The sequence below is a fragment of the Halorubrum sp. SD41 genome (assembly GCF_058630335.1).
The window spans coordinates 1-57,671 of the sequence record NZ_JBZVGZ010000009.1; the positions used below are offsets into that span (position 1 = coordinate 1).

Sequence of the window (57,671 nt, forward strand, 5' to 3'; positions counted from 1 at the left end):
TGAATGCCGTCCTCGGCGGTCACCCGTGACGGGCCTGCCGCGTAGTACTCGTAGGGATAGGTGTATTCCTGGATGTCGGTGGTGTGCCGAACTTCGGGGAGGTACACTGGTTCGATGGACTGCACGGAGATGTCCGAGCGGTTCGGCTCGCAGGTCTTGTTGTAGGTGACGTTGTTGTCGCCGGTGTAGGTCACCGTCGTCGTGTGGTGCTGCTGGAGCCGCTCGACGGCCCACTCCTTGTACTCCGTCTGAGTCTGGCCGAACCGACGCTCCTCGACATCGTCGAACACCTCCGCGAACTGCTCGGTATCGAGGTCGACCGTCGCGTGAAGGTTCTCGGTGACCAGCGTCCCGACGTCCTCGTCGACGACCTGCGGCTGCCCGCGTTCGGCTTGGGCAACGAATCGCGATCGGTCGTTGATCCGGTGGATGACGCCCACCGACGTTTCGAAGACGGCGTTCGTGTCCGCGGTGACCGCGACCACTGGGCGGAACGTCACCGATGAGTGTGGGTCTGGGAGGTCGGCGGCCTCGATGTTCTCGATGTCGCGGAACGCCTCCGTGACTGGCGCGTCGACGTCGGCGGCCGGATCGTACGGGCGGAGCGTCTCGTCGCAGAGAATCTCGATGCGACCGTTGTAGAGGTCGAGGCCGATCTCGTCGGCGATCTCCCGGAGGTCCTCGCCATCGAGCAGCTCGATCGGGTGTGGGTCGTCGTTCTGCTGGAGGCGGTTTGCGTACTCCTGAGCAGGGTTCGTAAACCGGCCGGTCGTGACGACCATTCCGCGTTTCGCGCCGTCGAAGTCGAATGTCGCGATGGCGGAGTGGAGCTTCTGGACGACCGGCCGCCCGACCGTCCCCGTGTGCTTGCACTCGACGATGATCGCGCGCCGCGTGCCGTCGACGACCTCCTCCATAATGACGTCGCGACCCTCGTCAGCCGTGCGGTCGGCCTGGCGGACGTTCTCGTAGCCGAGGTTGCGGAACACGTCCTCCATCACGTCCTCGAACTCGAACCCCGAGAGATCGTCCAATACAGCCATCCTCAATTATGTGGACAGTACGTTGCAACTGCCAAATACGTTGCCGAACGCTACGCCGTCCTGTTTGTGGAACCCCTGAGAGGGGTGCGGGGGTCACCGAACCGCCCGCGAGCAACGATGAACGGAAATGTACCTATGGCCAGTTCGGAATCGGTTCCAGTCGCATCGCCCGGTCAGTCCCACCGAGACACAGTCGAGTACGTCGGCTTCCGCGTCGACGGCCAAGCCGTCGTGCTGAACCTCTCGGAGCATCGGCGACTCTCCCTCGAGCGCAGTCTGGACCTGGTCAACCACAGTTCGAGAGACTACTCAAATCGAGTTACGAGAGGAAAGTTCTAGAGGAGTTCTCCAGACGAGATGGTTGATTAGTCAGTAGAGATTGCTTCATGCCAGATCACACTCAGATATAGAACGAAGAATCCACTAAAAGTACTACACTTTAAGTTGGTCTTGGACTCGGTCTGTAGACAGACCAAATTCAAGCAGACTCGCTCTTTTTTCCTCTAATTCCTCTGCCCACTCTGAATCACCCTCGAAGAAACGCAGTACATGGGGGTTGTTCCTAAAGAAGAGGCCTGCAACCTCTCCAAAGTCAGATAAAGCACCTTCAGGAGAGTCTATTTTGAATAATTTCCGGCGCTTCGACATTCTCTTCAGAGGGTTTGGATTCCGCAATTCACGGTTTACGTGACGGTCAATGAAATCATCAAGAGTTCCATATGAACGGAGTGCCCCATCTAAGTGGAAACATCGCTCACACTCCTCATCTACAATCGCATGTAGATATCGGGTATAATACTTCAACATTTCATCAGCAAGACTCGTATGTAATGAGTGCCGGATTCCTGTTCGCGGCATCAGTTCCTCAATCTGCAGATGCCACTTACCATCTCTTTTTTCAAAATAGAACTCAGTTCGGTCTTGTAATCCGTGATCATAGCTCTCAGTCCCCTTCTGAATGAAGAACTCGTGCCCAGATCTATCTTGAAGCTCTTGTAAAGTTTCAGGGCCACGCCAATGAGCGGCTAGTTTCGATTGACGAGTAGTGTCTGGTAGACCGATTTTTGAATATGTGATTGGAACGGCGAGATTAACAGCCTCTGCTCGGGCTTGGTTCAGTTTTCCAACCAAGCGATAGTTCTGGGAAAGTCGGGAACAAAGAATTAGATAGTGATTCTTGTATTCGAAGCTATTCTTATTCATATCAGCCTCGGGAGAGACTTCGATTAAGTCCCCAGAATTTCCACCAGTGAATTCGGGATAGGTCTCTTTCAGAATCCCTCGTTTTTGTGCAACAGCGATATCCCAAAGGTAGTAGCGACACTCTCTAGTTTCATCAATCTCGATTTGCTTTGCCAATTCTCGCTCAACTTTGACTCTGGAAATGGCCTCGTGGTCAGCCACGATTGATTTCAGAGATTCATACTCTTCCATCAGCTCTTCAGACGCAAAATTCCCGAAGCTCAAGCTTTTCACACGTATATTTTCTTCCTCACATAGAGAAGCCACAGTCCCCATTTGCTCCAATAAATCCGGAGGGACTTCGTCAGTAGGCATTATTGTGGCTAACTTTCGGGCACATATGAATTTTGCCACCATAGACCGGTTGTAGGCCTCTAACCAGCTGTTTCCTCAACTCGAAGAGAATAGAGGGCGTTTTACTGAATCCAGTTTGTGGATGGTAGTTTCATAAACACCTCAGAATATGATGGCCCTGAGATTCAAGTACGATTTCGGGTCGATAGTGTTTATTTCCCCCGAGAGGGGTGCGGGGGAACTCACTCCCCATCACCGAGTTATGACTGATTCAGAGTACCCCTAGCGAGACGAATCGCTCCGTTGTAACCCCAACTGGAAGCAGGAGTTGAGGATAGGGTCGAGAGTTTATAACCCATTACGGGGGAACCGCGGAGGGAGGTGACGTAGCGTTGACCGACCACATCTGTGACTACTGTGGCGAGGCATTTGCGACTTCCAACGAGTTGGGTGGCCACGTAACCGCGGTCCATCGTCGCGACCAGATCGTAACGGACGCAGACGTAATCCTTGACGATATTCGGCGTGTCGCAGACAAATTAGGGAAACCGCCGACAGCAAAGGAGATGAGCGAGCACGGAGAATACTCCCAGCGCGTCTGCCAGAATAAATTCGGGAGTTGGAACGAGGCGCTTCGTGAGGCTGGCTACGCTCCAAATCGGAAATTCCGACTCACCGATCAGGACCTGGTGGACGAGATTGACCGGCTTGCGGAGCAGCTCGGTCGCCCACCATCAAGCGGGGAGATGGATCGGATTGGGAAGTATCACAGATGGACGTATGACCACCGGTTTGGCGGGTGGGAAGAGGCACTCACCGAAGCTGGCTTCTCACAACCACGGTCCTATCAAGAACGTTTAGAGATCCCGTACGGGCCAAATTGGCCGGAGCAACGGCGGCAAGCATTGGAACGTGATGACTTCCGGTGCCAAACGCCGTGGTGTGAGATGACTCAAGCGGATCATCAAGAGCAGGTCGGAAAGGACATCTCTGTCCACCATTTGATTCCGCGGAAGTTCTTCGTCGGCCCGGACGGGCAGTTTGACCATGAACAGGCGAATCGAGTCTCGAATCTCGTGACGGTCTGCTCGAAGCATCATCTCATCTGGGAAGCCGTCGCCCCGCAGCGGTTGGATACGATTGTCGACGCCACACAGCCACCAGAGCGAGGTGGGCCGGACGGCGTTGCTCTCGCCCTACGAGGGGATGAGGGGTAACCCCCTCGTGATTCAAATGCGAGAGACAGACGAGTCTATCCCGACGCCCAATACAGACGGTCTCACGAACAGAGAACGGCTCCGGTGGCACCTCACTAGTGCCCTCGCAAGCGCCGAGTCGGCGGGAACGATAACCCACCTCCGAGGAGCCCTTGCAACGTATCGGAATCTTCCGCCGTCACCACTCGTCGAGTGTCCGCTCTGTGGGAAAGTCGGGCTTCCAGAGCGAATCCAAATTCACGAATGTCGACAGGCGTAGCGTCGTTTTTTGCGCCTCGATGGGTGGAGGCGCAGATCAGAACGCTTCGCGCCTTCGGAGGATGCTATGAAAGACCCAGAGGAAGCTACGGTCTTCGCAGGCCTCGATGGGCGAACCGAGACTGAACTACCCGAGTGGTACGCCGATCAACACGGAGGTCCCGAACCAATCAGCTTCAGTGAGGCGATTCGAAACCTCCCGCAGGCAGTCAATACAGCGGTCGCGTATCGCAACCCGTACAACGACGAATGGATTGAAACGGAGCGATTCAACGCCATCGTCGAGCCGTCGCGCTTGCAAGCAGAAGCGGATGGGAACACCGAGGCGGAGTCACTATTTCACATCCCGACTGACTCCTACTCGATCATCAACCCGGTCGACGTCTACGGGCCGCTAGAGGAGGTCCTCCGCGAGGAGACCATCGACGGGACCCCGCTGGGCGAGGTGATGTTCGGCGAGATTCGGCGCTACCGGGGCGGTGGCGAGGTCCATATGGACATCATGTTCGACGGCCTCGAGGTGCGCCTGCCCGGTCGGTCGGACCCGATTACGATGGGCGTCACGTCGGGCTACGACTTCTTCGGCGAGCACGCCGTCTACGTGGAGGGGTTCGCTCAGGATGGCTACTGCTCGAACACGATGCGCTCGCTCACCGACAAGGAGGTTATCAAGCACGTCGGCGACGTGCGGAACTTCCGCACCTGGTGGGAGGAGCTCCTCGCACAGGTCGAACTCGTCGCGGACGACCTCTTCGAGTTCATCCGGGACGCCCAGGATATCGACCTCGACTTCTCGGAGCTCCCGTTCACCGTCACGGAGTTCTACACCCTGTTGGGGTTCCCGGACTACCTGGCTGAGCGTGCCGCCGGCGATGCAGAAGCCAACGCCGCGTCACCGTTCGAGATCGATATGTGGACGCTGCATTCCGGCGCGACGTACGCTCTCACCCACTTCTTCCAGGGGAAAGAGGGGGCATCCCTCGATCAGTACGTTCGGATCGCCAACGACATCCTGTTCAATCCGGAAGGCACGATTGAGCGCGTCGAGCAGTCGTACGAGCAGCAGCTAGAGGCGGACGGTGACGACGGGTCACAGGCGTCGCTGGCCGGTGAACGAGCGCTGGCGAGCATCGAGCGCGTCAGCGACGACCTGCAGGAGAAAGTCGAGCAGTTCGAAGAACGCGAGGACGCGCTGCGTGAGCGGTTCCAAGAGGCGATGGGCTAAGAGCAGTCGGAGAGAAGACTCGCCAGGCGTGCTTCCGTTCTAGCGGCTGGAATCCACTGCTGACAGTATTAAGTGAGTAGGGGCGTACCCAGAGACCATGTCTATTGAGCATAATCCGACTCTCGACGCGCGAGAGCCACAGCAGGGGGATATAGAGACTTTTGAAGAGTTGGAGTCTGGTGACTCGGTCAAATTCTTTGAATGGCCCGTCGAGCCGTTGACCGTGATCGACTGGGAAGAAGACGATAATGTCGGGAAGCGAGTACGAGTGGAAGCAGAAGGCGGCGAGTCGTTTCTCTACCAGGTAGACGGCCACCTCTGGCATTACGTCCCTGAGGACGAGTTCGCAGGAGAAAGGAATCCCTTCCCAGTCCAGAATCTCACAGTACTCGAATCCCCAGAGGCCTAACCAGACTTGAGGGGAGTCCGTGGAGAATTGGTTCCTCTTTTGGAATGGCTTGGTTTACGCATTTCCGCTATTTTCTGTCGCCCACTCGAGTAACGGTTCCAGTCGCGTTCGAACCTCGTCGCCATCGTCGGTCAACGCATATTCGACACGCGGCGGGATTTCATTATACTGCGTCCGTGAGACGATCCCTGCCTCCTCAAATTCGTCGAGGCGTTTCGAGATTGTCGAGGTACTCGCCGTTGGGAGGTGCTCCTCGATCTCCGCGAACCGCAGTGAGTCGTGTGCGCCGATGATGCTGACGAGTTGCATCGCGTATTTCCGGCTCAACGTGTCGATAACTCCTGTGAGCGGACAGTAGCACGTCCCCTCGACATCGCACGCGGGCGCTGATGAAGTAGTATCTGCCATAGCTTCGTAGCCTCCAACCTACTCTATGGCTTTGGACTCTGGAGTATAAGAACTTCCCGTCGTAAAGTATAGACACAGATGGCCCAGACGTCCGACTATGATCTCGTGATTCTCGGCGGTGGCGCCGCAGCCTTCGCCGCGATCACTGAAGCGAGCCGGCGGGACCTCTCGACTGCGATGGTGAACACCGGCCTTCCCATCGGCGGGACGTGCGTGAACGTCGGCTGTGTCCCGAGCAAGCATCTGCTCGCCGTCGCCGAGAGCGGCGCTGCAGAGTCGGAGAGCCCCTTCGACGCCGTTCGATACCCTGAGGAACCGACTGTCGACTGGGCCGACGCACTCGACGGCACCGACGAACTCGTCGAACGGTTCCGGCAGGAGAACTACGTCGACGTCGCAGAGCATTTCGAGACCGACATCTACGAGGGCTACGGCCAGCTGGTCGGCGACACAACCATCGAGGTCGTCGACTGCGACGACGAGGGCGTACGCATCACTGGGGAGAAGGCGCTCGTCGCGACCGGAAGTTCACCGTGGGCGCCATCCATCGACGGCCTCGGCGGCGTTGACTACTACACGAGCGAGACCATCCTCGAGGAGCGCGACCTCCCCGAGAGCATCGTGATGCTTGGTGGCGGATACATCGCGCTGGAGTGGGGCCAGATCCTCCACCGTGTCGGCGTCGATGTGACGGTTCTCCAGCGCTCCGGTCACGTGCTCTCAGATATGGAAGGTCAACTCGGCCGGGAGATGCAACGAGCCTTCCGCGAGGAAGGAATCGACGTCGTGACCAGTAACGACTTCCAGCAGGTTCAGGATGTGGCTACCGACAGTGGTGCTGACCCTGGTCAGAAGGGCGTCGCTGTGGAGACTGTCATCGAGGGCGAGGAGCGAGCGTTCACCGCAGAGGCGTTATTCGTCGCGACCGGCGTCCAGCCCAACAGCGAGGACATCGGCTTGGAAGCAGTCGGCGTCGAGACCGAATCCGATGGTGCGATTCGTGTCGACGAACATTTCCAGACGACCAATCCCGACATCTACGCGGCGGGCGACGTGATCGGCGAACCCGAACTGGAGACGGTCGCCGCCAAGGAGGGCAATCACGCCGTCAAGAACGCCTTCGGGGACGAGGGCGTCAGCATCGATTACGACGCGGTGCCAGCAGTCGTGTTCACCAGCCCGGAAGTCGCCGCGGTCGGGACGACCGAACTGGAGTACATGGACGAGCACGGAACCTGTTCGTGCCGAACCGTCCAGATGGCGGATGTCCCGCGAGCGAAAGCCGTCGAGAACACGGATGGCCTCGTCCAGGTCGTCAAACACCACGAGACCGACGAAATCGTCGGCGTCCACATGGTTGGCCCCCGTGCCGCTGACATGATCATGGAAGCGACGCTGGCGGTGAAGTTCGGCCTCACCGTCGACGACATCATCGATACCGTCCACCCGTTCCCCACATTCAGTGAGGCGTTCAAACACGCCTGTCAGGCGTTTCGGCGGGATACGTCAACGATGAGCTGCTGTATCGAATGAAACCGGCTCATGGCCACTGGTAGCGATATAAAGTGATTCGAAGTCACATGGGAAGAGGATTTTCTGATCCGGGATTCCAGCAGGGGATCATCGCTCGGCAGCCACCCTTTGTTGGAAGACCTGGCGACGCTGTATAGAGTGTCGTTTTTGTGGCCCTCAAGGGGTGGAGGGCACCGATATGGAGAGAACAGACGACGCCGAAAATGACGAATTCCCGCCAGAAAAGCGGCTTGAAGCACCGAACACGCGCCTGATCAAGGCAGGGATCGCGACGATTCCGGATATGGAAACCCTCCAGGAGTGTGTTGCCTACGAGAACGCCCACCAGAATCGAACGCAGATTCTGCGCCGGCTCAAGTGGAAGGCTGAAGAGCTGCGTGAGAACGAAAAATAAGCTCTATTCTTAACCAACACACTCCGCGTGAGTTTCCCTATTGTTGGTTAACTGCCTGAGTCTCGGTTTTTCGGGCCCCTGAGAGGGTGCGGGGCAGCCAGCAGCGGCCTCGCGAGCCTAATCATGTCCCTCAAGCTGGGCTCCAGCGCCAGCACCGCCCGCGAAATCGCCGCCGCCAGACGAGCAGACTACGTGGCGTTTCTGCATCGAGCCCCGTTCGTCTCCGATGCTCTAGCCCTCGGATTTCTCCCCGGGTTTCGGGAAGACTGTGGGTATCAGACGAATCAGTACCTAAACCTCGAGGTTCCAGTTGGGATGCTGGACAACGACTTTCGGAACCCCAATCTTGAGCGGTTCGTCGACCGTTTCTTCGAGTACGAACCTCAGGTCGGGGTCATCGGGGACGTCGACGAAATCGACAACGTCGACGCCCACGTCGCTGCGGCTCGTGAGATCCAAGCGAGCTATCCCGAGGCCGAGCTCATCGTCGTTCCGAAGTCCCAGGCGGTAATCGACGCGATACCCGAGACCCTCGTCCTCGGGTATTCACGGGGATACGCCGACCGCCTGGCCCACGAGTTCTCCGACCCAGCCGATTGGAGAGGGCGGCGCGTCCACATCCTCGGCGGGAGTCCGCCCAAGCAGCTCGACGCCATTCGACAGCTGACCAGACCGACACTCACCGACGAGCCACCAGCCGACATCGTCGGCGTCGACTGGAACGGGCTGCATCGCGGCGCACAGTTCGGTGAGTTCTGGTCGGCCGACGGCTGGGATGACAGCGGTCGCGACGCCGACCACGTCACCGTCCGAAAAACGGTGCGCCACAGCCTCGCTCGCGTCCGTGAGTTTTGGAGGGCTCACGGAATCTGGCCCGAAACGACACCGCAAAACGAGGGGCTCAACGTCGAGTACGAGGGACCGAGTCCTGCCGATCTCGAGGACGCCGCCTGTACCGAGTGCGGGACGAACGTCTGGCGAACTCGCCGCGGTCCGTACGTCGCCGAGTACGATACCGGCGCAATCTGTGGATACTGCAGCTACGAGTGCTACTTCAACCACCGTCACCGGAACAACCTGGAGGAGATCGCCGGCGAGCAGAGCGTCTACCTCCCGCCGGCGTGATTTCGCGACCTGTTTTTCGTGCCCCCCGAGAGGGCGAGGGCTCCTTCGAAAGCTCTCAGAGGTGACTTCCAGTGAGTCAACAACAGAGTCCCGACAACGTCTCGATCGACGAGATCCCGGTCGATATCGACAACACGCAATCAGCGAAGGTCGATTCCGCCGACGTCCCCTACGAAATCGAATCCATCACCCGTGGGCTCGCCGGTGAGCAGCCGCCGACGAATCCCATAGTGGTTCTCAAAGCGGCCCGATGGTGGTACATTCACGGCAAGGGCGGCACGGATCCCGCCTTCCAGTGGGCCATCGAGTGGGCGCGTCACCTTGCGACCGACACGCCTAGCGACGTCGAGCGGTTCGACGAGTTCCTCGAGTACCTCATCTCGGTTGGCTTTGCGGACGAACGCCACGAGCTCCGCTGACTGACAGAGCGGTTTTTTGAACGCCCCTGAGGGGTGCGGCGCGGTCTGAACAGACGCAGTCGCCGTGAACACGATTCGGTGATCACGATGTCTACGACCAGAGACTCGTCGGTCTCCTTCGACCAGACCGACACGCGATCAGACGAGATGAACAGTACCATCGTACAGTGGATCGACGACCTCGTCGCCGGCGTCGACGACGCGCAGGCCAGCGAAGAGTTCCAAGAGTGGCTCGATGTCCAGAGTCGTTTCCACGACTACTCCTACCGGAACACGCTCCTCATCAAGCGGCAGTGTCCCGAGGCGAGCCGGGTGGCGGGCTACCGTACGTGGCAGGAGGAGTTCGACCGCCACGTCAAGGAGGGCGAGTCGGCCATCTGGATCTGGGCGCCGATCATCACCACGCAGTGCCCGGAGTGCGAGAACTCGCCGAGCTACCACGAGGACAGTGACTGTGAGTACGACGAGACGCCACCCGAGGAGTGGTCCGAGGGCCTGGTGGGGTTCAAGCCCGCGCCGGTGTTCGACGTCTCCCAGACCGAAGGCGAGCCGCTTCCCGACCTAGACACTGAAGCGACCGGGGACGCCGGCGACCTCGTCGAACAGTTGACTGTCGCCGCTGACGACCTCGGCGTGACGGTGCGGATCGTTCCAGCCGAGGAGTGGACCCACGGCGAGGCGAAGGGCATCTGCGAGCAGCTGAGCCTCGTCGACGTTCAGCCGCTCGTTGAGGTGCGTGATCGGGAGAACGAGGCCGACCTTGCGCGGACGCTGATCCACGAGTACGCACACGCCCTGCTCCACTTCGACGTCGACGACGACACCGAGCGGTCGAAACGCGAAGTCGAGGCTGAAGCCGTCGCGTACGTCGTCGGGCGCTACTGCGGGCTCGACACCAGTGGGTCGGCGTTCTACCTCGCTGCGTGGGAGTCGGACGATTCCGAGGTCGTTCGCGAGCGCCTCGGACGGATCAGTTCCACAGCAGAAGAGCTCATCGACGTGCTCGAAGGCGAATCCTCGTCCTAACACAGTTAACCAACAGAGTGATGGATTCCTTCCGTTCTGTTGGTTAAGTTTTTCAGCGCCCGCCTAGGGGCGGAGGCGCATTCAGACCTCCGTCGAATAATGACTGAACCCTATCTCACGACGGTCCTCGAGGAAGCCGAGCACGTTGCCAAGCAACACGACCAGATCGCTCGAACGACAGACAACCAAGCCCACGAGTACCTCCGATACGCCGTCCTCCGGGTGCTCGAAGGCGAATCGGACCACCTCCCAGCAGACTGGACGCCGATCGATGGCGTGACCGTCGGCTACGGGAGCGACGATGCGATGTACGACAGCTGGGGCTCCAGCGAAGACTGGTGGGAGACCGTCCCGCCGCAGGTGGCGTGTACCCGATTCCGGGTGTTCTTCCCGGACGACCACCAGACGGTTCCCCGCGACATCGTCGACGTGATGGCCGCGCTCGGTGCCTGGCGCGTCTGGACTGGGTGCGCAGCCGCGTGCGGCTCCTACGACCATCGCGAGCGTCGCGAAGTCCACTACCTGTGGCCGGAAGGCCATCCGGTGGAGGAACTGCTCCACGAGCGGCTCAGTGGCCCTGCGGAAGCCGTCGCTCCGGACGGGGGTCGAACGGGCGACGTTCGCGACCGACTGGTCGTCGACGAGATCGCAGAGTCACAGGACGATCTCGAGCCCCGCACGAAGCGTGCTGTCGCCGAAGCGATGGACGTCTCGCTCCTCTCGAAAGGTGGCCGCTACGAGGTGCAGTCTGCGTCCGGGAACCGGTACGAAGTCGACGTCATCGACGAATCGTGTACCTGTCCCGACTGGCAGCAGCGCTCACCCGAGGGCGGCTGCAAGCACCTGCGTCGCGTCGATCACGAGATCAAACGGGGCCGCGTGCCCCGACCAGACGGCCGCCTTCCTTCCACGTAGGGTAACGATTGAGCTACTCCACGGGACGGACTGTGTCGCCATCTCGTTGGACCCGGTCGAACGTTGAGAGATACGCGATCCGGTCGTGAATTTCGTCGGTATCCAGCTCCAGTTCGGCGGCCAGTTCGTCGACGGCCATCGGCTCGTCGAGTGCCTGGAGGACTTCGAGCCCCCGGTAGTACCTATTCGTGAGCTCCTGGACGCGGGCCTCGATGGGCGTGGTTACTCCGTATCGCTCCTCGAGTTCGACCAACGCCTCGTTCGCGAACGTGGCGAACTGATCGTCCCCCAGGCGTTCGATCTGGGCTTCGAGTTCTTCACCGACGACATCGTAATCGAGGCCGACCTGCACGAGCATATTCATGTCCTCGATGTCGTCGTCGCGGCCGGCGATCGCCTTGAACAGGAAGATATCCTCGTTGCTGACCAGCCGGACCGCCAGTCGATCCGTGTCGAGGAACGGCTCGCTGCGCTTTTGCATCCCGTCGGTGAGCACGAGCTTGTTCGCGACCTGCTGGTTGAAGATGTCGAGGCGACACCCGTCGTCGTTCTCGACGCAGCTCGTCGCCCCCAGCGCCCGGTAATCTGGATCCAGCGATTGTACCTCCGCATACCCGAGGTCCATCAGGACCGCCCACAGCTGACCGTACGCGTCGCCATCTGGGACGACCAAGTCGATATCTTTCGTCGCCCCCTTGAGGTCGCGCAGCGACATCGCGCCACCACCGATCAAGTAGACCGTGAGCGGTTCAGATAGCCCGTTCCCGATTCGCTGGAATTCGTTCTCGATGTACTCGCGTCCGAATGTTGGTCTCATTGTGGTAGTGGCACCTCGTAGTCAGCCGCCAGTTCCTGAAACTCGTCCCACTCCGGGAGTCGGTCGTCGTCGACCTCGCCGTGCGTCTCGAGGTAGCGCAGCAAGGCGTCGATTTCGTCTTCGAGGCCATACTTCGCCCCCTGCTCTCGGAGATCCGCCTCGTCGACGTCAACGTGGCTGAGTAGAAGGAGACAGTACGAGCGGTGGCGGCTGCCGTCGTCGATTAACAGTGTGTGACAGCAGAGCTCCGCCGGCGAGACTGCGTCGAGGTCCTCGGAATAGACGTAGTAGCGGTGGCCGGTGAGCAGAAACTGGAGGTCGAAGGCCGCGAATCGAGCGAGGCCTGTTTCGTGGAACGGCTCCGCGTCGATCTCCGTCTCGGTCTGGGTGAGGAATTCGTCGTAGTCCTCCCAGAGAATCGTCCCCTTCGGGGCGACGGCTTCGAGGCGTTGACGATGCAGATGGTGTGCGAGTTCACGGGCGAACTCGTGGAGGCGGTCGAAGTCAGCGTTGAAGTCATAATGGCCGTCGGCCGTCCCGACGAGCCCACGGTCGCGAAACCGCTTGAGGACGCGGTTGACCGTGTTGCGGTAGTTGTCGCTCTGGTCGGCGATCTCGGAGACGGTTCGCGGCTGGTCGAGGTAGTACAGCACCTCGAGTGCTTTCCCGGTCAGCAGTTCAGGGAACTCGATGTGGGAGTGCTGGCGGACGAGGTCCCGATAGAGTTCGACGGCGCGAGCATCCGACGGGACGACTCGTTTTCGCCGGCCATCGCGTTCCGTGTAGACGAGCCCCTTCTCGACGAGGTCGGCGACGGCACGCGAGAGGTAACTCTCGCTGTGGTTGAGCTTCGTCGCGAGCTCGGAGATCGTGTCGCCTCGGTCGACCGTAGCGAGGACCTCGAGTTCGATGCGCCGGAGCACGTTGTAACGTAGTACGAAACTTGTATATAAAGAAGTTTCGAGTAGTGTTACAGCCAGCAATCGCGAGAACCGCCCCCATCGTCTTAACCAACAAAACTATGGATTCATGGGCCGTGTTGGTTAACACGAGAGTAGCCGATGTCCTACGAACCCCCGACCCCACCGGCGAACCTCCCGACGGAGATCGTCAACACGCTCAATGAAGCCACACCAGAGCATCTTCGGGACGTTGCCAGCTACGCCGAGGCGTTGGCAGAACACAAAGAGCGGGAGGCTCGTCTCGAGGAGGAAGCGGACGACGCCGACGTCGAGGAGCGCCCCGATGACCTCCCAGACGACGTGCCGGCGAAGGCGACGATCACGATCAAGGAGATCAACGACAACCGCTACTACTACTGGCAGTGGCGGGAAGGCGATTCGGTGACGTCGAAGTACAAAGGGCCGGTGAATCCCGACGAGTAGACGAGATGGAACTGTAGCCTGATGTTCGTTTCAACGTGATTCGTAGCGTAGCAGATGACACCCCCCAGAGTGTGAATGGGATCGGTTTACCCGACACCCCTCGGTGTGAATGGGCTACCAACCGCCGATCTCTAACGAGACTTCACGCCGAGAGAAGACAGAGCAACACGCGGATAGATTACGCCTCGTTTACCCCCACACCCCTCAGTGTGAATGGTCCACCACCCAGGGTACCGCGATTAAGAAGGCATTAACAGCTGAAGTCCTCACGCCGTAGGGAAGGTTCTCGCCTCAGTGGCGAACCTTCGGCTTCGGCACAAGGCCTCGCCTTTCAGAATACGTCTACTCGGAGGATTGTTTAGACTGTAGTATAATAAAGATAACTACAGCTGCGGTGCGGTGCAGTAGCGGGTCGGGTCAGCTACCGTGACAGAACGTGTAAGCCGCTCTCCGTGCCGTACTAGGTTCTTCAGCCGAACGAGCCTGCTTCATCGACTCCCGCTCTATCTCTACAACCGTCGTATCCTATGGGGAACCATTCACACCGAGGGGTGGGGGTGTCACCATCCCATCAACGTCTGGAGTTCCGGCGTGGAGTTGATCAGTCCAGTTCGTGTACTCTCGACGTCTCCTTGGAGCGAATACGACCTAAACTTCCCCTGATCTCCGCCCTCCTTCTTTTTCGATTCGAGAACTCCTGTCGTCACGTGCTTGTTCAGAAGCTCAAGCGCACGATTGTACCCCTTGGGCTCTACTTCGACGTCCCGTGCTACTGTTTGGTAAACCTCGTGAATCTCTGACGTCCGGAACCATTCTTTCTCCGGGTTATTCCGGTCAAGACGCGTGAGAGCAAACAGGAGTAATTTCCCGGACAACGGAGTCCCTTTCACCATCTCCATGAAGAGCTCAACTTCGACGAGTTCGTCAGCTTCGAGAACGTGATTCGCGGTCACGATATCGTCGCCTTCTTCGTCGGCGATCTCGCCCGCATTTCGGAACAATCGGACTGCCCGTCGAGCGTCACCGTGTTCTTCAGCTGCGAGTTCAGCTGTGGTTGGAATCACCTGGTCATCGAGGACACCGTCGTAAAATGCGTCCCGTCGATTTTCGAGGATTGCAATGAGCTGGTCTTCTTCGTACGGTGTGAACGTTCGGTGTTCTGGCTGGAGAGTCGATTGAACCCGTGACTCGATTTCTCCTTTGAATTCGATGTCGTTCGAAATCCCGATTGTAAGGACTGGGAAGTCAACGTCGTCTTTTGATTGTGACCGTGATAGCGTGTAGAGGACTTCGTTCACTTCTCCGTGCTTGTCGATTTCATCGATAATGACGACAAGACCGCCAGAAAACTCCCGCTGAACAACGGGCCACAATTTCTGATCCCGATAATGCTCGGCTGAGAGGCCCTGATAGGGGACATCAAGCGGATTCTCTGCTTTCGCGTTCACCTGCTCTGCAATCTTTCGGAAGGTGGAGGTATACGTAGAGATGGGGTCTGGGTTAATGTAGGCAGTAACGATGGGGGAGTCCGTTCCTGCAGTTGCTGCTTCAAGCCGCTCGCAGACGTGTCTTGCAACTAGTGTCTTCCCCGTCCCGGTTTCGCCCCACTCCAGGACGTTATCCGGGACACTATTTGTCCGCATTTTTCGGAGATTCTTGGCCAAGAACGTGATATGGTCGTCTCGTCCGACAATTCGATTGGCGTCAGGAACGTTATCGATCTCGAGCAACCACGGTTTCTCAAAAATATCCGATTCATCTTCGCTATCCCCCTCGTCGACATTTAGTATCTCGTCGACGGTTGTTTGCGTGGAATCGTTGTTTGGCATGACCGGACCAATTCGCCCCATTCACATATAGGTTGCCCACCCTCGGTGTGATTGATTTACGTCCATTCACACTCCGGGGGGTGTTCCAGAGAGCGGGACCCCCCAGAGTGTGAATGGGATCGACCTCGTCGCCCACTTGTGATTTTGCTCACCTCAGAAGAGGTTTGAGACAACTCATCCGTTCCGGGCTGCTGTAAACTCCGTCAGATCCAGCTCTCGTGTCTCTGCGAGTCTCCGTCGAATGTCTGTCCGATCCCACCCGAGCGGTGAAAGCACGCTCTCGACCGCTCTGACCAGCTGCGTCTCGTAGTACGAGGCGTCGTAGGTCTCGATCTCCTCGTGGGCGAGGGCGACCCGGTCTCGCGAGGATTTCTCGTCGTCGACGACCACGTACTCGATATCCTGGCCCGGGTGGACTGCTAGGTCCTGCTCGCGGGCTCGCTTCAAGGCGGCCACGTTCTGGGTATTCTGTGAGTAGCCCTCCAGGGGCTTCGAGACACGGTTCCGTTCGACGAGGTCCTTGATCGGGACCTCGCCGGCGTGTAGGCGATCGATTGCATCTCGAAGGAAGGTGAGGACTGCTTCCGGTGACCGGGTCACATCGAATCGTTTGAGACACTTCCGCTGGACCTTCTCGATAAACGGTGGCGTCGAGCGCTGCCGGGCTTCGATTCCTCTGATTTTGAACTCGTCGTCGCCGGCGACCTTCCCGGAATACTTCGTCAACGCGCCGGCGTCGTCGACGAGCCGCTCAAATCGGTTGTTTACGGTTCCGGGGGCATTGTGTCCCGATTCCGCTGCGTTCGAGGGCAACAGATAGTCGTTCCATTTGGACGCATCGAGTGTCTCGACATGATCGAGATAGTCCGCGACGCCGTACAGCAGTTGGACGGACGGCGGGCCGTTCTTCCGGTTTTCGAACTCGATGCCGGGCGGCTCTGCCTTTGGGACGAACTGCGAGACATGGAGCGCCGCGACCTCGCCGCGATGAAACTATAATCGATGTTAATGTGACTATGAAGCCAATCACAAACAAAGATTTGACTCAAGGGATGACAATTTTCGCGGTGCGTGGGCATATTCCCTACAATTAAAATTATTTACAAATAACAGGATAGTATTATCTGCGATGTCAGAGCTGATGTAGCATGAAGGATGACAAATCAGAACCCAAGACAGAGACTCGGCGAAGTCTACTCAAAAAAACTGGTAGTATTGGAATTGGTGGTGGAGCAGTAACTGCTGGAATCACCTACGGAACTGGAAATGCAAAAGGAATGATCTACATCTCTCCAGGGACGATTTATAAAGAGGAAATAGAAACACTCTGCGACCTTGCTCCAGAAGGACTGGCTGTGTGGGCAGCCGCGTCACTAACGGACCCAATTCCGGGTGATTCAATCTTTCTTGGAATAGCAGCGGCTGGTTCCTCGGCAGCATGTGCAGTGCGCGACGAGTTCGTCGAGCACTATCCCGATGCTGATGCGATAAAAGTAAAGCGCCCAGAAGACCAATCTGAAGATATATTTGTGGAACCAGTATACGATCCACCGTGGTGGATTCCTCCAATAGTGTAATCGCCATCCACCATGGTGGCTTTTTTCAATAGTATAATGATCGAACTATTCAGTCCCATCATCGGGCTGGTAGTGGCAGTAGGATTATTATGGAAAGCGTCTCAGTCACATGAACAGCGCCTATGGCACCTCATTGGATCGCTCGGATGGGTTGTATTTGCCGTCTCTGGATTCACCGCCGGGCACATTCAGCTAGTGGTTATTAGCATGTCGATCGCCATATTCGGCGTTGCTATCTTTGTTCGCCGGAAAACTAGCCACAACGGAACAGCAAGCGTGTAGGACCGTATTTGATTATCAGTAGTTGAACCCACATTAGTGTATTCAGTGTTGGAGTACTCTGTTGAATCCGCAGAAGGCGACGGGATAGCGTCGCTCTGAAGGTGGAAGCGAAGCGGAAGAGCCGAATGTGACTAACCTACTCTTCCGCTTCGTTAAGCAAGCCGCGTCGCTGGCTCAAAAGCGCTGTGCCGCCAGTCCAACGGCGGTGAGTGATCCGACTGGCAACGGATTTCCCGGGTGGAAGCATGTCACGCTCCACTTTTTGCGCGTTCACATGGATGCGACGTACCGCGAGATCGTCGATTGGGCGAGTGAAATGGATCGTGTTCGTGGTCTGTTACAGCTCGCTCGAACGTCATTTCCCGCACCCTCAACGCTGTACCGGTCGTTTGAGAGGGTGCCCATGTCCGTGTGGCGCGGTTTCCTTCGGGAGTCTGCGACCATCTGCGATCCGGGCTCGCACGGTGCCATCGATGCCACGTTCTTCGACCGCGAAACGGCATCGAGACACTACCAACACCGCTCGGATCGCCACATACGCACGCTCAAAACGACGGCACTCGTCGATACAGATTCGTGTGCCATCCTTGATCTTCACTGCTCGGCACACTGGCCTCACGACACCCAAACTGGCCGTCAAGTTGCTCTTCGCAACACCGATAAAATCGAGAGTCTCGCCGGCGACAAAGGCTATGACGACCAATCTCTCCGGGACGCCCTCCGTTCAGAGGGCGTCCGGCCGTTGCTGCGTCACCGGCTGTTCGCTGCGTACGATCACGCGCACAACGCACGGTTGGACAGCGAGCTATACGGCCAGCGGTGGATGGCCGAGACCGCCTTTTCAGCCATCAAGCGTCGGTTCGGCCCCGCTGTCCACCCTCGCGCTTGGTACCGCGAGTTCCGCGAACTCGTGTTGACCGCCGCAGTCTACAACCTCGAACAAGCTCTCAAACAGTGATCCCCGCGCCGTCATCGGATTCAACAAAGCAGTGTTGGAGTAAAACAGCCGCTATATGCCGTTGAGCAGGTTTCATCTCTTGTGAGGGTCGATGCGGACATAGAGATGTACGAAGCCTTCCTCATGTAACGTACAACGGTTTCAGTGATTGGTACTTAATAGCTGTAATTCTCGGCGTCGTGATTCCGCTCCTCCCACCGATGTAACGTACTCCTTCTCCACGAAGTGTACAATTGGTGGAACAGCTCAGAACCCATTTAACGACGATTGTCGCTGTTACTCTTTCTACTCAGAGTGTTCACGAGTGCCTACAATGTGTTCCTCGTATCGGATCTCGTGACCGATACCACCTTCGCAGAAGAACCACTCTAAAAAAGTGGCTCTGTTGAAATCCTTAAGAAGTGATATATTCTGACCTGGTTGCGCTCGATATGCTGATCACAGCATTCTCACGACTACTTGACCAGCAGTAGTAGAAACCGCTAAGAGAAGCCCCATTTTTACGGAGACACGATCGGTGAGAAAACTAAAGGAGAGGCCGACAATAGCAGACGCGACAAAGCTGTAGGCGATAGTTGCTGACAGAGAGAGGTCCATAGTCGATTCAAAACCGACGATTTCATGAATATCTTATGGCCAATAAGTACATTCAGCGACCAGCTGTTTCAGACAAGAACCTGTCTGAAGAAGAGGATTTCAACAGAGCCAAAAAAGTGTGTGACGCCGTGATTTCAGCTGCTGGTAAGTCGAATTCGCACCGGGTGTTTTGGCTGTGTAGTCAAAGATGGAACGACTTCTAGCGGTTTTTCCGAGGCTGACTCAATTTGGTACTCTCGAAAAATCATCGCGAGAATCAGCTTCACTTCCAGCAACGCGAATCGATCACCAAGACACCGCCGTGGCCCCGCCGCAAATGGGAAATATTCCCCTGGTGAGAGCGACTGCTCGAACTCTGTCGTCCATCGGCTTGGACGAAACGTATCCGGGTCATCGAAATTCCGGCCATCTCGATGAACCACCCACTGGTTAAGTGCGAGAATCGAACCAGACGGAATCCGATAACCGCCAAGCACGTCATCCGAAACAGGTTCCCGAAAAATCCCAAAGACGGGCGGATACAACCGCAACGACTCTTTCACCACTTGATCCAGCTCCGGACACTTCCTTACACTATTGATGAACTTGTCGTGGTCAAGATCGCGAACTGCCGTCCGAACCCGGTCTGTGATTTTGGGGTGTTCGCCAAGCAAATATCCCGTGAACGTTAGTGCCAGTGCTGTTGTCTCGTGGCCTGCCACAAGTAGTGTCACGATCTCGTCCCGGAGTTCTTTCTCACTCCACTCGATATCGCTTTCAAGCATCTGCGTGACCACAGTTCGCTGCTGGATTTTGCCCGTTCGGTGTGTGTCGATGATTTCTTGGACTGCTGTTTCGAGTGTGTCTAACGCACGACGATAGCCAATATTCTCGGGTGTTGGAATCTGCTCTGGAATATACACGTACGTCTGGCTGATTCGTTCAAAGTGTTCAAGAATCCGTGTGAACGCTGACCCGAGCTCCGGCATTTCTTCAGCGACATCCACACCAAACATAACCTTCGAAATGATCCGGAGTGTCAGTTCCTTCATTTCCGTCTCTAAGTTGAGTACATCGCCTTGCGACCACTGCTCGAGGAATTGACTCGTCTCAGAGCGGATTTGGTGAGCGTACCCTCTCATTCGGTCCGGCGAGAACGCTGGTTCGAGACGGTGGCGGTGCGTTCGCCACTCGTCTCCTTCAGCAAGTACGAGTCCGTTTCCGAGAAGTGAGTTCGTCACCAGCTTTTGGAATCCGCCTTTCTGGTAGTTCTGGTTGTTCTTGATGAAGATTCGCTCAATATCAGTTGGATTCGAGAGCAAGATCACCGTCTGACCGGCAATATTCAGTCGAACGACGTCCCCATATTCGTCTGAAAGAGTACAGAACCAATTGAGTGGGTTCTTTTGGATGAACTGGATTGTGTGCCCGATACCTGGGAACGCTGGTGGGCTCGGTGGAAGGGACGCCGTGGACGGGTATTCCGAAGAGTTCCTCTGAGAGGTCACTGGTTAAGTTTGGGTGCGATCGGGTGAGCGATTTTGAGATACTGAGCGTACTTGTTGTGCGCCCATTCAACGGCTTCTGGAGAATCATTCATGAGGACACCACGTACGCCACCGTTCTCGTGGATCGTGATGCCGGCTTGTGGATGTTCTTCGTGCTCCATGATCCAGAGCGCGTAGGGGAGGTCTTGGTCGGTAACGTAGAAGTCAACGTGGTCCAAGAGAGTACTTTTGCCAAGTTTGTCTTGGTAGTACTTGAGAAGAGAGTTGAGTGTATCTTCATAGAGGACGAGCTCAGCGTTAAGGTTATGCTCGCAAACGAGAGTAGTGAGTGTCTCCATATATAAGGAGAGAACGACAGGGGCAAGCCCAATGAGCTGGTCAGCTGCCTTCAGCACTCCAATACTATCTTCGAATACGGATTCTGGGGCATGGGAGTCCGCCGTCTGGACCGTCACACCATTGAGGAACGCTGAATCGATACGTGCTTCTGGACGAGCGGCGTTAAAGATATCACTAGAGCGAGCAATTCCATCTGTAGTTTTTTTGTAACGACTATATTCACTGAACGCAGCATGGCCGACTTGAGTTGGCTGATATCTTCTGTTCTGCCGTTCGATACAATTTACATCTTCTAGGGTGCGGATAGCGCGGTCAATCGTCGAACGGGATGCGTCGACTGCGTCGACGAGTTCGGGTTTTGTCCGAGGTTCAGACACAAGCGCAGCAAGTATGTTGTGTCGTTTTTGGAGCGTTGAACGGATTTTGGCTCCTTTCCGCGTTTCAGTCATATCACCAACTAATAAGCCAGACGTAATAAATGTAGGTACAGATATAGGTCAAGCATATACAGAATCTACTACAGAAGGCTCACTGCAACAGCACCGTTCAGAAGTGTCGCTACCCACTTGATGTTGAACCATCTCGAAACAGTATCTGACTGCTCGCGTTCTGATTGGCCCATGAGTTGCCGTGAAAGCATCCAATAGCCGCCACTTGTAGCGAGCAGAACGAGACCCCCGATAAGATAGTTCTGCCAGAATAGAACGAGGGCCGCTACAAGTGAAAGTACAGATGCGAGCTGTACACTCCGTAGTACACCAATTGTCTGGGTAAACGTTGACACACCATACTGACGGTCGTAGTACGTATCACCAGCCTGATGGAGAACGTGGCATGCGAACGTGTACGAAAAAATTGCGAGGAGTGTCATCCCTGTTCCTTGGGACAAGCTTCCGTTTGCGAGAATAGCGATCGGGACGATTACTCCGATGACGTCGACAGCCGTGGTTGTGATGTGATTGAAGATGCCGCGTTCTTTGATTCGTGGTGGATACGAGTAGAGGAATCCGAGGAGTGTAATTGCTATCCCGCAAATGAGGTAGAGAAGTGAGTTAGTTGAGTGGGTGAGCCAGCCCCAAAGCGACAATCCAAGGATGATCTCAACGACGAGAAGTGTGTATGCGGTCTCATTACCGATGCGAGTGATGGAGTTCGCGATGAAAGATTTTTCAGGGTTCTCAGCATCTAAGTCTTGGTCATGGAGGGCATCAGCGATAGATGCCTGCATCTTTGAGAGCATTACGGCGAAGAAGAGAACTATGATGGGGAGGCCTGAGTGTTTGAAAATGTCTAATGGTGTGATCGGTGTAAGCCCGATGCCGATAGCAAAGTAAGCGAGATTATACCCAAATGTTTCGGGAATACGATTGATTGTAAGGGTGGCGCAGATGAGCTGTGCTGGGGTGTTGTTGGTACTGAATTCTAGGGTGGGCAGCATATTCGTCACGTCGGTAACTCACTAAGTATCCCAAATTAGCTCACCGAACAGTGATTTCACCAGATTCTGGTTAATTTATCCTGTTATTATTCACGGAAATAAATTGTGGGATATTTTAGAATCGTATCCTAAGGGTAAATTCTTGTGAAACGCTTTATTTCTCAGCTTTATTTTATGTTGAATTTTCCTTTTTTGTTGAAATTCCATTCTTCAGATGTATTCTTGCCTGAAACAACCGGTCGATGAGAACTGCGGATTTATTACCGAAAACCCCATACGTTCTGTCGTATTATCGATGGCTATGAATTGGATAAGCCTGATTGCTACTGGACTAATTGCTCTCGCTTGGCTTATCATACTCTATCGGTCACAGAAAGAAGGCTGGAATGGGGGTCAGACGGTCGGGTGGATTGTTTTTCTTAGTGGTATAACTGGTGAAGTACTGTTAGACAATTACCTCCCCACCGAGTCGTCACTCACCCTGTGGCTGGAACTACTACCACCAGTAATTATGGTCGTCGGTATAGTCATAGTATGGGTTTGGAAACCCAGTGAGGACGATCATTCAGCCAACCGAAATAAATAGACGTTCTGTATTGAGTGATCTGCTCTGTTGAATCCGCAGAAGGCGGCGAGACAGCGTCGTTGTAAAGGTGAAAGCGAAGCGGAAGAGTCGAATGTGATTAACCTACTCTTCCGCTTCGTTAAGCAAGCCGCGTCGCTGGCTCAAAAGCGCTGTGCCGCCAGTCCAACAGCGGTGAGTGATCCGATTGGCCACGGATTTCCCAGTTGGAAGCACGTCACGCTCCACTTTTTGCGGGCTCACATGGACGCGACGTACCGCGAGATCGTGGATTGGGCGAGTCGAGATCGTGGATTGGGCGAGTGAGATGGATCGCGTTCGTGGTCTGTTACAGCTCACTCGGACGGCATTTCCTGTACCCTCAACGCTGTACCGGTCGTTTGAGAGGGTACCTATGTCTGTCTGGCGAAGATCCCTTCGAGAGTCCGCGACCATCTGCGATCCGGGCTCGCATGGAGCGATCGATGTCACCTCCTTCGACCGCGAAACAGCATCGACACTACCAACACCGCTCGGACCGCCACATACGCACGCTCAAAACGACGGCACTCGTCGATACAGACTCGTGTGCCATCCTCGATGTTCACTGCTCGGCACACTGGCCGCACGACACACAAACTGGCCGTCGAGTCGCACCCCGCAACACCGAGCAAATCGAGAGTCTCACCGGCGACAAGGGCTATGACGACCAATCTCTCCGGGACGCCCTCCGTTCAGAAGGCGTCCGACCTTTGCTGCGCCCCGGGTGTTCACCGCGTACGATCACGCACACAACGCACGGCTGGACAGCGAGTTATACGGCCAGCGCTGGATGGCCGAGACTGCCTTTTCAGCCATCAAGCGTCGGTTCGGCCCCGCTGTCCACCCTCGCGCGTGGTACCGCGAGTTCTGCGAACTCGTGTTGACCACCGCAGTCTACAACCTCGAACAGGCCCTCAAACAGTGATCCGGACGCCGTCATCGGATTCAACAAAGCACTTCAGCGCTCCCGACCGCCCCTCGAGTTCTGCCAGTCGGTCCTCGTCGGGGTCGTCCCGTTCCTTCTCGCGACGGATGGCCGCCTTGATCTCGTCGCGCGCGTCGATGATCGGCTGCAGCACGTCGACGAGGTAGCCCCGGTCGTCGCAGATCGAGTACCCGAGGCCGGGGACGTCGTCACGTTCGTTGTGGCAGTCACACCGGATGACGTCCGGCGAGACGTTCCGAGTACAGATGATGTTCGGATAGAGGCTCGAGAAGTCGAGTTCGTGGACGTTCTCGTGGAGGCCGACCTCGGGCGCGAAGATGAAACCGCCGCGGTCGGCATCGTGGAGCGTCCCCATCGGCTTGTAGAACTCGTGACGCCAGGAGTTCCACGGCACGAGGACGCCGCGGTCGTGGGCCTCACAGATCTGGATCGCCGTGAGGACGTTCCCGATCGACGCCCACGCGAGCTCCTGGACGGGCTTTTTCGAGCGCGACACGAGGTCGAGGACGCCGTCGAGGTTCGTCTCCCCGTAGAAGAACGTGTTCGACTCGTCGATGATCGCCCGGCCGGGGACGTTGTACCGCGCCGGAGAGTGACCGACGCGACCGTAACTCGAGTACGTCGACTGGCTCGCAAGCTGCTGGTAGTCGACGTCCGGCCACCGGCTCAGCGAGAAGTCGTCGACGCCGACGTCCGTCGCCATCTCGTGGACGGTCGGGATGATCTCGCTCGTGGAGCAGACCAGGACGTCCGGATCGTGTGTTTCGAGCGCCCCCTGGACGGCGGTCAGGAGATCCGTCGGCGAGCCGGTGACGGTGTCGCCGGCGACGGACAGCTCCCCATAGATGTCGTTGCTCGTTTCGGTCACCGGGACGCTGAGCCGGAGCGTCGACAGTTCGCTCGCCGGCGTCGGATCGGCGCCGGTCTCCAGACAGTACCGGAACTCGCGCGAGAAGTCGACGTTGAAACAGGCGAGATCCCCGACTGGATAGGCCGACAGCTGGCGCGCTTGCCGGGCGAGTGGGGTGACGCGGTCGATGTGGGCGACGTCGACCGCGAGAACGGCCTCCTCGTCTCGTCGAAAGCCCGGCCGTCGTGCAACCATCTGGGTCGCGACGACATCCGGGTGCTGGTCGTACACCGACTGGAGCGTCGTGAGGTCGAGGTCGGCATCAGGGTCGCGAGCGGCGACGTAGAAGCGTGGGGTGTAGTCATCGCGCTCGGTCGCGACGGCGCCGTCAGCGGTTGCCTCCCACTCCAGGACGCGGCCATCGTCCAGAAAGTCGATACTGAACGGCATCGTCACGGGTTCGTGTCCGGTGGGGCACTCTCTTGATCATCGCGTGCTGCGACCGCGGATTCGAGCTCTTCGAGGCGTTCCTCGTGGTCGTCGAGGCGGGCCTCCTGTTCGAGATCGATACTGAGCAGCGCCGGAAGCAGCGGATTTTGGTGGTTCAACAGCCCGCTCGCGTCGGCGTGGTCGCGGGCGTACTCGAACAGCTGGTCGAAGTGCGGTTGGTCGCGACACCGCAGTGCCCGGCGGAACTCAGCCCAGCGCTCTTCGATTGCCCGCAGCGCATCTCGGTAGGTTGGGTTCGTACGCCCCATCGCTATCGTCCTCCTGCCCCGGTTGCGGTCCACGCATCGAGCAAGGGATCTGCGGTGGCCGCCACCGTCTCACCGTCAGCTGTGACGCCTGTCCCGACACCCTCCGGAGTCGGCGTCGACGGCGTCGGCGTTGTCGGTTCCACGCCGACCTGCGTGGCGCGTGCCGCGAGCAGCTGCCGCCAGTACGCGAACGTCGTCTGGTAGTACGCGCCGTCGTCGACGGGATAGACGAGCGTCTCGAAGTCCTCGCCGACGACCCGTGGCCCCATCCGGGTTTGCTCACACTCTAGGTGGTGGTCAGCGACCGTCGCGATCGATTCGGTGAATTCGTTTCGTTCGTTTCGCGTAACGAGAACCGGGATGTCGTACCCCTCGGCGTAGGTCGCCAACCGGGCAAGGGTGCGGGCCTGGAGGGTTTTCGCGTGGGTTTCGCCGAGGGTATCGTCGGCGCGGTACTGGGCGTCGACGGCCGGCGCGACGATGAGGGCAGGTGTGTGGGGCGATGTGTCCTCGTCACGACTCGGTTCCCCTCGACCGGCCGTCCCGGCGTCAGTGGTGGACATCTGGATCGACTTGTTCACTGCCGTCGGGAGATCACAGACGGCGCCGTAGTGCTGGTAGGCGGTAAATCCGCGTGCGACGTGAATTCGGTTGAGCAACCGTTGACTGGGGGCTATCTGCGTCAGCGTGGCCGTCGTCGCATGGCCGTTTGCGTCAATCCAGAAAGCGGGCCCGTCATGTAAGAGGAGATGATCGAGTACCAATGACTGAAGAATCGGTACACCCCGATCACTTTCGACATCAAGGAGAGTTATACCGTCCTCAAGGGAGGGAAGCAGCATTCCGTCCGTCGCGGGATCGGCTTGATTAGCCAGATTCTGGTTGCGGTCAGCGCTCCGTGTTGGCTGGTCTACCGCCAATCGGTTCGACGTCGATGTGGACCGGTCGGGCATACTCCAATAGATGGCCACGTACCAGATAACCCGCGGCGTGTCGCTTCCGCATTTCCAAGGAATGACTGAGTAATGCGGTACATCGGACTCAGGCGCTGGCTTTTGGCGATCGTCCGAAGGTTTCCGAGAAGGCTTCCAGAATGACCTTGGTTCGGATGGTTCGTAGCGAGAGAGCCCATCCTTTCAGGCTGGGTCTGAGCGACAATACGGACCGACAATCCAGGTGCTACGGCTTGTCTGCATGTTCAACCGCCTCTAGACCGGCTTCAATAATCTCTTGATAGGCTTCTTCGAGGTCCTTGTCCTCTTGTTCGGCGTAGTCTTTCACCCGCCCATTCAGTGTGTGCGAAATGTCGATGTTCGGTCGCATTGTTTGTGTCCAAAAGACATTTAGACATACTGGAACAAATGTCTGTTGTCGTGAGGCGAACCAATACGTTCGCGGTGCGTCCGCTCTCCGAGCAGGATGAGCAACTGCTCCGCGAGCTGTTGGACGCCTCCGCCAGCCTCTGGAACGAACTGAACTACGAGCGCCGCCAGAACTTCTTCGACGGCGACTCCGTATGGGATACTGCTGACTACCGCAAACAGTACGTCGGTGTCCTCGGCTCCGCTACTGCCCAACAAGTCATCCGTAAGAACAGCGAGGCGTGGCGGTCGTTCTTCGCCGCCCGGGAAGATGGCGAGGACACAGCCCCTCCCGGTTACTGGGGCAACGAGGAGGCCGGTAGAGAGTTGCGGACGTACATCCGCAACGACTCCTACACCATCGAAACTGGTGAACGGAGTCGCCTCGAAATCCCGGTCGGCCAAGACCTAAAAGATGAGTACGGACTTGGCTACTACGACCGCCTGCGGCTCGAAGTCTGCGGCGCTCCCAAGTGGGACGGCGAACAGGGCCGATTGGAACTGTACTTCGACGAGATCGACGACACGTTCAGAGCCATTCAGCCTGTCACTGTCCCGGATTCTCGACAGGATTCACCACTAGCCGACGAATCGGCTGCTCTGGATGTAGGCGCGAACAACCTCGTCGCTTGTACCACCACCACCGGCCAGCAGTATCTCTACGAGGGACGCGACCTGTTCGCCCGCTTCCGTGAAACCACCGAAGAAATCGCGAGGCTCCAATCGAAACTCCAAGAGGGCCGAAACAGTAGTCAGCGGATTCGATCCCTGTACTGCAAGCGAACGCGCCGCCGCGACCACGCCCAAGACGCTCTCGTGCGGAATTTGATCGAGCGACTATACGACGAAGGTGTCGATACGGTGTACGTCGGCGACCTTACGGACGTGCTGGTGGACTACTGGAGCGCGGAAGTGAACGAGAAAACCCACCAGTTCTGGGCGTATCGCTCGTTCATCGATCGTCTCGCCACGACCGCCGAGGAGTACGGTATCACGGTCGAAGTCCGCTCAGAAGCATACACGACGGCGGAATGTCCAGTGTGTGGCGAACGAGAGAAGACGGAGCGGGACGGCGACGTGTTCCGCTGTTCGTGTGGCTACGAGGGGCACGCCGACCTCGGTGCGTCACGGACATTCCTCGAACGACAGGCTGGCGTGAATCTGGACGTCGGGTCGATGGCACGGCCTGTGCGCCTCAAGTGGGACGACCATATCTGGTCGGAGTTATCACGCTCTCCCGAGAGGGCCAGTCCCAACGAGGAGCGCACAAACCGGAGTACCCGCACGGGGAAACTTGCCTCCGTGGGTGCGGCATAGCCAATATACCCACCGGAGGAATCCCATTCCCCTAAGAATGGGAGGATGTCAATGGGCGCGATCTGGGCGAGTGTACTAGTTGTCCACAGTCCCGATTCGCTTCGCCGTGGCGCTTCCGCGTTTCAGGAAAGCCACGAGATAGATGGTAGCCCGCCCTCGGTCGTCGTGTTTCTGCGGACGATTGACTATTTCCGCTGCCGCTCAGTTAACCAACACGCCGGATTTTCTGGGCCATTTGTTGGTTAAGAATACCGGCGCTGACGAGGCTCCACGCGACCACGTTGAAGATGCTACCCTCCGAACTCCTCGATATGTGTGGCCGAAACTCGCTCTTCATCGACCAAGCCGACCTCGAGGCCCGTTTCGACGCCGAGGTCGTCGCGGACGGCGGGTACACACCCCGATACAACATCGCGCCTGGCGAGGACCTCTACATCATCACGAACGAGGCTTCAGACGAGATCGACGCCTACCACTGGGGGCTGATTCCGTTCTGGGCGGATGAGCCCGAGGAGGGCATCATCAACGCTCGCTCCGAGACTGCCGACGAGAAACGCGTCTTCGAGCGGGCGTGGGAATCACGTCCCTGCCTCGTCCCCTCGTCAGGGTTCTACGAATGGAAATCGCCGAACGGCGGGTCGAAACAGCCCTACCGGATTTATCGCGAAGACGACCCCGCATTCGCGATGGCCGGGCTCTGGGACGTCTGGGAGGGCGACGACGAGACGATCTCGTGCGTCACGATTCTCACGACGGAGCCGAACGACCTGATGAACTCAATCCACGATCGGATGCCGGTCGTCCTCCCACAGGACGTTGAGTCCGACTGGCTCGCTGCAGATCCGGACACCCGCAAGGAACTGTGCCAGCCGTACCCGAAGGACGATCTGGACGCCTACGAGATTTCGACGCGAGTCAACAACCCCGGCAACGACGATCCCCAGGTCATCGAGCCACTGGACCACGAGCAATCGGGCCTAGGCGAGTTCAGTTCCTGATAGCTGACGGGGTCACCGTTACTGCATCGGTGACGCCGCCGCTGAATCGACGAGCGAGTACTCTCGGTCTCGACTCGTCCCTTCCGCCTCGAGGAGGTTGTACTGCTCCATCTTCGAGAGGTACGTTCGGATAGTCCGCTTCGTCCGCGGATCATCGACGTCCTCGGAATAGCGCTCGTGAATCTCGCTCGGCCCGACCGGGCCGTGCTCGCGAACGATGTCGTAGACGACGCGCTGGTGCGGCGTGAGCGAGTCGAGGCTCTTCTGCTTGATCTGGGCTCGAGCATCCTCGGCGGCGTCCAGGAGAATATCGTCGGTGATGCGCTCGTGGTTCTCGCGATCGGCCTTGCCGGCGGCCGTTCGGAGGATGCCGATTGCGAGGCGGGCGTCGCCGGCGGCCGCGTCGGCGATCCGGTAGAGCTGGTCGTCGGTGATGACGTCCTCATCGAGTCCCCACTTCGCCCGCGCACTCAGTATGTCGTACAACTGCTCGTCGTGGTACTTGTCCATCCGGACGTGTTCGCTGGAGCGCAGGCGGCTCACGAGGCGGTCGTCGACGCGGCTGAACAGCTCCTCTTCCTTGTTCGCGATACAGATGATCGCGAACTGCGGGAGGCTGTGGAGGTCGTAAATGACGCTGGGGTCCTCCAGTTGGTCGACCTCGTCGAGAATGACGACGGTCCGCGGGCCGTCATGCTGCTGGAGGCGGTCGACGAGTTCGTCATGTGGCGTCGACTGCCGGTGGATGTCGATGGTCGCGCCGAGGTCGTCGAGGATCTGGTAGAGCGTCCGAAACCGGGTGTAGTTCCGCCAGCAGTTGACGTAGGTGGCCTCAACGTCGAGGACCTCTTCACGGAGCCGTTCGCTGACGAACTTCGAGATGCAGGTCTTGCCAGCGCCGCTGGGTCCGGTGACGATGGCCGTGTCGGCGGGTTCGCCGTTCGTGATTGGCTCGAGGACGCTGGAGAGGTGGTTGACCTCGGCGTCGCGATGCTCAACTTCTTGAGGGACGAACCCGGCGCGGAGAACGCGAGCATCGCGAATCATTTGTTTCTGACAGACTGATTTTCGGTCAGGTCATAAAAACCTCACCGGGTCGGTTCCGGAAAGTGCATAGTTTACTCCCGGAGAATTCACTCAAACCTGTGCAGTGTTGCGGTTCTCATTCTGGAAATATCGTATTTCAGGGAACTTCCGGAAATGAAAATGTATCTGGATTGGATCCGAACCACAATCTCATATGAGACGTTTCGATATTGAGGACGAGGTCCGAATCGATATTCCCGACGAGACAGATCCGGATCACGACCGGCTTCACGGATGTCGAGGAACGGTCGTTGAGGTTATTTCAGACGATGCAGGTACTGTGACTGGGGATGAGCGGGAGGGATATCTTTTCCAGGTAGAACTAAGCAGTGGAGAGACGGTCGATGTCCGCTGGCGAGATCTCCGCCCGGTATGATTTACTTGGTCCGAATTCGTGTATCAGTCCCGCTGTTCTCGGCCACTAAACACTAAGTTAGCGTGTTGAATATATCCGGGCATTACGATGCTCTCGCTTCCTCCGCTTGTCGATAATGCCAACAGAACTTTAGAAGATACTTATAAACGGATTATCCCCCAAATTGAGGAGGGGCGTATCGCAACGGGGTATTTCTACCTTTCCGGATTCGACCTCTATCGAGAAGATCTCGAGAACTTAGCAGACCCTGAGGAACTCGGCCACGCTCCACTTCGGATACTAATGGGTCGCCAAACAAACCGAGGGACTGCCGAGGAAATAGGAGAGGGGCAGAATCTCAGGGAGGACCTCAAACGTGAGGTGCGAGAGAGCATCTCAGAACTGAACAACGCTCAGATGGGGAGGTTGGACCGGCTACGAGACTTTATCGCCGAAGGCGAGGTGAGCGTCCGTGTGCGGAATCCCGAAAACGGCTACTTCCACGCAAAGGGTGCGTCATTTCGAGCACCACTCGAAGACGACGAAGAGTGGGGGCAAGAGGAGGATGAAGACACGCGGCCTTGCGCTACTGTCGTCGGTTCTTCGAACTTCACTAGGAGCGGCCACCAGAACAACATCGAGCTGAACCTCACGAGTCAGGATCGACACAAGGCCGAAGCGTTCGAGGAGTGGTACGATAACCAGTGGGCCAACGCCGAGGAGTTCAGTGAGGAGATCATCCGAATCATCGAGAACAGCAAGGAGTACCAGGACTGGAAGGAACAGCAGGAGGACGAGTCCGACAAGAAAACGTCATCCGAGGAGTTGGGCACGTATCTCGAACCGTTCGAGCTCTACAAGCTGCTCGCCTACGACGAACTGAGTGGGAACGTCAACATCCGTGACAGCCCACTGTACTACTTCCAGAAGCTCGGGTACGAGAGTGCAAAGGAGAAGCTCTCCCAGTTCAACGGGTGCATCGTCTCCGACTCGGTCGGCCTGGGGAAATCATTTATCGGCGGTGAACTCCTCCACGACTATCGCCAACGAGGTGACCACTGTCTCCTAATTGTCCCGGCCAACCTGACTGACCAGTGGGAAGACCTACTCCAGAACGACATTGACGAAGACGGCAATCCGTACTTCGGGTTAGAGGTCGACGGCACGCACCTTGACGTAATGAGTATCAGTAAATTCCAGAATCTCTCCTACGATGGGGTGCAGGACCTCAAAGACGAGTTCGACGTCCTGCTTATTGACGAGGCTCACCGGTTCCGGAACTACGGCAAGTGGCGACCGAACCCGGACCACGATGACGACTACAAGGGGACGCGGCGACACGCGAATCTCAGGCAACTCCGCGGAAAGACGATGATTATGCTCACCGCGACCCCGATCAATAACAGCGCTACTGATTTGAAGAACCTCATCAGCTTGTTCACCAGCCCGGAGGAGCTTCGGAACAAGGCGTCACTCGACTTTGATGCGTTCGACGAATATATCGAACTCTCGGAGACGCGAAAACGCATCGCAGCCGGGAAAGAGGAGGTCGACGACGACGAACAGCAAGAAATCACCGAGCAGCTCCAGCGGCACTCCTCTGAGATTTCGAATATCCTGAACGAAGTGATGGTTCTTCGGACGCGTAAGCACGTCAAAGACCAGATTCAGGACAGCGAAGACTTTGAGATGAGCTTCAAGCCGCCGAAACTCAACAAGCAACAGTACTCCCTGCCGGCGGCTTACCAGCCAGTATATCGGATGCTTCCCGACGTGATGGACGCCCTCCACCTTCCCCACATCACAGTCAAAAACCCGCAAGCGGGGAGCACGCTGAAAGCCCTCTACAAGCTGAACCTCCTCAAACGGCTCGAGTCCTCAACGTACGCATTCGTCCAGTCGATCGAGACGCTGCATCAGAGCGAACGCCAGCTTCTCGGCCTTCTTGGCGAACTCCCCGAGAACGAAGACATCGATATGCTCCGAACTATACAGAAGGGAGACGACTCTGAACTCGGCGACTTTGTCGAAGGAGCGGACGCTGCTGAAGATCTCGAACAAACACTCGAAGAATTCGGTTTCGATACCACCGCTATTCAATCGGAAGAAGGAGCTGATACGAAGGGAGATGAACTGGCAGACGCCACCATCGGCGAGGTGAAGACGTACATCAGGGAGGACCTCACCCTTCTCTCGTACTTCCTCTCGCAGTTCATCGGTGATGTCGCCCGTGATGCGGGTGATGTGAGTGATAATGCGGTCTCCACGCGCCAATGGCTTGCTGATCACGACGCTGGTGTCCTCCCAGATATCCCTGAAGAAGAAACGAATCCAATTCTCTACCCGAATAGTGACCTGAGCGAAGTCGACCCCGCCACACGCGACTTTTATGAGGCCGTGTTTTCACTCCGCGAATTCCGCGACCCGAAGATCGACCGACTTGCAGATGTCCTCACTAGCCACGACCAGAAAGTACTCATCTTCACTCAGTACCGGGCAACTGCAGACTACGTCTATCGAACCCTCTGTGACAACGCGGACTCACCGCTCACCGAGGCGAATAGTGCCGTCGTCAAGGGTGGCGACGAGAATAAACAGGATATCATTCAACGTTTTGCCCCCGAGGCGTCGGGCTACCAGCAAACGCTCTCTGAGTCGGGGGATTCAGAACTACAGTACGTAGTGGCCACTGACACGCTGAGTGAAGGGGTTAATCTTCAGGACGTCCATGTGGTGGTCAATTACGACTTGCCGTGGAATCCGATGCGGATTGTCCAGCGTGTCGGGCGGGTCGACCGGATCGGGAGTACCGCCGAGAAACACGTCCACAACTTCTACCCGGACGGCGACATCGAGGCGGCGATTAAGCTCCTGAAACGCCTGCAGGCAAAGATCAACGATATCGCGCTCATCGTCGGGAAGGAGAACAACATTCTCGACCCGAACGAAGACCAGATTCTCGAAAAGACAGGTGTGGACACGGAGAAGACGATTGGGGAACTACAGGTGGACGAGATCGAGGATTCCCTCCAGAAGTCCCGTGAAATTGACGACGTGAATGAACTCGACGACACGAGCAAGAATCCACTTCTCCGCAACGCTGGGAGTAATGAGCACGCTGCGTTCGAACGGTACCTTCTGAAGCGAGAACTGAACGAGGATTATGGCCTAGCCGCGGAAGACTTCGAGTACGCTGAGGACTTCTTCGATAACCCACCCGAAGAACGGGAATTCCTCTACACGAATGTAACTGACCACGATGCCGGCCCCCGGCCTGGCGTGTTCGCCCTTGCTCACCTCTGGTTCGACGATGATGACCACGAATCTCCGCTTGGACGCGTCCGTCGTGCTTTCTACTACAAGCCCTTTGCCGACGAAGTCAAAGAGCGGCCCGTGAGTACGCTCAACATCGACCCGTCAGTTGACGGCGAACCGATCACCGGAAATCCAGATACGGTATTGTCGAACCGTGAGGAGATTCAAGCAGTGCTTGACGAGCGTCTTGAGGTGATTCGAGAAGGCCAGGTTGAGGGGGCTTTCAAACAGGGAGAGGCTTTCTCGAAGGAACAGGAGACGATCCTCGATTTCATCAGTCGCTACGTTCAGCCGAATTTCGGCGATGAGCCGGCTCCTGTCCAAGAGTTCGAAACGCTAGGAGAATGGGCTAACGACATCGAAGAGCGGTTGCAGGGGGTAAAACTGGCCAACACCGATGAAGACCGAATTCTACGCGAGATCTTCCGCCAGAACGAGCAGTACGACTCCTTCCCAGAGTGGCCGACCGTGGAGTTCCTCAATCAACTTGAGGAGTTCTTGGAAGAGAACGTCGAAACCTCCACTGAATACCAGACAAAACTGATGGGGGAGAGTGATGTGCAAGCAAAGCTCGTATGCTGGGGGGTTGTCGGACAGTGATGCGGGAACTACGGTAGCGGCCCCTTTTGCTCCAGCAGATCATATTTCTCCAAGACCAGATCGAAGTACATCTCATCCATCAGCTTCGGATTCCCAACGCGATGGAAGTCGTCGAGAACAAACTTCACGTCACGACGTTCCAGGCCATACGCGTGGAATGCGGCCGCGTCGATTTCAGCCTGTAATTCTCTGCGTTCTTGATCTTCTGTCGCTGCCTCGATTCCACCGAGGCGCTCACGCATTTCTTTGAATTCTCCCCCGTAACAGTTCAACCGGGCAGCTCGTTCCGCGATGTAGTGGAACCAGTCATCGCCGTCAGTGAGGCGTGGTAGCTGGGATTCCAATAGCTCGCGTTTGACGATGTGTGTCTCGACTTTGGTCCGCATCAGGAAATCGAACGCAATGCTGTTCAGGAGCCCCGTTGCCACGAAGAGTTCTTGATCCGTGAATCGCCGGACGTAGGGTGACCGAAGTGGGGACTCTGTGAGGTGTTCCTCTTCCGGCTCAATAGCGAACGGCTTGAACGTGTTAATGGTGTGGAGACAGATGACGTCCTTCGGAAGCACCGTCGCTATGATCGTCCGCTCGTCCCGAGAACGAGAAACGTCTCGAATGCCGATTCGGTATTCAGTACAATCGAGCAGGACATCTTCTTCCTTGAGTCCGTGACCACGGTGATCTTCAAGTAGTTCATCTACGAATTGAACTTGAGATTTGCTCGTCTTTGAACCTCCAAAGGCGTCGTAGATCGACCGTTTGAGATTACCCCTGTTGAACTTCTTCTCTCGAACACGGTACTGAGCACTATTCGGTGGATCGTACATCTCCCGACTCCAATACCGAGGGTTGTCCAAACTCTCAGTGTGAGTGTTATCGTGTTCGAACTGGTGGATGTTCGCTCCCCCATATACTGGATAATCAGCATCATCTGGGGAACTTTGCAATCGGTCTTTATCGGTGGACTCAACGAACTCCTTCGTCAACATATCCACTGACCATGCGTCTTCGATTTTCTCATCAAGAGACGGTTGGGTGACTACCTTGCTGAGAACGTCAGCTTCCACTTGCGAGGTGATCGAGGGGAAAATTCTACCCTCGGGAGAATAATTCAGAAGCACTTCACGCGGGATTTCTGCGGCCACATTCTCGATATTGTAGACTACGTCCATGCTCCGTTGATTGAAAATACCTCGGAGTCGACTGGTCCTTCCACCGTACTCAAATGTCAGAATTGCAAATCGGTACTGCCGATGTATCTGCTCAAAGATTCCCTTATTTTCGAATCCGATGAGATTCTCTATGTCTGTATGGTCCAGTAGATGCGTTCGGAGGTCTTTCCCCATCACTCCCCCGAAGATAGTACCGGGGAGAAGCAGACTCACCTTCACGCCGTCTCTGGAGAGTCTGAAGACCCGCTCAAGAAAAAGAGCGGATAGCTCGTTCTTTGTCGGCATCGTCCGACCGCCCACCACCGGAGATTGGAGCTTATAGACCTCTCCCTGCGTGAAGAAGTCTGCCTGAGTTTCCATCGATTCCTTGTAGTCCTCCCATTCCCACGCAACTTCAGGGCTTGAGAGGAGGTCTTCCATCACACCGTCCTTTTCCTCTGACGGATAGGTACGGAACTGCTCATCGTAGCGGATGAAGAAGTCGTCGCGATTCGCGTAGAGCATGTCCCACGGTGGATTCCCGATGAACACGTCGAATCCACCTTTCTCGAAGACGTCGGCGAACTCTAGCGGCCAGTGGAAGGGGGCCCACTCCCGAATTTCTTCGATCGTTATGTCGTCAAAGCCAGCGTCTTGAAATTCTCGCCGAAGGATTTTGTCAAATTTGTCTCGGTGTTCCTCTATTCTGTCTTCTGCCTCTTTCCGCCATTCCTGGGCTTCAACACTGGTCTCCGCTTTTTTGTGCTCCTTGATGGCCTCTTTTACGTCATCAAAACGGGTTTTCACCTCCCAAGAATCGAGATCGCTGTCTCCATCTTCGTTACTCTCGATGTCCGTATCGAGCTGGCCGATTAGACTGTTCCCCTGCCGTACGTTGAAATCAATGTTGGGGAGCGGCTCCACCTCGCTCGGCTCATCCTCGATATCAGCAACCATCGACAACCAGAGTCTGAGCTTACAAATCTCAACAGCACCTTCGTCAATATCGACTCCGTACAAGTTGTTGATGATGGCCGTTCGCTTTGCGTACAGTGATGGGCTGCCTTTTCCTGACTCGATTTCCTCTATCTCTTCTCGTGTTCTAGATTCTAACTCCCAGCCCTGTCCTTCGGATTCGAGCCGTTGGAAATACTCAATGCATTGCATATATAGGTCCATCAGCACCTCCTGTGCGGCGAGCAGGAAGGCGCCACTTCCGACGGCGGGATCGAGAATGTGTGCTTCCTTCAGGATATCGTGGTAGAGAGTCTCCACGTGACTGGTCTGAACGTTTTCCGTCGGAACTTGCTGAGTTATGGTTCCGCCATCGGCGACAGCTTCTGTGCTAGTATCTGCCTCGGGCACGGGGAAGCCGAACACATTGTCGATCTCGTCGTAGTCCGCGCCCACTGCCTCGTTGAGTTGATCGAGAAGATACGGATGGATTGTCCGGCGGGCCATGAACCCCGTGATTTCTTCCGGTGTGTAGTACGCCCCCATCTCCTTCTGATTGACCGTTTGCTCGAAGATGTGGCCCAGGATCGCTGGGGAGAGGTTCTTGGGATCGACGATGTCGAGTCGTTCGTCTACGTTCCAGTTCCAGTCGGAGAGGAAGTCGAGAATATCGTCGAAGAGGTCGTTCGTTTCCTCGACAGGCCCACCTAGCTTCGCATCCTCGAACTCCTCTTCGACAGGATTCCTCGCGAACAAGCCACCATTCAGGTACGGAAGACTACCAAAGTCAGGGTTCTGCTTGTCTTCTGCGAGGTATTTGAAGAAGAGCGGTTCGTAGAACTCTTCGTAGTGGTCACCACCCTCGTCAACGACTTCATTCGGCTGTTCGTGAAGGTAGTTCGGGTTCCGATCAAGGAGGCGTTTTTCTTGAATGAAGTAGAGGAAGATCATCCGGTCAAGAATGACCTGCACATATCGTTGCTTCGCATCACCACGATCGTCGGGAATGCCCGTGACCTCTTGAATGAGATTTGTCCGGAGTTCCTCAAACTGTTCATAGAACTCCTTGACGACCTGTTGCGTGTCGTAGAGTGTATCGTATATCGCGGCAGCAGAACCGTACTCGATCGAGTTCAGTTTCTGGAGAATAGTGTTCTTCTCTCCGCTGTCCCGGGTGAACTGCTCCTTCGAGAACGAAATCTTTTGATGCTTAATTCGGCCGTGTTGCTGGCCCTCCCAGCTCCGAACTCGTGTGATGAAGGTGAAATTCTTGAAGTCGTTGGTAGCAACGAGGTTGGTGTGCCGTGAGCGATTTTCCGGTTTGAAGTCCGTGGCAGTCTCACCGGGGCCAGCGTTGACGATGACGATGAATTCGTCATCATCAAGCTGGACTACAAGTTCGTTGTCGTCACCTAGTTTCGGGCGTGGTTTGAGCCCGCGCTTTTCAAATGAGTTCGCGATATCCCGTAGAGAGTCCCAGCCCGCAATATCGGATGCGGTGATTTGCTGGAGAGTCATACCACCTGAAACTTGCTTTACTCATATGAAAATGATGGATATGATGGTGACGTTCGACTGAACTGGTCAATATACTTGTTAGGTACAGCGCGAGAAGCAGCTCGTATTTCACCGAGATCTGCAGAACAAGTTGAAAACGACCAGCAGCGACACGCTCAGTTGATGCAATGCATTGAGTATTTCCAGCGGCTCGAAGCCGAAGGGCAAGGCTGGGAGCTGGAGAGTCGTAGTCGCGAGGAATTGGAGAGTATCGAAGAGGGGCATGGAGGGATCTCACTTTTCGCAAAGCGAGCCATCATCCTCAACAATCTCTACGGGGTCGATATCGAGGACGGAGCAGTCGAAATCTGCAAACTACGCTTGTGGCTGTCGATGGTCGCTGATATCGAGGACGAACCGAACGAGGTCGAACCACTCCCGAATATTGATTTCAACATCCGTCAGGGCAACTCGCTGATTGGGTTCACTGAGATCCAAGAAGTCGCACGGGAGGATGCCGGCGACGCGTCACTCTCGAATTGGGGTGTCGGAACTGCGGTCAAAGACCTCTATGAGGATGTCATCCGGGAACAGGACCGCCATCGGGCTGCGGATTCTGCCCGTGAAGCACAGAACGCTCGCAAAATGGCTGAGCGAAAAATCGACAACCACAGCGAGGAGCTTAATGAGAAGATCCGCGATCAGTTCAACGAACTCGTCGACGAGGATGTTTCTCTTGAGGAATTAGAGGAGTTTTCACCGTTTCATTGGGTGCTCGAGTTCGCGACAGTTTATCGCGAAGGCGGCTTTGATGTCATTATTGGAAACCCACCGTGGGATGAGCTGAAGCCATACCGGACGGACTTCTTCCCAAAGTACGATACTGAGTTTCGTAGCCGCCCACCAGGTGAAAAGGACAAGAAGGTAGAGGAGCTCTTGGAGGACCCTGAAATCGCTGCTGAATGGGAGAAGTTCCAGCGTGACAAGGAACGCCAAGCGACCTATGTCAACCAGAGTGGAGAATACGAGTACCAGACGCCAAGCGTAGAAGGGCAGCAGGTTGCACGAACGAACGACCTGTCCCTACTGTTCTTTGAGCGAGTCTATGATATCGTCAGAGATGGCGGCTATGTCTCTCAGCTGCTTCCTGGTCCATTCTTCAATGCCGCCGCTGGGAAGGATTTGCGAGTACACGCCTTGGAAGAGTCTGAGATTCAGAGTATCATCGGATTTGAAAACCGAGGCATCTTCTCAGATATTGACACTAGATATAACTTCGGTATCGTTACGCTCCGAACAGAGGGAAGCACTGATACTGTCCACGGGATCTTTCATCAGACTTCCGTTGACGCTCTTCGGTCGATTGACGATGTAGTTCTAGAAATTCCAGCGCGCATCCTCAAAGAGTATTCACCCGGGGCTCGAATTTTCCCCAACATCGAGGAACAACAGGAGGTCTCAGTACTGGATAAAGTTCTCCAGAAACCTCCATTGGCGACGGAAATTGAAGGTGCTTGGCGTACGGTTCTTTATAAGGAATTGGATCGGGGGCGAGATCGGGATAGATTCATCGAGGACGAATCCAAAGGGGATTATCCAGTCTATCAGGGAAAGAACATCCACCAATTCTGTTATGAGTCGACCTACGTCGACGACCTCGAACCCATCTCTTTGTGGAGTGTCGATGAGGATAACGAGGAACTGAGCGCAAAGCGTCGCGTTCGAGAGAAGAACTTCCGTGCCCGGGACGATGCGATCAGCCTCAAGAAGGCTATCTACAACAAATTCGCTGATGACCCTGAATTCAGCCATCTCCCGTCAAGTTCCCAGAAGCGTTTCGTCAATCGGTTGTTAACCGAGGAATTCGACCGTCCCGAACTTTCCTTGGATGACGTCCGACTCCATAGCTCTGAGTATCGACTTGTGCTCCGTGAAGTCGCTCGTGCAACTGACGAACGGACGCTCATCGCGGCTGTAATTCCGCCAGGTGGAGTCGTCGTCCATACGCTGTACACGGTCCGTCCATTCGAGGCGAACCCTACCAAGGACGATATTTCGGAGTTCCCGATGCACAGCGCTTACGACCGCGTTTTCACTGATAAGGAGCTTTTCGTCGCGCTTGGGCTGATCAACAGCATCCCCTTCGATTTCTTGATGCGAACAAAGGTTGATTCCCACGCCTCGAAGTACAAGTTTGAGGAGTCACAGGCGCCCCGACTCACTGACGGCGACGACTGGTTCCACTACATCGCTAATCGAGCGGCGAAGCTCAACTGCTACGGTGAGGAGTTTGCTGAGATGCGTGAGCGACTCGGAGGGATTGAGCCGGCGACGGATATGAAGACCCGGCGTGAACTACAAGCCGAAGTCGACGCGGCCGTGTTTCACGCATATGGGCTGGATGAGGAGGAAATGCAGTTCGTTCTCGATGACTTCCATCGAGTGTCGAACCCTCGAATTATGACAGAAGCGTACTTCGAGAAGGTTGCTGAGAAATACACTCATCTTGGAGACGTAGGGACGATGGAATAACTATTGGATTAGCGCTACGCCTGGTTTCCGAACATCAGTGGGTTCAGCTTTACTGATGAATACTGTTCAGCGCTCGCCGGGTCATCGCTCCATCGACATTCAGATATTGACGTGCGGTCGTGATGTCTTCCCACCCGAACATTGCTCGGAGTGCGGGGAGATCCAGCCCTCTTCCTGCATGGTACGACGCTGCTGTGGCACGTAGTCCGTGTAACGAGGTTGCGTCGTTGGATAGTTCTGGAGACCGTTCCAGGGCCGTTTCCAGACGTCGCTGTAGCGTCGAGAACGAGTACGGCCAGCCGCCATGTTCGTCAAGTAGTAATTCAACCGCGACTCGAACCCGATACGAAAAGTGGTACGGAACAGTTCGGGAAGCGGCTTCTGTTTTCGGGAGCCAATACCGATCAGCAAAGCTCTGGAAATCTGTATTGGGACTGTGTTCCAGCCGTTGTTTCACCGCCTGTCGACAGTATCCACAGATACCGCCATCTCTCCCCTTCGTACAGTTTTGCTGTGTGGGAATCTGGATCATCTGCCGCTCTCGATCAACCCACGATGTCGACAAGTGTGTTGTTTCTCCAGGTCTAAGTCCAAGACGACCCCCAAGAAGAATGGCCGCTCGTGTTTCGAGCCTACGTTGCGTGTCTCCTATTCGCCCAGCTCCTTCTAATAGTAGTTCGAACTCGCGTTCGCTAAGTGCCCTCTCTCGTGTTGCTACCATATCTATCGCAGTCTGTCGATACAAAGATAACACGCATCTTCTTCGAGTGTCATGATGACGCGGCTCACAGACACCAGAATTGGCGTCTGATATGACAGGAAGTACTTATGGATGCCGTCCGGACGAAGCGTATGGGACTCTTTGAGACCTTATTTAGCTCATCCACCGAGGATACTGTCCCTCAGGCACAGCAACCGAGTCAGCACGAAATCTTCCCCGAGGACAAGTACAATGTCGCATACGCTGTAGCCGCTCGGCGTGAAGAAATTCGGGCGTTAGAACACCTTCTAGACGCGGACCAGACTTCACCTACCGCCTTGGAGGCTGAGCCTTTCCTTCAGGATATAATCGAAGATATGGAGCAGGATCGGGAATACTCCCTCCGCCTTCGCACCTCTGGGGAGGAACTCGTCGACGATATCCGTGAACTCATAGAACATTGGGACAATCAGGTAGATGAGCAGATAGGGACGATTTGGTGGCCTATCGGAGCAGATACGACGTTTAGGCTGTACCTCCATTATCTGGAACTCCGTGCTGACGCGGAGGATGACCAATTTTCGTTCCCGGAGTCTGCTGGACAGGTTCACACTCTCGTCCAGCGTGGTCTCAGTGCAATGGCTGATGATGACGACTCGAAGCTCGCTGTAGTCCATAAGCGAGACATTCCTTGGGAAGAACCAGCTGAGGACAGCTGATCCAGTTTGCTCCTTCTCAAAGAGACCGATTAATTGTATCCAGTATCAAACCCAGTTATGGTAGAAATCTCAGACTCCCTGTGTTCGCTTTTCACTGCGAAAATTAAGGAGGAGGATGGCACTTTCGTCATCGAGATTCCTCCGAGTAAGATCAAGCACGGGGCGCTGACCGTTGGTGAAACGTACCGCATCGCTCTCCTTGATTCCTCCTCCGAAGCTGAATCAACATCTCCACGAAGCCCACGACATCCCGCCTCTCAGGGGACCACGAGCTATGATTCATCTGGTCCTCCTGTTGATGAGGGAGAAGTGCGCGACGTGACAATCGAAACCGTCGGTGATCAGGGCGACGGTATTGCGAAAGTCGAACGGGGGTACGTCGTGATCGTTCCCGGCGCTCAACCCGGCGACGAGCCAACAGTCGAAATCGAACAAGTTCAGGAGAACGTCGCGTTTGCGAGCATCGTCGATAGCGATCCGCGAGCACTCTAACCTATTGTCCTTCCGTGGATCGGTCTTCTTCTCGGTAAACCATCGGTGTGAGAAGGCTCCGTTCGCGTTTTTCTGATGGAGGTGGTTCTGAAAGTCACGTCACTCTTTCTCCACCCGTTCGCGATGGCACAACCTTCCAAAGCCGAAATACAATCTATGACAAAGGAACCGATTGAGGTACTCGACGACCTGGCCGACCAGGTCGCCGATGAGTTCGAGGCGTATAGACAGCCGGACGAATTCAAGGATGTCTCGCTCGTGATTGAGAACAGCGATGAGAAGCGTCCGACGCTGATCGTCCACGTCGATCGAGAGGACGCGGATTCCCTTGCCGACCGTATCGATGAGTTCCTCCGCGAACACGGTGCCCGTACTGAACGAGAACGACATTCAGCAACGGACGTCCGCGTGTTAGCGACGGTCGACTAAACCGTCCCCTCCAAATTTTTTGACCGGCTGCAAGCACCTCTGAAGGCGTTCGTATCTATGCTTCCGGTCACTAAGTACCTACCCGCTATCCACTCAGGTGGTCAATCTGCGAAGACAGATACTCTTGAAGCGCGGTGACCGTCTCTTCTGAGATAGCTGAGGCCCCGAAATCACTCCGAAAGCCGTGCTTGAGTTCGTCGCTCTCTAATATCTCTAGTCCACGCTCAAGCTGTTCCCGCAGCGCATCGTCGTCCCCTCGCCGCAGGTGGGGCGTGATAGCGTCGAGATCGATTTCTTCTGCGACTGCCAGGACATCTCGAAGGTCTGTTTCGCGGCCGCTGTGGAGCTTTGACGCCACGAGAACGGCCCCATCGATCACTCTGGCCGTCGTCGTCACTGTGCCTCCACTCACCTCCTGCTGGTGGCTGTGGTCGTACAGGTAGTCGAACGACCACTGTGCCTCCGTCTGGCGACACCCAAGTCCGTTCACCAGCAGATCGAAGCCGATCGGCTGTTGCGGCGTGAGCCGCTTCTCGTACTCGATCACCTCAGTGTCGTAGAACCACTCCTTGGCGTGGCTGTCCGTCTCCTCGAAGTCCCGACGTTCGAGGAACTCGACGAAATCAGCCTTGGAGTCCGGTGCGACGACGATATCGAGGTCCGTGGAGAAGCGAGCATTGAACGCTGAGACTGCGTAGCCGCCGACGAGAACGTACTCGTGCCCCTCTTGGGTGAGTTCCTCGAGCAGTTCGATGAGTGCGTCGCTTCGGTTGGTGAAGCTCATGGCTGTGCCCGTTCTGTCTCTCGATACGTGACGCCGAGGTCGAGATCCTCGTACATCCGGTCGAGCATCGCGAGCGCCGACTGGAACTGGGCGTAATTCTCGCGCATATACTTGATCGTTTCAGCTCTCGGGATCACCGGGTACCCCTCGACGTCCTCGATGTTGAGTGACGGGCGTGGCTCGAGAACGATCTGCAGTGGTCCGTCCAACTCGTGTCGGGGCTGTCGATCGAATGCGGTGGGGAGGTCGAACGACTCGAAAAATGTCTCCCAGGCGTCGACGTCCTGCTCACGAACAGCGAGGAACAGTGGATAGTCGCCGGGCTCGCGACCGACCTGGTAGCCGCCCTGGGTCCACACGTAGACGGCGTCGATCCGTGTGAACGCGAACGGCCAGTCGCCGAACTGCGGGATGACGTAGGTTTCCTCGATAGAGGGTGGACTGACGCCGGCGCTGGCAGCCACGAGCTCGCGTGCGGCGGCCCTCACGCGCTCGTCGACGTCAGTGAGGCCGTCATCATAGGCAACGTAGCCTGCGTCTTCGAGACGGTTGACGGCCTGTCTCACCGTCTCGTACGGCGTGTGGAGGTGTTGGGCGACACGGCGAATAGAGTCACCACTCTCGATGGCGAGGATGGTCTGTGCCGCCGTGTCGTCGAGCACCTCATACATCTGGTGGTTACCAATAATCCGGTAACAGTTAAAAGTATTACTCGAATGGTCATGAAGCCACTATCTCTCTCCATACTCTCGAAGGTAGTCCTGATTCCCGCTGAAAACACGTGGAACGATTATAACGAATTCAACGAACAAAACGAACTGAACGAGAAAAACGAATGTATTGAACGCATTCTGAGGAACGAACTGGCACCCTCTGCCCGATGAACAAAACGAAGGAAACGAACGTAACGAACAGAATGGGTGAGTTGATGGCAACGAGTGAGTTTGCTTCAACGAGTGGAACGAACAGTTGGTTTTAACACCGTAGTAATCCTCTCACCGAGTGAAACACCCTCACCGAACGCACCGAACTAAACGAGAAAAACGAACGAAACGAACACAACGAGAGAAACGAAGATAATGACCGACACCAATACCGCACGAATCACGGTGGCGAATCAAAAGGGAGGCGCGGGGAAGACAACCGACGTCATTCATACTGGCGGCGCACTCGCCGCCCGAGGCCACGACGTCCTCCTCGTCGATATCGACTACCACGGAGGGCTCACCTGCTCACTTGGCTACAACGATCTGTACTACGATACCGACCGTACGACGCTGTTCGACGTCCTCGACTTCGACCAGATGGAGTCGGTGAACGACATCATCGTCGAGCACCAGGAATTCGACATCCTTCCCGCCAGCGAGAAGCTCGCGAACAACAAGAACATCCAGACCCTGCTTGAGGCGCCGAAGAGTCGCGAGCGGCTGGAGATGACTCTCGACGAGCTCGACAAGGACTACGACTACATCATTGTCGACACGCCGCCATCCCTGAACGTCCTCACCGACAACGCCCTGGTCGCGACCGGCAACGTCGTCATCCCCGTCATTCCCGAGAAGCTCAACGCCAACAGCCTCCAGATTTTCGCGAAGCAGCTGAGCTCCCTCGAACAGGCATACGGAGACATCAATCGGCTCGCCATCGTCTGTAACCGTGTCGAGCAGAACGCCGAGCACCGCGACACCATCGAGGAGATCAAGTCGGCGTACTCCCTCCCAGTGTTCGAGATCCCGAAGCGGACCGACCTCTCCCAGTCGATTGGCGAGGGGGTGTCTGTCTTCGGCTTCGGCAAGGAGAACCAGCGCGTTGAGGATGCACGCGACCTGTTCAACGAAATCGCCGACCTGTTCGACGAGACGTTTGAGAAGACCGCACCTGAGGAGGTGGAAGCATGAGCGACGGCTGGGGTGATGCTTCCGGCATCGAGGGCAACTACGAAGAGGAGGACGATGAGGCTGATTCCCGCGAAACGAGTGAGGTGAGTGAAACGGTGGAAACCAGTTCATCGACCGAAACGACCGAATCGAGTTCAACGAGTGAAACGAACAAAACGAGCAAAACGAAGACGAACATCAAGGACGAGTGGAATGGGCGGACGATCTACATTCCCGACGATGTCCTCGACGAGATGGAGGACACTTACCTCGAGTCCCAGTTGAAGCTCCGCAAGGCGGGGCAGGACGAGTTCAAAAAGAACCGCCACTTCTACCCGCTACTCGTCCAGTTCGGGGTAGAAGCGCTCTCTGACGCGGATGCTGAGGAAATTCAGGCTCGACTTTCGGAACTCGGCAACGAATGACCTCGCGCAGACCGAGGACCGAGTTCAGTTACGAACGACACAAAATGTTCACGAGTTGTTTCCAACTACAGAAATCGATTAAACAGGCATAGGAAATGTTGCTCTGAAACGACCATCGACAGGGACTTTTCTGCTGGACGGATTACGACTGTGTCTCGCACAAGCAGGAGGGCACTGGGTACTCCTGATTAGGTGACTGTATACCCTTCTCCCGAATTCTACTACCCCCGATCGAGGTTGGAGTCCACGCTAACTTTGTATTCAAAGAATTTTACGTTGCTGGCTCGTTAACTTGTACCCGATTTACCCATCCGGATCAAACCGCGCGACCGTCGTTCGCTCACCACCGCTGGCGTGTCTTAGTGCTAGGTCACGAATTTGGAACCCGAATACGAGCTCGGCTTCGTATCCGATGGCTGCGGGACCATCACAGCCCTCTTCCTCAATCTCACCGATTATCTCTGCTACCACAATTCCATCTTCGGATACAGAAGTGTACGTCGCCACAGAGAGGTCTACACAGACGCTCTGAGCAGCAAATGTTCCCGAGATTGTTGCCCTATCTCCATTGACAGATAACTCTGCTTCATCCGTCGGGTTGTCTCTTTGTTCCGTATACCGTTCGGTCACCACGGCTGGTTCAGTTCTCGCTCCTCTAATTCTACTAAGACACCCTGAGGTAGCTGTCAGGCTTGCCGCACCTCCAAAAAGAACTGCCCGTCTCGATAATAAATGATCGGGACGGGGGTCAGGTGTCATCGGATATTCTCCTCAGTTACTGCTAACTGGCTCAAGTGTAATCGGCGGGTTCCTTGCGACGTATACGGCAGATTTGGAGGATGGCACCTTCTTCCTCACGTATTTTGGTAGTTCATCGTATCTAACCTTATCTATTCCGAAGAATTTCTTTTCTTCTGCTCGCATCCTATCTACCGGCTTCCATTCGTGATCCGTTTTTCGGATATTTCCTTCTGGGGTGATTGTCACTCCCCTATCAAAGAAGGATAGATCCCACTCGTTTATTGCGTAGCCAAACTGAGACGTGACTTTCATTTCACTATCAGTGTAATCTTTTTGCCGAGTGATCCACTTAAGATGATGGCCTCCCCCACTGATTGGTTGTATATATTCTCCGAGATATTCGTACTTGATCGGAACATTACCATCGTATTGGGAAAGTAATAGGTCATAGACGATTCCGACAATATCTGCTGCGGTGAGTGCTAGAGCTCCTGCGGTTACCCCTGCTGCCTCAGCTGCGATCTCCAGAGCAGTTGTGGCCGCATTCAAAACTAATTCGCCATCTCCCGTATCATCTTCATCTGATGACGGTCCGAATCCTGCTTCATCTGGATTCGTTGAAGTGAGCAAACTTAACGAATCCTCATCGTAGTTCCGCAGCGCCGTCTTTTGCGATGTGGCTCCGAAGTTATTGCTCTTTTCGCCATCCTCAATACTCACACCAGAACCAGCCAGTCTGAAGTAATGATCCCACTCGTTTCCGGAGTTTACTGAATATCTATCAATACCACTGCCTAGGTGGTGTTCCACACCTTGGCCGTATGGGTGGTCGGTGACATTATTCTCACTTGTTTTTGAGCATCCGTTATATGTGGCACAGGCCGCTGCGGTACCAGTTAGGCGGACTCCTCCGAGAATCCCCCCGAGAGCAATGCCCGTTGTCTGTACTGCTCTTCTACGCGTATGAGTGTTTTTCTCACCCATAGTTACTCAATTAACACGTTATTATTTAGCTTTTTCTCCTGTAAGAGCAATACTGGTTGAAGTTAGATAATAGCTGAAATAGTCAAATTGAACCCTTCGTAAACTGTGGATAGAACCAGTATTCGTACACTCAATGGGTTGCTAGCCTCGTGGCTCTGCCTAAAGTTCGATCAACAAATTGGGTGAACAACCGAGTGAAACGGTCACACCTGAACGCGTTGAGGCGATCCAGACAGCGACACACGAGGACTTCGGACGGTTCATCAACACCACCTCATACTTCATACTCGGTTCCTACGGTGAGGAGGAGCGGTCACAATGGAGGCTGTGCGCGACCAACTCACGGGTGACAGAAAACGTGTTCCCGTGCTCTTCGTCGATCTTGACCAGAACTCCGATTCCACCTTCACGGCGTAGAAACTCACAGACGGCCTCGATTACGTCATCCATTCTGTAGTGATGTCCCAGCTATGTCAGTATAGAACCCGTTTCGGTGTAAATTCTACCAAAATAGAGCCCTTGTCAAGTCACTCTCGCTGAAATCAGTGTAAACTCCATTTAAATTGAGTTTGCGTATACTCTGAAACCCGACTGAAATATCAGGTTAATCACCTTCACGAAACAAGCGATGATCGGATATCAGAAATTTCCCTCACGATGTTGGGGTTGAAATCAACTAATAATTCCGATAGCAAATGCTCGCAATCCATCCAACATCTACGGCGCTTACCAACACCGCCATCACACCTGGCGTTGCGTGGTGGACCTTGGACAGGATGCTGTGGGGGTGGAGTCAATGACGGAGGAAATCGACTCTGATTTTGGTCCAATAACAAGTCTTGGAACCCAAGCAGACGATATTATTGACGAGAACACGGAATGGGTTGATCTGGTTGAGAAGCTTGACGTCCTTCGGTTTGAACGACGGGATGAATACCCGGATTGGCACGATTCGATACCATTCCGCCGCATGTTTCTCGCATACGTGTGGGCGAAAGCGGAAGATATCTCTCTGACGACGATTCCGAGCCAGCTTGAAGCAAATCCAGAGTTGGCCACTGCGATCGGCTTTGACCTTGACGATCTCCCCTCAGAGAGTACGTGTAAGCCAACGCGATTAGAGGAGGGGCGATTCGAAGAACTTCAGTCACCCGTTGAACGGGGAGTGAAAGAGATTCGAGCACTTGCAGCTGAACGGGGCGCACCGATCGGGAATGATTTTCTCAAAACAGCGGACGGTGAGGACAAACAGTCGCTATCAAATCGGACTGTCCAACGCTTGCTCCGGAAGAAGGGCCAAGAAGTGCTTGATGAGTTGAAATCGGTAGCTATCCCTTCAATCTCACTCTCCCGATCAGATGACGCGATCTATGACGACGATGAATTACTCGTCTTAGAAGCAATCGCGTCGATCAAGCAGCAGGCGGCACACGGTTCGGGGCAGAAGCTGGGTGACATGAAAAATCCAGACCCCGCTGTTGATGACCCGTTCTACGAGGATGGTCCATCTGGTGAGACGCTATTGGAAGCTCTCAATCAGATGTCCATTGAAGAGATCACGACTGTGCTGAATTTCGCTCTACGAAAGGGCTACACACGTGCGAAGCCCCGAATCAGGGAGCTCGAACACGATAACGGCTCACGGTTTGGAACCCGAGCGAAAGTCGCGCTGGACATCACGTATGTTGCCTACTATGGCGATCGCGACGAGATGAAATGGGTCCAGGGCGCGCCAGAGGGGAAAGAATACACCTGGTGTCACAAGTTTGCGACGGTCGTGATCGTCGGCGAGAACACTCACTACGTCGTGGGGGTGTGTCCGCTTGGGAGTACGGACTACGCTGCGACAGACGCCTATCCCGGCAAGAGTAATTCCTACTATATCGGTGATGTTACACGGCGACTCCTTTCGATCGCTGAAGACTACGTCGACATCAGGATGGTGTACGCCGATCGTGAATTCCACGCTGTGGACGTCATTCAGACGCTTACTGACAGGGACTTGGACTACGTGATCCCTGCTCAGAAGGATCAGCATCGGGTCGGACCGATGTGTGACCAGTTTGACCAACTGAAGCAGGGCCATTACGAATCGAATGACATCCCACTATACGTTGAGGACGATTTCGTGATGCACGGTACAGTGAAGGGAGGCGTCTCAAATCACAGGGTACATACGACCGTTGCCGTGTTACCCCCGGCAGAAGATGATGACGTCCATGAGGAGGGATCGCCACAGCCCTTTATCACGAGTCTCAATGTGACAGCCGAGACCGCATTGGATAGGCGCTGGGCGAGAGAGCAGATTGAACAGTACAGCGACCGCGGAGCGATCGAGAACTCGTACTCGTCAATCAAGGACGCAGCAGCATGGACTACCTCGAAAGAGTTCGGGGTGCGATGGTTCCATTTTGCTTTCGGGTGTGTGGTCTACAATATGTGGCTGTTAGTCGATTTCCTCACACAAGAACGAATTGGGGTCATTGAAACCCGGAAGAAGCCCAGAATCACACTCAGTCGGTTCCTTGATTGGCTGGACAAGGAGCTGGTCACACTCCTTTAGAACTTGGTTTGGGTTAGCCCTTCGCGAGAGGCATCACTCTTTGTTGAAGTAGATTTCGACCGATAAGTTTGTTTAGTATAACAATTCTGGTTCTATGATAGCTATTAGAGCGTAATCGCGGCCATTTCTATCGGGTATTGGTCCGAATAGAGTCGATCCCGTGAACGTTTTGACCGGCATTCGCAACTCCACAATCTCGGAGGATGTGTTTGATGCGTGGCTTATTTTCACATCTATTGATCGAGTTTATAGAGCCAACTGAAGTCTTATATAAACCCATCCGTACGTACCTTCATGGACTGGTCCCCAAATAGGCGGTTACAGTTGTGGATCGTGCTTTCGCTGTCGGTGTTAGTCTTGACAACGCTCGCAGCTGCACTTGTGAGTGGAATCGTAGTGTTCTTCATCACAATGTCTCTGTGGATCGTCGCTGGCAGTGGAGTCGACCTCTTCACCGGAGATAAAGTTAATATATTGGTCATCTCTATATCAGGAATTATTTTGAGTATCGTGTTGTGGGGTGAGCGTAACGCACCCGACCACGTAATCGCAATCATCGGTGCTCAGCGAGCGTCGGAAGCTGAGTATCCAGAGCTACTTTCGACAGTTCGTAACATTGCACATCAGGTGGCCGTCCCAGCCCCTACAATCTACGTGGCACCGACAGAGACGCCGATATCGTTGACAACGGGTTTTACTGCCCGTACATCTCGGTTAGTCGTCAGTGAAGGGCTGTTGAACGCACTTGAGGAGTCAGAACTACGTGCGGTTGTTGCACATGAAGTTGCTCACATTAAAAATCACGATACAGCAGTCATGACTTTCTCAACCCAGCCAGTAGCCGCTGCCGAACGCATTAAAGAATTACTTAGCGGTCCAACGGCCGGAATCAAACATGGTGTCGTCAGTCGTGCAGATTATACCGACGCCATCCTCTTTGTCGGTCTTGTACTTGTCTTTCCTCTTTGGATATTCTCTTGGTTACTATCATCCTCCTTCGCCCGTACGCGTGAATTTGCCGCCGACCGTGGGGCGGTTGCGATCACTGGTGAACCAGCAGCCCTTGTGTCGGCACTCGAAACAATCGATAGCTCATTCGATGAGCGCCCCACTACTGATTTCCGGCGAACGTCTATATCAGCCTTCGCAATCGTTGAACCGGATACAGCTGATTCTGTTAGAGATGTTGTACCGTTTACCCGATTCAAACATCGATTGTTTTCGACACATCCACCGACAGGGAAACGAATAGAACGGCTCAAAGCAGAATACGAAAATCATTTTCACTGAGATTCGTACAGTCTGGTAAGGATTACTGCGTCAAGTTGTTCTACTTCATGTTCGGTGCGCTGTTACACAATATTTAGCGAATGACAGATTTCTTATTGAAAACAAAAATTGGCGGAACCGGACCTGATGGTTAGCTTCAAGTTCAAAGTCGCCGACATCGACGACGTAGCTGTCAACGGCTATCGCGATCCACGACTAGACTGACTCCCTCCGACTGAGTTGTTTCTCAGCGCCAGAAGGCGTGTAATGCGCGACAGTGTACAGATATGTTGAAATATTTTTCGAATATACTATCGGCGGAAACAGATGGTCAATGAGAGTCACGAGTTGACGACACACGATACTTGGAGGCTATTACCCAATTTCGTCACGATATTTGACATTCAAATTATTTTGGACTAAAATATCCTCAACATCTGATATACTATCCCTCTCAGTTTTTGAATAGGTAGGCATTAGTTGTAAGACTCTGAGTTTCTCGGAACCATCTTCATGGTATCGTATAATTATCTGTGGGTGCCCAATCTTATTTGGTTTGGACAGGATGATCTGCTCAATTGATTCAATCAGAATTTTACTATCGTCAGAGACATTAAAATACCTATTATACACTGATTTTCCTAACAATAACAGGGCAGCTAAAAATAAACCACTAAACAAACCACCTAATGCTATACTTCTGATGAAAATACCATTATTAAGAAGTATCGATAGTGTGATGTATAGAATTGTCGCTGACAGAATAATTTGGAGTGTATAGCTGTTTGTTAATAGACGTTTAGCTCTAGTCATCTTACTGCTATTGATCTCTATATGATCATTACGTATTGTACAATTCCCTGACAAAATATCAAATTGGTTCACGGAAATGAATTCACTGGTTATTTAATAAAACTAATCATCTCCTTGACCGTGATAGTTCTACCGAATCTGTCGGTTTTCTTTTATCCATACATAACCTTGCCTGAAATATCTGGGTGCCGAAGAGTGCGGACTGACCGGCAAATAAGGTCTACTACACGAAGGCTACATCCATCTATGAGCCACCACCAAACAGGAAATCGGTTACGCTTCGACTGTTCTCTCGGTCATTCTTATTTTGAATGAATTGGAGTCATCTGAGTCGAGCCCCAAATCGGCCATGTAGAGTTGTAACTGTCCAATACAAGAGTAAAAGAAAATGAGAAAATTGGCTCGATTATCCTGCTGATGCCCCTGCAGCGACTATACTTACACCAGCCGCAGCAGCCAAACCACCACCGGACAAGAGGAAAAATATTGCACCAGCAATAACCAGTGCAATTACACCTGTCGCAGCGGCGTTAAATACCCAATCAGGGATACTATTTTGCGCATCTTCTAGTGAATCCAAGAAGTCTGTAGCCAAGGATTCGAAAGCACCGGCGCTTGTTACATCGTTGAAGCACTCAGATGCGCAGACCCCAAATTCTTCAGACCCGACCCAAACACACTCAGTCTCCGGATTCACCCCAATCCAGAATCCAAGATCAAAATCAAATTCACCGAAGTCAGTAGCATATACACTAGCACCTACCGATCGTAATGGTGGTGTTGTACCATACGCACAGAGTCTTGTTCCATCAGAAATAACACTTTCATCGATATTCACGCATGATTGACCACCACCAACACCAGCTAGCTCAGGAACATTAAGACATGCTTCATAGGTGATCCCCATTATTCGTTACCCCCTTGATCTTGTTCTAGTGCATCTGGCATCGGTTTTTGATCGATTTTATCTGCTTCAAATATCTTATTTGAAGGAGGAATTTTCAGGCTGTACATATTTCCATCCCTCCAATATTCCAAGTCATTACCCTTTTTCCATTTTAAGTCAAGGACTCCGCTTTTTGTATTAGTTGTTATTTTATAAATGTTTTCGGGTACCTCATTGGCAGATTCTACACCCTCTGCAAGGTATAATTCAAAAACACCGTCAAAGAGTGTTGTTGATAGTGCTATGCGGTCATGTTTATCATCTTCGGCAATCTGAGGATCATTAGTAAGTTCTACTGCCATATTGGCTACGGTATGTTCAGTATAATCATGATCTATCTCAGGGTACGAATCTTTTGCACTGACGATTCCGGAAGCTATTGACGTAGCTCCCACAGTAGTTATTCCACCTAACACGGTCCTCCTTTTGATTGGATTTTTCATTCCATTAACACTCCGCAATCAATAATTTATCATACAAGCAAATATATCTCGTAAAGTAGATTGGAACCCGGCCTACTCGTGCTCGCCAGTCTCACCTTCGCGGGCTACACCATCTGAGGCGCACCGCTGATCTGCGAGTATTCGGCACTGGAGACGGCGACGTACTCGATGGCCATCGCGGTTCCGCTGTTCGCGGTCGGCGTTCCGGTCGAGCTGTACGTTCGTGAAACGACCGAGAGTGCTCTAATTAAGACATTTGAGATATGAGCAGTTGTAGTGGTTCACTCCTTCGATATAAATCAGGACATGGGCCCTTTGTGTGAAGGATACCAGCTCGGGATCACCATCCGAAACAAACTCAAAGGGTTCGATCTCGTCACCGCGTTCGAGAATCTCGATCACGCGATAGACGCGATCGAAGACGGGTATCCAGCGTGGCATCCTGCGCCACTTTCCTTTCGCGCGGTGGTGTTCTCGTTCGTGTTCATGGAGATAACGGGTGACTCCTACGCCGACTTCAGTCGACGACTTACCCGACAACCGGAAGTCGCTACTATTCTCGGCTTCAGCCGGGTACCCGACGAATCAGCGTTCTCGCGTGCGTGGCGAAATCGATTCGACAACGCCGTTCACGAATACATCCACGCTGCCGCCCACTTCGTCATCAAGGAAGTCCACGATCGCGACATTTCAGCGCCCGAGGTTCGGCCAAAGGCAGAGATCCTCAACGATACTGAGGAAGCCGCAGACTCAGTAGAAGACGAATTCTTCTCACAGGAAGAGATTGTTCAGACAACGCGCCTCGCGCGTGATCACGCCTTCGGACACTTCGACTCTGGTCGGGCGTCGAACGCCTCGTACGAGGACACACAATTCTTTGAGCTACAGACGTTCATGGGGATGGTCCACTGTGGAACCGGGCAGGGAGCGACTCGCTTCCAATACCGTCGTGGTGAAGAGTACGGTCCCCACGGCGACACGCACCTCCGCGCTGTCAAGCAGTTCGATCCCAAAGAGCTCGTGAACGGATTCAATGAGACAACGAATCGCTTGCTCTCCGTGATCGCCTCTGAAGCATCTTTTCGGAGACCAGTTACCGCTGCGATCGATATCACGACTATTCCCTACTACGGGGATGTCGAGGAGATGCCGATGGTCAGCGGGACAAAGGATAGAGACGGTCGAGCGTTCAAATTTGCGACGCTTTCGATCATCGGGCAGAACATTCCGCTCGTTCTCGCGGTCGAACCAGTGCGAGAGAGTTCTGAGTGGGATGAGAACCCGTCGAATCAGATCCATCGTACTGTGCGACCGCTCGTTCGACGAGCGAAAGAGCATGTTCCAATCGAGACAGTGCTGTGTGACCGGGAGTTCGATTCGATACGCGTGTTTCAGACACTCTCAAACCTCGATGTGAACTACCTCATTCCGAAGCGGGTCTCCAGCTCCGAACGGGATGTACTCGAACAAATGGACAAAGACGACCAAGAAGTGGCTGTTGAGTCGGCTTCTGTCCATGTGGAATCTGGATCGCATCCAATGCGGCTCCTGTACGTGCCGTCGACGAGTGGGGAGGGAACGGCCGTCTTCGCGACGAATCTTCGAGTTGGACCTGGTGAGGCTGAGGCGTTCTGTCAGCGTTACAGCCGCCGGTGGCAGATCGAGAGCGAGTACAAGAGCATCAAGGGCGACTTTCTCGCGAAGACCTCCTCGAAAGATTACCGCGTTCGCCTGTTCTACTTCGTGTTCGCCGTACTCTTGTACAATATCTGGCGGCTCACCGATTTCCTGCTGAAAGCAGGTGTCGACGGAGAGATGGACTACGCACCAGTGTTGACCGCGGGTGAGTGTGTTGAGCTCGTTGCCTCGTCGTTGATTCCACACGACTAACCCGTTGAGATCTTGCTGGGTCCGCCGCTCAAGAGTGACAACCGTATCCAGCAGCGCCAAAATCCACGCAATTACGCACGCTCGTCTGGTAGTTCGAGAGTAATAATTCAAAATTGATCCCAGTACGCTGAAAATCACCACGAATTGATGCTAATTCGACCTGAAACTAGCCTATCCTCCGAAACTGTGAACTTCCACGGATAGATATTTTATATAGCGACATACAATATACAACTTTCTGTAGTGCGGATTTCCGGCGATAAGACCTTCCAGAGCCCTGAATTCTCCCGATAAGCTAAACACTATGAGTGGTCCTGATTATGCCAATAATCACGACCACTTTGAAGTACCCCGCCGCCGTCGGTGAAGCACGAATGCTGCAACCGCCTCACGACGGCGCTTCCCCCGGGGTAGAGGCACCGAGACTGGGCCCGCAGGACGGTGGAGGGCCGGTGGATGCCTGATCGAGCGCTTTCGACGCCACTCGACGACAGCTTCGAGCGCTACCTCCAGGACAAAGGGAAAGGCCGTGGTGGCGACGGCGGGAACTATCGACGTAACGCTGCACGCGAGCTCGAACGGTTCGCCGAGTGGGCTGCCGGCGACCCCGGTGCCGACGACTGGACCGGGATCGTCCCCGACGACGTCGACCGGGAGCCGACCTTCAACGATCTCGAGGAACGTGTGTTTCGGGAGTACGCCCGACATCTTGGTGGCGACCGAGGACTCAAACAGAATACGGTACAAACCTATTACCGCTATATCTCTGCGTGGTGTGGCTGGTGCGTCAACGAGGGATATCTCGAGGCGCATTACGCGCAGCGGGCAAGTGCGATGGCGCCGCTGCCGGAGGACGACGGCCGCAAGCCCGGCGACCAGCAGGCCTGGACGTCCGAACAGCGCCACGCCCTCACCCGCCACGTCGACGAACGGGCCCGCGACGCCGTCGAGGCGTACACGACCCTTCCAGAGGATACTGACCCCCTCGACAAGCAGCGAGCGCGCTACGCGGCGCTGAAAGCCGCTCGTGACCGAGCGCTGGTGTTCGTCCTCGCGTACACCGCCGTCCGCGTCGGGGAGCTACTCCGGGATCCGAACGATCCGCGACGGCGCGGCGTCCGCTGGGAGGACCTCTCCCTCGACGACGGCAGTATGGACGTCTACCGGAAGAAACAGCAGTGGGACGCCGCGAGTCTCCCCGATCCAGTGATTTCGCCGCTGCGAAGCTATCGGCAGCTGATGGACCCACCGACGGAGCGCTGGCCGGTGTTTCCGACGTTCGACCAGCGGACGCTCGCGGAGCTCGTCCGGGAAGAGCTAGCCGAACGAGGGGAACGCCCAGAAGCAATCACTGAACGCCGTGCGGAGTACGCTCGCGACCTGCTGCTGGCGCTCGATGAGGACATTCGGCCGCCGTCGATCACGACGGACGGCGCACGGTCGATTCTCCAACGGCTCTCAGAGGCTGCAGAGATCGACATCGACCATCCGAAACACGATTATCTTGCTCCACACGGTGGTCGACGTGGGATGGGGGAGGTACTTGTCCGTGCGTTTGGGTACACGGTTGCGGCCCGGTATCTCGATAACTCCGAAGAGATGGTCCGAGAGCGCTACTCGCATATTGAGGCCGGAGAATTGGGCGATGTCGCCACGGAAGCTCTCGAAGAAGTGGACACCCTTGGAACAACATCGAGAATGGAATAATGCAAAAGTCATCACATTTCTTGGCGGCACCAATTAGGACCAGAAGGCGAGGACAACGCTAACGACTCTCCCGTACTATCGTTCTGATAAGAGATGCCAGCGACGGACTTAGAAATCGCTCTTGAGAAGATAGATCCCGGGACGTTCGAGAAGCTCGCTGCGGATATCCTGAGTGAGCGAGGGTACGATGTTTCTCCGACCGAAGGGACGGGTGCAGATGGCGGGCGCGATGCAGACCTCCGACGGGGTAACGAGACTGGTGTTGCCCACTTCACCACTCGGAATGATTGGAAACAGAAAATCCGGACGGACGCACAGAAGACGGTTGACCGTGGTTTGAACCGTGACTTC

50 protein-coding genes and 3 pseudogenes (1 of these 53 running past the window's edge) are annotated in these 57,671 nt (G+C 55.2%); 29 read left to right on the forward strand and 24 right to left on the reverse strand.

The genetic code is table 11. The features are described 5' to 3' along the window. Both AC4NMM_RS05365 and AC4NMM_RS05370 read right to left on the reverse strand, forming a co-directional pair. The coding region (locus AC4NMM_RS05365) for a restriction endonuclease (RefSeq protein WP_491923728.1) at positions 1-1,043 on the reverse strand (1,043 nt) is incomplete at its 3' end. 432 nt (positions 1,044-1,475) lie between these two features. Further along, positions 1,476-2,600, reverse strand: a complete 1,125-nt coding sequence (locus AC4NMM_RS05370) for a hypothetical protein (protein WP_144050372.1) — start codon at positions 2,598-2,600, stop codon at positions 1,476-1,478. A gap of 371 nt (positions 2,601-2,971) precedes the next feature. Between AC4NMM_RS05370 and AC4NMM_RS05375 the strand changes: the two genes are divergently transcribed. The 3 genes from AC4NMM_RS05375 (at position 2,972) to AC4NMM_RS05385 (ending at position 5,688) form a co-directional block, all read left to right on the forward strand. After that, positions 2,972-3,796, forward strand: coding sequence for a homing endonuclease associated repeat-containing protein (locus AC4NMM_RS05375; protein WP_160162934.1), 825 nt, complete (start codon positions 2,972-2,974; stop codon positions 3,794-3,796). Between the two features lie 325 nt (positions 3,797-4,121). Beyond that, positions 4,122-5,279, forward strand: coding sequence for a hypothetical protein (locus AC4NMM_RS05380; RefSeq protein WP_049908451.1), 1,158 nt, complete (start codon positions 4,122-4,124; stop codon positions 5,277-5,279). A gap of 97 nt (positions 5,280-5,376) precedes the next feature. Next, complete coding sequence (locus tag AC4NMM_RS05385; protein ID WP_049908452.1) at positions 5,377-5,688, forward strand: hypothetical protein; 312 nt, start codon at positions 5,377-5,379, stop codon at positions 5,686-5,688. A 54-nt stretch (positions 5,689-5,742) separates the two neighbouring features. Here the strand turns inward: AC4NMM_RS05385 and AC4NMM_RS05390 are convergent, their stop codons facing one another. Next, complete coding sequence (locus AC4NMM_RS05390) at positions 5,743-6,096, reverse strand: winged helix-turn-helix transcriptional regulator (RefSeq protein ID WP_082226606.1); 354 nt, start codon at positions 6,094-6,096, stop codon at positions 5,743-5,745. 78 nt (positions 6,097-6,174) lie between these two features. Here AC4NMM_RS05390 and merA point away from each other — a divergent pair, with 78 nt between their 5' ends. The 6 genes from merA (at position 6,175) to AC4NMM_RS05420 (ending at position 11,508) form a co-directional block, all read left to right on the forward strand. Then, positions 6,175-7,629, forward strand: a complete 1,455-nt coding sequence (gene merA / locus AC4NMM_RS05395; RefSeq protein ID WP_008364327.1) for a mercury(II) reductase — start codon at positions 6,175-6,177, stop codon at positions 7,627-7,629. A gap of 178 nt (positions 7,630-7,807) precedes the next feature. Then, positions 7,808-8,023, forward strand: a complete 216-nt coding sequence (locus tag AC4NMM_RS05400) for a DUF8129 domain-containing protein (protein ID WP_491923729.1) — start codon at positions 7,808-7,810, stop codon at positions 8,021-8,023. Positions 8,024-8,146: 123 nt separating this feature from the next. Beyond that, positions 8,147-9,148, forward strand: coding sequence for a DUF6610 family protein (locus AC4NMM_RS05405; RefSeq protein ID WP_491923730.1), 1,002 nt, complete (start codon positions 8,147-8,149; stop codon positions 9,146-9,148). A gap of 71 nt (positions 9,149-9,219) precedes the next feature. Then, on the forward strand, positions 9,220-9,567 hold the full coding sequence (locus AC4NMM_RS05410; protein ID WP_491923731.1) for a DUF8013 domain-containing protein: 348 nt from the start codon (positions 9,220-9,222) through the stop codon (positions 9,565-9,567). An 87-nt stretch (positions 9,568-9,654) separates the two neighbouring features. Beyond that, positions 9,655-10,593 (forward strand): ArdC-like ssDNA-binding domain-containing protein, encoded by a 939-nt coding sequence (locus AC4NMM_RS05415; protein WP_491923732.1) that lies wholly within the window; start codon positions 9,655-9,657, stop codon positions 10,591-10,593. A gap of 99 nt (positions 10,594-10,692) precedes the next feature. Next, positions 10,693-11,508 (forward strand): hypothetical protein, encoded by an 816-nt coding sequence (locus AC4NMM_RS05420; RefSeq protein WP_491923733.1) that lies wholly within the window; start codon positions 10,693-10,695, stop codon positions 11,506-11,508. A 13-nt stretch (positions 11,509-11,521) separates the two neighbouring features. Here AC4NMM_RS05420 and AC4NMM_RS05425 read toward each other — a convergent pair whose 3' ends face one another. Together AC4NMM_RS05425 and AC4NMM_RS05430 are read right to left on the reverse strand one after the other, a co-directional pair. Beyond that, positions 11,522-12,325 carry a DUF6036 family nucleotidyltransferase gene (locus tag AC4NMM_RS05425; protein ID WP_491923734.1) on the reverse strand — a complete coding sequence of 268 codons (804 nt, stop codon included), beginning with the start codon at positions 12,323-12,325 and terminating at the stop codon, positions 11,522-11,524. Continuing rightward, entirely contained in the window at positions 12,322-13,248 is a 927-nt protein-coding gene (locus AC4NMM_RS05430; RefSeq protein ID WP_491923735.1) for a helix-turn-helix transcriptional regulator, read from the reverse strand. Before AC4NMM_RS05430 ends, AC4NMM_RS05425 begins: the two co-directional genes overlap by 4 nt. Before the next feature lie 138 nt (positions 13,249-13,386). Here AC4NMM_RS05430 and AC4NMM_RS05435 point away from each other — a divergent pair, with 138 nt between their 5' ends. Continuing rightward, the gene (locus tag AC4NMM_RS05435; RefSeq protein WP_121598787.1) at positions 13,387-13,710 is read left to right on the forward strand and encodes a DUF6788 family protein; all 324 of its coding nucleotides are present in this window, start codon (positions 13,387-13,389) and stop codon (positions 13,708-13,710) included. Between the two features lie 560 nt (positions 13,711-14,270). On the opposite strand, the gene AC4NMM_RS05440 is transcribed toward AC4NMM_RS05435, so the two are convergent. Together AC4NMM_RS05440 and AC4NMM_RS05445 are read right to left on the reverse strand one after the other, a co-directional pair. Next, complete coding sequence (locus AC4NMM_RS05440; RefSeq protein WP_491923736.1) at positions 14,271-15,539, reverse strand: orc1/cdc6 family replication initiation protein; 1,269 nt, start codon at positions 15,537-15,539, stop codon at positions 14,271-14,273. Between the two features lie 174 nt (positions 15,540-15,713). Then, positions 15,714-16,277 (reverse strand): annotated as a pseudogene (locus AC4NMM_RS05445) (DNA polymerase domain-containing protein); the annotation flags it as partial. 114 nt (positions 16,278-16,391) lie between these two features. Here AC4NMM_RS05445 and AC4NMM_RS05450 point away from each other — a divergent pair. From AC4NMM_RS05450 to AC4NMM_RS05460, 3 genes are all read left to right on the forward strand, one after another. After that, the gene (locus AC4NMM_RS05450) at positions 16,392-16,538 is read left to right on the forward strand and encodes a hypothetical protein (RefSeq protein WP_491923737.1); all 147 of its coding nucleotides are present in this window, start codon (positions 16,392-16,394) and stop codon (positions 16,536-16,538) included. A gap of 149 nt (positions 16,539-16,687) precedes the next feature. Then, positions 16,688-17,116: a hypothetical protein gene (locus tag AC4NMM_RS05455; RefSeq protein WP_491923738.1), complete on the forward strand. Its 429-nt coding sequence runs from the start codon at positions 16,688-16,690 to the stop codon at positions 17,114-17,116. A gap of 409 nt (positions 17,117-17,525) precedes the next feature. After that, the gene (locus AC4NMM_RS05460) at positions 17,526-18,356 is read left to right on the forward strand and encodes an IS5 family transposase (RefSeq protein WP_491923739.1); all 831 of its coding nucleotides are present in this window, start codon (positions 17,526-17,528) and stop codon (positions 18,354-18,356) included. 438 nt (positions 18,357-18,794) lie between these two features. Here the strand turns inward: AC4NMM_RS05460 and AC4NMM_RS05465 are convergent, their stop codons facing one another. The 4 genes from AC4NMM_RS05465 to AC4NMM_RS05480 all read right to left on the reverse strand — a co-directional run bounded on the left by AC4NMM_RS05465 (position 18,795) and on the right by AC4NMM_RS05480 (position 22,217). Beyond that, positions 18,795-18,953, reverse strand: a complete 159-nt coding sequence (locus AC4NMM_RS05465; RefSeq protein ID WP_491923740.1) for a hypothetical protein — start codon at positions 18,951-18,953, stop codon at positions 18,795-18,797. A 134-nt stretch (positions 18,954-19,087) separates the two neighbouring features. Beyond that, a complete protein-coding gene (locus tag AC4NMM_RS05470; protein ID WP_491923741.1) occupies positions 19,088-20,440 on the reverse strand; it encodes a cytochrome P450 in 1,353 nt (450 codons plus the stop codon). Then, complete coding sequence (locus tag AC4NMM_RS05475) at positions 20,437-21,228, reverse strand: helix-turn-helix transcriptional regulator (RefSeq protein WP_491923742.1); 792 nt, start codon at positions 21,226-21,228, stop codon at positions 20,437-20,439. Before AC4NMM_RS05475 ends, AC4NMM_RS05470 begins: the two co-directional genes overlap by 4 nt. A gap of 68 nt (positions 21,229-21,296) precedes the next feature. Then, the gene (locus tag AC4NMM_RS05480; protein WP_491923743.1) at positions 21,297-22,217 is read right to left on the reverse strand and encodes a UbiA family prenyltransferase; all 921 of its coding nucleotides are present in this window, start codon (positions 22,215-22,217) and stop codon (positions 21,297-21,299) included. A 679-nt stretch (positions 22,218-22,896) separates the two neighbouring features. On the opposite strand from AC4NMM_RS05480, the pseudogene AC4NMM_RS05485 reads away from it, so the two are divergent. Further along, a pseudogene (locus AC4NMM_RS05485) lies at positions 22,897-23,746 on the forward strand (IS5 family transposase). A gap of 31 nt (positions 23,747-23,777) precedes the next feature. On the opposite strand, the pseudogene AC4NMM_RS05490 reads toward AC4NMM_RS05485, so the two are convergent. The 4 genes and pseudogenes from AC4NMM_RS05490 to AC4NMM_RS05505 all read right to left on the reverse strand — a co-directional run. After that, positions 23,778-25,067: pseudogene (locus AC4NMM_RS05490) on the reverse strand (type B DNA-directed DNA polymerase); the annotation flags it as partial. Positions 25,068-25,069: 2 nt separating this feature from the next. Beyond that, positions 25,070-25,375, reverse strand: a complete 306-nt coding sequence (locus AC4NMM_RS05495) for a DUF8156 family protein (protein ID WP_491923744.1) — start codon at positions 25,373-25,375, stop codon at positions 25,070-25,072. Between the two features lie 2 nt (positions 25,376-25,377). After that, the gene (locus AC4NMM_RS05500) at positions 25,378-26,217 is read right to left on the reverse strand and encodes a hypothetical protein (RefSeq protein WP_491923801.1); all 840 of its coding nucleotides are present in this window, start codon (positions 26,215-26,217) and stop codon (positions 25,378-25,380) included. Positions 26,218-26,554: 337 nt separating this feature from the next. Then, positions 26,555-26,698, reverse strand: coding sequence for a hypothetical protein (locus AC4NMM_RS05505; RefSeq protein ID WP_247010745.1), 144 nt, complete (start codon positions 26,696-26,698; stop codon positions 26,555-26,557). Between the two features lie 38 nt (positions 26,699-26,736). Here AC4NMM_RS05505 and AC4NMM_RS05510 point away from each other — a divergent pair, with 38 nt between their 5' ends. Together AC4NMM_RS05510 and AC4NMM_RS05515 are read left to right on the forward strand one after the other, a co-directional pair. After that, positions 26,737-28,053, forward strand: a complete 1,317-nt coding sequence (locus AC4NMM_RS05510; protein WP_491923745.1) for an RNA-guided endonuclease InsQ/TnpB family protein — start codon at positions 26,737-26,739, stop codon at positions 28,051-28,053. A gap of 311 nt (positions 28,054-28,364) precedes the next feature. After that, the gene (locus AC4NMM_RS05515) at positions 28,365-29,051 is read left to right on the forward strand and encodes an SOS response-associated peptidase (protein ID WP_491923802.1); all 687 of its coding nucleotides are present in this window, start codon (positions 28,365-28,367) and stop codon (positions 29,049-29,051) included. Positions 29,052-29,069: 18 nt separating this feature from the next. Here the strand turns inward: AC4NMM_RS05515 and AC4NMM_RS05520 are convergent, their stop codons facing one another. Next, complete coding sequence (locus AC4NMM_RS05520) at positions 29,070-30,098, reverse strand: Cdc6/Cdc18 family protein (RefSeq protein ID WP_491923746.1); 1,029 nt, start codon at positions 30,096-30,098, stop codon at positions 29,070-29,072. 193 nt (positions 30,099-30,291) lie between these two features. Between AC4NMM_RS05520 and AC4NMM_RS05525 the strand changes: the two genes are divergently transcribed. Both AC4NMM_RS05525 and AC4NMM_RS05530 read left to right on the forward strand, forming a co-directional pair. Beyond that, positions 30,292-30,513 (forward strand): DUF8139 family protein, encoded by a 222-nt coding sequence (locus AC4NMM_RS05525; RefSeq protein WP_491923747.1) that lies wholly within the window; start codon positions 30,292-30,294, stop codon positions 30,511-30,513. An 87-nt stretch (positions 30,514-30,600) separates the two neighbouring features. Further along, positions 30,601-34,407 (forward strand): helicase-related protein, encoded by a 3,807-nt coding sequence (locus AC4NMM_RS05530; RefSeq protein WP_491923748.1) that lies wholly within the window; start codon positions 30,601-30,603, stop codon positions 34,405-34,407. Between the two features lie 8 nt (positions 34,408-34,415). Here AC4NMM_RS05530 and AC4NMM_RS05535 read toward each other — a convergent pair whose 3' ends face one another. Further along, a complete protein-coding gene (locus AC4NMM_RS05535) occupies positions 34,416-38,027 on the reverse strand; it encodes an Eco57I restriction-modification methylase domain-containing protein (protein WP_491923749.1) in 3,612 nt (1,203 codons plus the stop codon). A 162-nt stretch (positions 38,028-38,189) separates the two neighbouring features. Here AC4NMM_RS05535 and AC4NMM_RS05540 point away from each other — a divergent pair, with 162 nt between their 5' ends. After that, positions 38,190-40,538, forward strand: a complete 2,349-nt coding sequence (locus tag AC4NMM_RS05540; RefSeq protein ID WP_491923750.1) for an Eco57I restriction-modification methylase domain-containing protein — start codon at positions 38,190-38,192, stop codon at positions 40,536-40,538. Between the two features lie 49 nt (positions 40,539-40,587). Here AC4NMM_RS05540 and AC4NMM_RS05545 read toward each other — a convergent pair whose 3' ends face one another. Then, a complete protein-coding gene (locus AC4NMM_RS05545) occupies positions 40,588-41,259 on the reverse strand; it encodes a tyrosine-type recombinase/integrase (protein ID WP_491923751.1) in 672 nt (223 codons plus the stop codon). 131 nt (positions 41,260-41,390) lie between these two features. Here AC4NMM_RS05545 and AC4NMM_RS05550 point away from each other — a divergent pair, with 131 nt between their 5' ends. The 3 genes from AC4NMM_RS05550 to AC4NMM_RS05560 all read left to right on the forward strand — a co-directional run bounded on the left by AC4NMM_RS05550 (position 41,391) and on the right by AC4NMM_RS05560 (position 42,878). Further along, positions 41,391-41,957 carry a hypothetical protein gene (locus AC4NMM_RS05550; RefSeq protein WP_491923752.1) on the forward strand — a complete coding sequence of 189 codons (567 nt, stop codon included), beginning with the start codon at positions 41,391-41,393 and terminating at the stop codon, positions 41,955-41,957. A 57-nt stretch (positions 41,958-42,014) separates the two neighbouring features. Then, positions 42,015-42,449, forward strand: a complete 435-nt coding sequence (locus AC4NMM_RS05555) for a TRAM domain-containing protein (protein ID WP_491923753.1) — start codon at positions 42,015-42,017, stop codon at positions 42,447-42,449. Positions 42,450-42,524: 75 nt separating this feature from the next. Further along, positions 42,525-42,878, forward strand: a complete 354-nt coding sequence (locus AC4NMM_RS05560; RefSeq protein ID WP_491923754.1) for a hypothetical protein — start codon at positions 42,525-42,527, stop codon at positions 42,876-42,878. An 85-nt stretch (positions 42,879-42,963) separates the two neighbouring features. Here the strand turns inward: AC4NMM_RS05560 and AC4NMM_RS05565 are convergent, their stop codons facing one another. After that, on the reverse strand, positions 42,964-43,662 hold the full coding sequence (locus AC4NMM_RS05565; RefSeq protein WP_491923755.1) for a hypothetical protein: 699 nt from the start codon (positions 43,660-43,662) through the stop codon (positions 42,964-42,966). Continuing rightward, positions 43,659-44,333: a helix-turn-helix domain-containing protein gene (locus AC4NMM_RS05570; RefSeq protein WP_491923756.1), complete on the reverse strand. Its 675-nt coding sequence runs from the start codon at positions 44,331-44,333 to the stop codon at positions 43,659-43,661. Before AC4NMM_RS05570 ends, AC4NMM_RS05565 begins: the two co-directional genes overlap by 4 nt. 408 nt (positions 44,334-44,741) lie before the next feature. Between AC4NMM_RS05570 and AC4NMM_RS05575 the strand changes: the two genes are divergently transcribed. Both AC4NMM_RS05575 and AC4NMM_RS05580 read left to right on the forward strand, forming a co-directional pair. Beyond that, complete coding sequence (locus AC4NMM_RS05575) at positions 44,742-45,560, forward strand: ParA family protein (protein WP_491923757.1); 819 nt, start codon at positions 44,742-44,744, stop codon at positions 45,558-45,560. Beyond that, positions 45,557-45,964: a DUF8160 family protein gene (locus AC4NMM_RS05580; protein ID WP_491923758.1), complete on the forward strand. Its 408-nt coding sequence runs from the start codon at positions 45,557-45,559 to the stop codon at positions 45,962-45,964. Before AC4NMM_RS05575 ends, AC4NMM_RS05580 begins: the two co-directional genes overlap by 4 nt. Before the next feature lie 303 nt (positions 45,965-46,267). Here AC4NMM_RS05580 and AC4NMM_RS05585 read toward each other — a convergent pair whose 3' ends face one another. Beyond that, the gene (locus tag AC4NMM_RS05585) at positions 46,268-46,723 is read right to left on the reverse strand and encodes a hypothetical protein (RefSeq protein WP_491923759.1); all 456 of its coding nucleotides are present in this window, start codon (positions 46,721-46,723) and stop codon (positions 46,268-46,270) included. Positions 46,724-46,735: 12 nt separating this feature from the next. Continuing rightward, the gene (locus AC4NMM_RS05590; RefSeq protein ID WP_491923760.1) at positions 46,736-47,689 is read right to left on the reverse strand and encodes a hypothetical protein; all 954 of its coding nucleotides are present in this window, start codon (positions 47,687-47,689) and stop codon (positions 46,736-46,738) included. A gap of 796 nt (positions 47,690-48,485) precedes the next feature. Between AC4NMM_RS05590 and AC4NMM_RS05595 the strand changes: the two genes are divergently transcribed. Together AC4NMM_RS05595 and AC4NMM_RS05600 are read left to right on the forward strand one after the other, a co-directional pair. Next, a complete protein-coding gene (locus AC4NMM_RS05595; RefSeq protein ID WP_491923761.1) occupies positions 48,486-50,252 on the forward strand; it encodes a transposase in 1,767 nt (588 codons plus the stop codon). A gap of 294 nt (positions 50,253-50,546) precedes the next feature. Next, positions 50,547-51,542 (forward strand): M48 family metallopeptidase, encoded by a 996-nt coding sequence (locus tag AC4NMM_RS05600; RefSeq protein WP_082222446.1) that lies wholly within the window; start codon positions 50,547-50,549, stop codon positions 51,540-51,542. Between the two features lie 1,198 nt (positions 51,543-52,740). On the opposite strand, the gene AC4NMM_RS05605 is transcribed toward AC4NMM_RS05600, so the two are convergent. After that, positions 52,741-53,241 carry a hypothetical protein gene (locus tag AC4NMM_RS05605; RefSeq protein ID WP_491923762.1) on the reverse strand — a complete coding sequence of 167 codons (501 nt, stop codon included), beginning with the start codon at positions 53,239-53,241 and terminating at the stop codon, positions 52,741-52,743. After that, positions 53,241-53,723 carry a hypothetical protein gene (locus AC4NMM_RS05610; RefSeq protein ID WP_491923763.1) on the reverse strand — a complete coding sequence of 161 codons (483 nt, stop codon included), beginning with the start codon at positions 53,721-53,723 and terminating at the stop codon, positions 53,241-53,243. Before AC4NMM_RS05610 ends, AC4NMM_RS05605 begins: the two co-directional genes overlap by 1 nt. 306 nt (positions 53,724-54,029) lie before the next feature. Between AC4NMM_RS05610 and AC4NMM_RS05615 the strand changes: the two genes are divergently transcribed. From AC4NMM_RS05615 to AC4NMM_RS05625, 3 genes are all read left to right on the forward strand, one after another. Further along, positions 54,030-55,613, forward strand: coding sequence for a transposase (locus tag AC4NMM_RS05615; protein ID WP_050032137.1), 1,584 nt, complete (start codon positions 54,030-54,032; stop codon positions 55,611-55,613). A 456-nt stretch (positions 55,614-56,069) separates the two neighbouring features. Continuing rightward, complete coding sequence (locus tag AC4NMM_RS05620) at positions 56,070-57,320, forward strand: site-specific integrase (protein ID WP_491923764.1); 1,251 nt, start codon at positions 56,070-56,072, stop codon at positions 57,318-57,320. A 93-nt stretch (positions 57,321-57,413) separates the two neighbouring features. Further along, a protein-coding gene (locus AC4NMM_RS05625; RefSeq protein WP_491923765.1) for a restriction endonuclease crosses the window boundary here: on the forward strand, positions 57,414-57,671 show its start. It continues 873 nt past the right edge of the window; the window shows 258 of its 1,131 coding nt (coding positions 1-258); its start codon is at positions 57,414-57,416; its stop codon lies beyond the right edge, outside the window.

What these genes read in the sequence shown, in the direction of transcription:
- AC4NMM_RS05370 (WP_144050372.1), bottom strand. Translation starts at nt 2,600, where the DNA reads ATGCCTACTGACGAAGTCCCTCCGGATTTATTGGAGCAAATGGGGACT.
- AC4NMM_RS05380 (WP_049908451.1), top strand. Translation starts at nt 4,122, where the DNA reads ATGAAAGACCCAGAGGAAGCTACGGTCTTCGCAGGCCTCGATGGGCGA.
- AC4NMM_RS05385 (WP_049908452.1), top strand. Translation starts at nt 5,377, where the DNA reads ATGTCTATTGAGCATAATCCGACTCTCGACGCGCGAGAGCCACAGCAG.
- AC4NMM_RS05390 (WP_082226606.1), bottom strand. Translation starts at nt 6,096, where the DNA reads ATGGCAGATACTACTTCATCAGCGCCCGCGTGCGATGTCGAGGGGACG.
- merA (WP_008364327.1), top strand. Translation starts at nt 6,175, where the DNA reads ATGGCCCAGACGTCCGACTATGATCTCGTGATTCTCGGCGGTGGCGCC.
- AC4NMM_RS05400 (WP_491923729.1), top strand. Translation starts at nt 7,808, where the DNA reads ATGGAGAGAACAGACGACGCCGAAAATGACGAATTCCCGCCAGAAAAG.
- AC4NMM_RS05405 (WP_491923730.1), top strand. Translation starts at nt 8,147, where the DNA reads ATGTCCCTCAAGCTGGGCTCCAGCGCCAGCACCGCCCGCGAAATCGCC.
- AC4NMM_RS05415 (WP_491923732.1), top strand. Translation starts at nt 9,655, where the DNA reads ATGTCTACGACCAGAGACTCGTCGGTCTCCTTCGACCAGACCGACACG.
- AC4NMM_RS05420 (WP_491923733.1), top strand. Translation starts at nt 10,693, where the DNA reads ATGACTGAACCCTATCTCACGACGGTCCTCGAGGAAGCCGAGCACGTT.
- AC4NMM_RS05425 (WP_491923734.1), bottom strand. Translation starts at nt 12,325, where the DNA reads ATGAGACCAACATTCGGACGCGAGTACATCGAGAACGAATTCCAGCGA.
- AC4NMM_RS05435 (WP_121598787.1), top strand. Translation starts at nt 13,387, where the DNA reads ATGTCCTACGAACCCCCGACCCCACCGGCGAACCTCCCGACGGAGATC.
- AC4NMM_RS05440 (WP_491923736.1), bottom strand. Translation starts at nt 15,539, where the DNA reads ATGCCAAACAACGATTCCACGCAAACAACCGTCGACGAGATACTAAAT.
- AC4NMM_RS05450 (WP_491923737.1), top strand. Translation starts at nt 16,392, where the DNA reads ATGATCGAGATAGTCCGCGACGCCGTACAGCAGTTGGACGGACGGCGG.
- AC4NMM_RS05455 (WP_491923738.1), top strand. Translation starts at nt 16,688, where the DNA reads ATGAAGGATGACAAATCAGAACCCAAGACAGAGACTCGGCGAAGTCTA.
- AC4NMM_RS05465 (WP_491923740.1), bottom strand. Translation starts at nt 18,953, where the DNA reads ATGGACCTCTCTCTGTCAGCAACTATCGCCTACAGCTTTGTCGCGTCT.
- AC4NMM_RS05475 (WP_491923742.1), bottom strand. Translation starts at nt 21,228, where the DNA reads ATGACTGAAACGCGGAAAGGAGCCAAAATCCGTTCAACGCTCCAAAAA.
- AC4NMM_RS05480 (WP_491923743.1), bottom strand. Translation starts at nt 22,217, where the DNA reads ATGCTGCCCACCCTAGAATTCAGTACCAACAACACCCCAGCACAGCTC.
- AC4NMM_RS05495 (WP_491923744.1), bottom strand. Translation starts at nt 25,375, where the DNA reads ATGGGGCGTACGAACCCAACCTACCGAGATGCGCTGCGGGCAATCGAA.
- AC4NMM_RS05500 (WP_491923801.1), bottom strand. Translation starts at nt 26,217, where the DNA reads ATGCTGCTTCCCTCCCTTGAGGACGGTATAACTCTCCTTGATGTCGAA.
- AC4NMM_RS05505 (WP_247010745.1), bottom strand. Translation starts at nt 26,698, where the DNA reads ATGCGACCGAACATCGACATTTCGCACACACTGAATGGGCGGGTGAAA.
- AC4NMM_RS05510 (WP_491923745.1), top strand. Translation starts at nt 26,737, where the DNA reads ATGTCTGTTGTCGTGAGGCGAACCAATACGTTCGCGGTGCGTCCGCTC.
- AC4NMM_RS05515 (WP_491923802.1), top strand. Translation starts at nt 28,365, where the DNA reads ATGTGTGGCCGAAACTCGCTCTTCATCGACCAAGCCGACCTCGAGGCC.
- AC4NMM_RS05520 (WP_491923746.1), bottom strand. Translation starts at nt 30,098, where the DNA reads ATGATTCGCGATGCTCGCGTTCTCCGCGCCGGGTTCGTCCCTCAAGAA.
- AC4NMM_RS05525 (WP_491923747.1), top strand. Translation starts at nt 30,292, where the DNA reads ATGAGACGTTTCGATATTGAGGACGAGGTCCGAATCGATATTCCCGAC.
- AC4NMM_RS05530 (WP_491923748.1), top strand. Translation starts at nt 30,601, where the DNA reads ATGCTCTCGCTTCCTCCGCTTGTCGATAATGCCAACAGAACTTTAGAA.
- AC4NMM_RS05535 (WP_491923749.1), bottom strand. Translation starts at nt 38,027, where the DNA reads ATGACTCTCCAGCAAATCACCGCATCCGATATTGCGGGCTGGGACTCT.
- AC4NMM_RS05540 (WP_491923750.1), top strand. Translation starts at nt 38,190, where the DNA reads ATGCAATGCATTGAGTATTTCCAGCGGCTCGAAGCCGAAGGGCAAGGC.
- AC4NMM_RS05545 (WP_491923751.1), bottom strand. Translation starts at nt 41,259, where the DNA reads ATGGTAGCAACACGAGAGAGGGCACTTAGCGAACGCGAGTTCGAACTA.
- AC4NMM_RS05550 (WP_491923752.1), top strand. Translation starts at nt 41,391, where the DNA reads ATGGGACTCTTTGAGACCTTATTTAGCTCATCCACCGAGGATACTGTC.
- AC4NMM_RS05555 (WP_491923753.1), top strand. Translation starts at nt 42,015, where the DNA reads ATGGTAGAAATCTCAGACTCCCTGTGTTCGCTTTTCACTGCGAAAATT.
- AC4NMM_RS05560 (WP_491923754.1), top strand. Translation starts at nt 42,525, where the DNA reads ATGGAGGTGGTTCTGAAAGTCACGTCACTCTTTCTCCACCCGTTCGCG.
- AC4NMM_RS05565 (WP_491923755.1), bottom strand. Translation starts at nt 43,662, where the DNA reads ATGAGCTTCACCAACCGAAGCGACGCACTCATCGAACTGCTCGAGGAA.
- AC4NMM_RS05570 (WP_491923756.1), bottom strand. Translation starts at nt 44,333, where the DNA reads ATGTATGAGGTGCTCGACGACACGGCGGCACAGACCATCCTCGCCATC.
- AC4NMM_RS05575 (WP_491923757.1), top strand. Translation starts at nt 44,742, where the DNA reads ATGACCGACACCAATACCGCACGAATCACGGTGGCGAATCAAAAGGGA.
- AC4NMM_RS05580 (WP_491923758.1), top strand. Translation starts at nt 45,557, where the DNA reads ATGAGCGACGGCTGGGGTGATGCTTCCGGCATCGAGGGCAACTACGAA.
- AC4NMM_RS05585 (WP_491923759.1), bottom strand. Translation starts at nt 46,723, where the DNA reads ATGACACCTGACCCCCGTCCCGATCATTTATTATCGAGACGGGCAGTT.
- AC4NMM_RS05590 (WP_491923760.1), bottom strand. Translation starts at nt 47,689, where the DNA reads ATGGGTGAGAAAAACACTCATACGCGTAGAAGAGCAGTACAGACAACG.
- AC4NMM_RS05595 (WP_491923761.1), top strand. Translation starts at nt 48,486, where the DNA reads ATGACGGAGGAAATCGACTCTGATTTTGGTCCAATAACAAGTCTTGGA.
- AC4NMM_RS05600 (WP_082222446.1), top strand. Translation starts at nt 50,547, where the DNA reads ATGGACTGGTCCCCAAATAGGCGGTTACAGTTGTGGATCGTGCTTTCG.
- AC4NMM_RS05605 (WP_491923762.1), bottom strand. Translation starts at nt 53,241, where the DNA reads ATGGGGATCACCTATGAAGCATGTCTTAATGTTCCTGAGCTAGCTGGT.
- AC4NMM_RS05610 (WP_491923763.1), bottom strand. Translation starts at nt 53,723, where the DNA reads ATGAAAAATCCAATCAAAAGGAGGACCGTGTTAGGTGGAATAACTACT.
- AC4NMM_RS05615 (WP_050032137.1), top strand. Translation starts at nt 54,030, where the DNA reads ATGGGCCCTTTGTGTGAAGGATACCAGCTCGGGATCACCATCCGAAAC.
- AC4NMM_RS05620 (WP_491923764.1), top strand. Translation starts at nt 56,070, where the DNA reads ATGCCTGATCGAGCGCTTTCGACGCCACTCGACGACAGCTTCGAGCGC.